Annotated in this window: 51 protein-coding genes (2 of these 51 cut by a window edge); 34 read left to right on the top strand and 17 right to left on the bottom strand. The window is 64.9% G+C overall.

The window, feature by feature from the left end; genetic code table 11:
* The 7 genes from ACWPW0_RS01470 to ACWPW0_RS01440 form a co-directional block, all read left to right on the top strand.
* Positions 1–1,630, top strand: the 3' portion of a protein-coding gene (locus ACWPW0_RS01470) for a chemotaxis protein CheA (protein WP_454254214.1). Its footprint begins 548 nt before the window's first position; the window shows 1,630 of its 2,178 coding nt (coding positions 549–2,178); its start codon lies off the left edge, out of view; it ends in the stop codon at positions 1,628–1,630.
* The gene (locus ACWPW0_RS01465) at positions 1,627–2,136 is read left to right on the top strand and encodes a chemotaxis protein CheW (protein WP_454254213.1); all 510 of its coding nucleotides are present in this window, start codon (positions 1,627–1,629) and stop codon (positions 2,134–2,136) included. The genes ACWPW0_RS01470 and ACWPW0_RS01465 overlap by 4 nt, the downstream gene beginning before the upstream one ends.
* A 62-nt stretch (positions 2,137–2,198) precedes the next feature.
* Positions 2,199–3,833 (top strand): methyl-accepting chemotaxis protein, encoded by a 1,635-nt coding sequence (locus ACWPW0_RS01460; RefSeq protein ID WP_454254212.1) that lies wholly within the window; start codon positions 2,199–2,201, stop codon positions 3,831–3,833.
* A gap of 3 nt (positions 3,834–3,836) precedes the next feature.
* Positions 3,837–4,343: a chemotaxis protein CheW gene (locus ACWPW0_RS01455; protein WP_447588308.1), complete on the top strand. Its 507-nt coding sequence runs from the start codon at positions 3,837–3,839 to the stop codon at positions 4,341–4,343.
* On the top strand, positions 4,343–5,149 hold the full coding sequence (locus ACWPW0_RS01450; RefSeq protein ID WP_454254211.1) for a CheR family methyltransferase: 807 nt from the start codon (positions 4,343–4,345) through the stop codon (positions 5,147–5,149). Before ACWPW0_RS01455 ends, ACWPW0_RS01450 begins: the two co-directional genes overlap by 1 nt.
* Complete coding sequence (locus ACWPW0_RS01445; RefSeq protein ID WP_447588304.1) at positions 5,149–5,655, top strand: chemotaxis protein CheD; 507 nt, start codon at positions 5,149–5,151, stop codon at positions 5,653–5,655. Before ACWPW0_RS01450 ends, ACWPW0_RS01445 begins: the two co-directional genes overlap by 1 nt.
* Before the next feature lie 25 nt (positions 5,656–5,680).
* On the top strand, positions 5,681–6,742 hold the full coding sequence (locus ACWPW0_RS01440) for a protein-glutamate methylesterase/protein-glutamine glutaminase (protein ID WP_454254210.1): 1,062 nt from the start codon (positions 5,681–5,683) through the stop codon (positions 6,740–6,742).
* Positions 6,743–6,957: 215 nt separating this feature from the next.
* On the opposite strand, the gene ACWPW0_RS01435 is transcribed toward ACWPW0_RS01440, so the two are convergent.
* On the bottom strand, positions 6,958–8,700 hold the full coding sequence (locus ACWPW0_RS01435; RefSeq protein WP_454254209.1) for an ATP-binding protein: 1,743 nt from the start codon (positions 8,698–8,700) through the stop codon (positions 6,958–6,960).
* 71 nt (positions 8,701–8,771) lie between these two features.
* On the bottom strand, positions 8,772–9,455 hold the full coding sequence (locus ACWPW0_RS01430; RefSeq protein ID WP_454254208.1) for a response regulator transcription factor: 684 nt from the start codon (positions 9,453–9,455) through the stop codon (positions 8,772–8,774).
* A 289-nt stretch (positions 9,456–9,744) separates the two neighbouring features.
* On the opposite strand from ACWPW0_RS01430, the gene ACWPW0_RS01425 reads away from it, so the two are divergent.
* From ACWPW0_RS01425 to ACWPW0_RS01380, 10 genes are all read left to right on the top strand, one after another.
* Positions 9,745–12,663, top strand: coding sequence for a two-partner secretion domain-containing protein (locus tag ACWPW0_RS01425; protein WP_454254207.1), 2,919 nt, complete (start codon positions 9,745–9,747; stop codon positions 12,661–12,663).
* Positions 12,664–12,666: 3 nt separating this feature from the next.
* On the top strand, positions 12,667–14,319 hold the full coding sequence (locus ACWPW0_RS01420) for a ShlB/FhaC/HecB family hemolysin secretion/activation protein (RefSeq protein WP_454254206.1): 1,653 nt from the start codon (positions 12,667–12,669) through the stop codon (positions 14,317–14,319).
* A 614-nt stretch (positions 14,320–14,933) separates the two neighbouring features.
* Positions 14,934–16,772 (top strand): dihydroxy-acid dehydratase, encoded by a 1,839-nt coding sequence (gene ilvD, locus ACWPW0_RS01415; protein ID WP_454254205.1) that lies wholly within the window; start codon positions 14,934–14,936, stop codon positions 16,770–16,772.
* 223 nt (positions 16,773–16,995) lie between these two features.
* A complete protein-coding gene (locus ACWPW0_RS01410; protein WP_454254204.1) occupies positions 16,996–17,274 on the top strand; it encodes a hypothetical protein in 279 nt (92 codons plus the stop codon).
* Between the two features lie 37 nt (positions 17,275–17,311).
* Positions 17,312–17,875, top strand: coding sequence for a hypothetical protein (locus ACWPW0_RS01405; RefSeq protein ID WP_454254203.1), 564 nt, complete (start codon positions 17,312–17,314; stop codon positions 17,873–17,875).
* Between the two features lie 31 nt (positions 17,876–17,906).
* Entirely contained in the window at positions 17,907–18,341 is a 435-nt protein-coding gene (locus ACWPW0_RS01400) for a hypothetical protein (protein ID WP_454254202.1), read from the top strand.
* A gap of 73 nt (positions 18,342–18,414) precedes the next feature.
* Positions 18,415–19,008: a hypothetical protein gene (locus ACWPW0_RS01395; protein ID WP_454254201.1), complete on the top strand. Its 594-nt coding sequence runs from the start codon at positions 18,415–18,417 to the stop codon at positions 19,006–19,008.
* Between the two features lie 23 nt (positions 19,009–19,031).
* Positions 19,032–19,430 (top strand): GFA family protein, encoded by a 399-nt coding sequence (locus ACWPW0_RS01390; RefSeq protein ID WP_454254200.1) that lies wholly within the window; start codon positions 19,032–19,034, stop codon positions 19,428–19,430.
* Between the two features lie 84 nt (positions 19,431–19,514).
* The gene (locus tag ACWPW0_RS01385; RefSeq protein WP_454254199.1) at positions 19,515–20,627 is read left to right on the top strand and encodes an AGE family epimerase/isomerase; all 1,113 of its coding nucleotides are present in this window, start codon (positions 19,515–19,517) and stop codon (positions 20,625–20,627) included.
* Positions 20,628–20,763: 136 nt separating this feature from the next.
* On the top strand, positions 20,764–21,546 hold the full coding sequence (locus ACWPW0_RS01380) for an IclR family transcriptional regulator (protein WP_454254198.1): 783 nt from the start codon (positions 20,764–20,766) through the stop codon (positions 21,544–21,546).
* A 189-nt stretch (positions 21,547–21,735) separates the two neighbouring features.
* Here the strand turns inward: ACWPW0_RS01380 and ACWPW0_RS01375 are convergent, their stop codons facing one another.
* On the bottom strand, positions 21,736–23,205 hold the full coding sequence (locus ACWPW0_RS01375; protein WP_454254197.1) for a class I adenylate-forming enzyme family protein: 1,470 nt from the start codon (positions 23,203–23,205) through the stop codon (positions 21,736–21,738).
* A 3-nt stretch (positions 23,206–23,208) separates the two neighbouring features.
* Positions 23,209–24,231, bottom strand: coding sequence for an alcohol dehydrogenase catalytic domain-containing protein (locus ACWPW0_RS01370; protein WP_454254196.1), 1,023 nt, complete (start codon positions 24,229–24,231; stop codon positions 23,209–23,211).
* Positions 24,232–24,372: 141 nt separating this feature from the next.
* On the opposite strand from ACWPW0_RS01370, the gene ACWPW0_RS01365 reads away from it, so the two are divergent.
* The 4 genes from ACWPW0_RS01365 (at position 24,373) to ACWPW0_RS01350 (ending at position 30,270) form a co-directional block, all read left to right on the top strand.
* Positions 24,373–25,080, top strand: a complete 708-nt coding sequence (locus ACWPW0_RS01365; RefSeq protein WP_447588277.1) for an enoyl-CoA hydratase/isomerase family protein — start codon at positions 24,373–24,375, stop codon at positions 25,078–25,080.
* Positions 25,081–25,168: 88 nt separating this feature from the next.
* A complete protein-coding gene (locus ACWPW0_RS01360; protein WP_454254195.1) occupies positions 25,169–27,682 on the top strand; it encodes a TonB-dependent receptor plug domain-containing protein in 2,514 nt (837 codons plus the stop codon).
* A 55-nt stretch (positions 27,683–27,737) separates the two neighbouring features.
* The gene (locus ACWPW0_RS01355) at positions 27,738–29,066 is read left to right on the top strand and encodes an MFS transporter (protein ID WP_454254194.1); all 1,329 of its coding nucleotides are present in this window, start codon (positions 27,738–27,740) and stop codon (positions 29,064–29,066) included.
* 19 nt (positions 29,067–29,085) lie between these two features.
* Complete coding sequence (locus ACWPW0_RS01350; RefSeq protein WP_447588272.1) at positions 29,086–30,270, top strand: acyl-CoA dehydrogenase family protein; 1,185 nt, start codon at positions 29,086–29,088, stop codon at positions 30,268–30,270.
* Between the two features lie 84 nt (positions 30,271–30,354).
* Here ACWPW0_RS01350 and ACWPW0_RS01345 read toward each other — a convergent pair whose 3' ends face one another.
* From ACWPW0_RS01345 to ACWPW0_RS01325, 5 genes are all read right to left on the bottom strand, one after another.
* A complete protein-coding gene (locus ACWPW0_RS01345) occupies positions 30,355–32,832 on the bottom strand; it encodes a TonB-dependent siderophore receptor (RefSeq protein WP_454254193.1) in 2,478 nt (825 codons plus the stop codon).
* Between the two features lie 355 nt (positions 32,833–33,187).
* Positions 33,188–34,129 carry a FecR family protein gene (locus tag ACWPW0_RS01340; protein ID WP_447588269.1) on the bottom strand — a complete coding sequence of 314 codons (942 nt, stop codon included), beginning with the start codon at positions 34,127–34,129 and terminating at the stop codon, positions 33,188–33,190.
* A complete protein-coding gene (locus ACWPW0_RS01335; RefSeq protein ID WP_447588267.1) occupies positions 34,126–34,653 on the bottom strand; it encodes an RNA polymerase sigma factor in 528 nt (175 codons plus the stop codon). Before ACWPW0_RS01335 ends, ACWPW0_RS01340 begins: the two co-directional genes overlap by 4 nt.
* Positions 34,654–34,798: 145 nt before the next feature.
* The gene (locus ACWPW0_RS01330) at positions 34,799–35,311 is read right to left on the bottom strand and encodes a dihydrofolate reductase (protein ID WP_454254192.1); all 513 of its coding nucleotides are present in this window, start codon (positions 35,309–35,311) and stop codon (positions 34,799–34,801) included.
* Between the two features lie 357 nt (positions 35,312–35,668).
* Positions 35,669–36,853: a diguanylate cyclase domain-containing protein gene (locus ACWPW0_RS01325; RefSeq protein ID WP_454254191.1), complete on the bottom strand. Its 1,185-nt coding sequence runs from the start codon at positions 36,851–36,853 to the stop codon at positions 35,669–35,671.
* A gap of 133 nt (positions 36,854–36,986) precedes the next feature.
* On the opposite strand from ACWPW0_RS01325, the gene ACWPW0_RS01320 reads away from it, so the two are divergent.
* The 3 genes from ACWPW0_RS01320 (at position 36,987) to ACWPW0_RS01310 (ending at position 40,436) form a co-directional block, all read left to right on the top strand.
* Positions 36,987–38,381, top strand: a complete 1,395-nt coding sequence (locus ACWPW0_RS01320; protein WP_454254190.1) for a DUF2868 domain-containing protein — start codon at positions 36,987–36,989, stop codon at positions 38,379–38,381.
* Positions 38,374–39,753 carry a GTPase/DUF3482 domain-containing protein gene (locus tag ACWPW0_RS01315; protein WP_447588259.1) on the top strand — a complete coding sequence of 460 codons (1,380 nt, stop codon included), beginning with the start codon at positions 38,374–38,376 and terminating at the stop codon, positions 39,751–39,753. The genes ACWPW0_RS01320 and ACWPW0_RS01315 overlap by 8 nt, the downstream gene beginning before the upstream one ends.
* A 161-nt stretch (positions 39,754–39,914) precedes the next feature.
* Positions 39,915–40,436 (top strand): hypothetical protein, encoded by a 522-nt coding sequence (locus ACWPW0_RS01310; RefSeq protein ID WP_454254189.1) that lies wholly within the window; start codon positions 39,915–39,917, stop codon positions 40,434–40,436.
* A gap of 173 nt (positions 40,437–40,609) precedes the next feature.
* Here ACWPW0_RS01310 and ACWPW0_RS01305 read toward each other — a convergent pair whose 3' ends face one another.
* On the bottom strand, positions 40,610–41,491 hold the full coding sequence (locus ACWPW0_RS01305) for a DMT family transporter (RefSeq protein WP_454254188.1): 882 nt from the start codon (positions 41,489–41,491) through the stop codon (positions 40,610–40,612).
* Between the two features lie 93 nt (positions 41,492–41,584).
* On the opposite strand from ACWPW0_RS01305, the gene ACWPW0_RS01300 reads away from it, so the two are divergent.
* On the top strand, positions 41,585–42,496 hold the full coding sequence (locus ACWPW0_RS01300) for a LysR family transcriptional regulator (RefSeq protein WP_447588254.1): 912 nt from the start codon (positions 41,585–41,587) through the stop codon (positions 42,494–42,496).
* A gap of 9 nt (positions 42,497–42,505) precedes the next feature.
* On the opposite strand, the gene ACWPW0_RS01295 is transcribed toward ACWPW0_RS01300, so the two are convergent.
* Genes ACWPW0_RS01295 through ACWPW0_RS01280 form a run of 4 tightly spaced genes read right to left on the bottom strand, consistent with a single transcriptional unit; the run spans position 42,506 to position 45,530 of the window.
* Entirely contained in the window at positions 42,506–43,129 is a 624-nt protein-coding gene (locus tag ACWPW0_RS01295) for an HAD-IB family hydrolase (protein ID WP_454254187.1), read from the bottom strand.
* Positions 43,130–43,140: 11 nt separating this feature from the next.
* Entirely contained in the window at positions 43,141–43,935 is a 795-nt protein-coding gene (locus ACWPW0_RS01290) for a thymidylate synthase (protein WP_447588251.1), read from the bottom strand.
* Positions 43,932–44,738 carry a prolipoprotein diacylglyceryl transferase gene (gene lgt / locus ACWPW0_RS01285; RefSeq protein ID WP_447588249.1) on the bottom strand — a complete coding sequence of 269 codons (807 nt, stop codon included), beginning with the start codon at positions 44,736–44,738 and terminating at the stop codon, positions 43,932–43,934. The genes ACWPW0_RS01290 and lgt overlap by 4 nt, the downstream gene beginning before the upstream one ends.
* Positions 44,739–44,747: 9 nt before the next feature.
* Positions 44,748–45,530 carry a sulfite exporter TauE/SafE family protein gene (locus ACWPW0_RS01280; protein WP_447588247.1) on the bottom strand — a complete coding sequence of 261 codons (783 nt, stop codon included), beginning with the start codon at positions 45,528–45,530 and terminating at the stop codon, positions 44,748–44,750.
* Between the two features lie 186 nt (positions 45,531–45,716).
* Between ACWPW0_RS01280 and ACWPW0_RS01275 the strand changes: the two genes are divergently transcribed.
* On the top strand, positions 45,717–46,478 hold the full coding sequence (locus ACWPW0_RS01275) for an NRDE family protein (protein ID WP_454254186.1): 762 nt from the start codon (positions 45,717–45,719) through the stop codon (positions 46,476–46,478).
* On the opposite strand, the gene ACWPW0_RS01270 is transcribed toward ACWPW0_RS01275, so the two are convergent.
* Complete coding sequence (locus ACWPW0_RS01270; RefSeq protein ID WP_454254185.1) at positions 46,467–47,045, bottom strand: DUF6436 domain-containing protein; 579 nt, start codon at positions 47,043–47,045, stop codon at positions 46,467–46,469. The genes ACWPW0_RS01275 and ACWPW0_RS01270 overlap by 12 nt on opposite strands.
* 119 nt (positions 47,046–47,164) lie before the next feature.
* Between ACWPW0_RS01270 and ACWPW0_RS01265 the strand changes: the two genes are divergently transcribed.
* Positions 47,165–48,121, top strand: a complete 957-nt coding sequence (locus ACWPW0_RS01265; protein ID WP_454254184.1) for an alpha/beta hydrolase — start codon at positions 47,165–47,167, stop codon at positions 48,119–48,121.
* A gap of 140 nt (positions 48,122–48,261) precedes the next feature.
* Here the strand turns inward: ACWPW0_RS01265 and ACWPW0_RS01260 are convergent, their stop codons facing one another.
* The gene (locus ACWPW0_RS01260; RefSeq protein ID WP_454254183.1) at positions 48,262–49,011 is read right to left on the bottom strand and encodes a hypothetical protein; all 750 of its coding nucleotides are present in this window, start codon (positions 49,009–49,011) and stop codon (positions 48,262–48,264) included.
* Between the two features lie 82 nt (positions 49,012–49,093).
* Here ACWPW0_RS01260 and ACWPW0_RS01255 point away from each other — a divergent pair, with 82 nt between their 5' ends.
* From ACWPW0_RS01255 to ACWPW0_RS01245, 3 genes are all read left to right on the top strand, one after another.
* Entirely contained in the window at positions 49,094–49,720 is a 627-nt protein-coding gene (locus ACWPW0_RS01255) for a 2OG-Fe(II) oxygenase (RefSeq protein ID WP_447588241.1), read from the top strand.
* Complete coding sequence (locus ACWPW0_RS01250) at positions 49,720–50,223, top strand: DUF523 domain-containing protein (protein WP_454254182.1); 504 nt, start codon at positions 49,720–49,722, stop codon at positions 50,221–50,223. Before ACWPW0_RS01255 ends, ACWPW0_RS01250 begins: the two co-directional genes overlap by 1 nt.
* Before the next feature lie 148 nt (positions 50,224–50,371).
* Positions 50,372–50,806, top strand: coding sequence for a DUF4399 domain-containing protein (locus ACWPW0_RS01245; RefSeq protein ID WP_447588237.1), 435 nt, complete (start codon positions 50,372–50,374; stop codon positions 50,804–50,806).
* A gap of 60 nt (positions 50,807–50,866) precedes the next feature.
* On the opposite strand, the gene serA is transcribed toward ACWPW0_RS01245, so the two are convergent.
* Positions 50,867–52,096 (bottom strand): phosphoglycerate dehydrogenase, encoded by a 1,230-nt coding sequence (gene serA, locus ACWPW0_RS01240; protein ID WP_447588235.1) that lies wholly within the window; start codon positions 52,094–52,096, stop codon positions 50,867–50,869.
* A 188-nt stretch (positions 52,097–52,284) separates the two neighbouring features.
* On the opposite strand from serA, the gene ACWPW0_RS01235 reads away from it, so the two are divergent.
* From ACWPW0_RS01235 to ACWPW0_RS01220, 4 genes are all read left to right on the top strand, one after another.
* Positions 52,285–53,679, top strand: coding sequence for an FAD-binding oxidoreductase (locus ACWPW0_RS01235; RefSeq protein WP_454254181.1), 1,395 nt, complete (start codon positions 52,285–52,287; stop codon positions 53,677–53,679).
* A gap of 100 nt (positions 53,680–53,779) precedes the next feature.
* Entirely contained in the window at positions 53,780–54,445 is a 666-nt protein-coding gene (locus ACWPW0_RS01230; protein WP_454254180.1) for a fumarylacetoacetate hydrolase family protein, read from the top strand.
* A gap of 78 nt (positions 54,446–54,523) precedes the next feature.
* A complete protein-coding gene (locus ACWPW0_RS01225) occupies positions 54,524–55,462 on the top strand; it encodes an SdiA-regulated domain-containing protein (RefSeq protein ID WP_454254179.1) in 939 nt (312 codons plus the stop codon).
* Positions 55,463–55,535: 73 nt separating this feature from the next.
* Positions 55,536–56,443, top strand: the 5' portion of a protein-coding gene (locus ACWPW0_RS01220) for an SdiA-regulated domain-containing protein (RefSeq protein ID WP_454254178.1). The gene runs 16 nt beyond the window's last position; only the first 908 of its 924 coding nucleotides appear in the window; it begins with the start codon at positions 55,536–55,538; its stop codon lies off the right edge, out of view.

The raw sequence follows: 56,443 nt of genomic DNA, 5'->3' as shown, positions 1-56,443 counted from the left end.
GCGCTACCTCAACACCTTCGGCCGCATCGTCAGCATCGTCACCCTGACCGAAGCCCTGCCCGCAGCCGAGCAGATGGACCCGGAGAGCAACTACCTCGGCTTCGAAGTAGCCTTCGCCAGCGATGCCGACAAGGCCACCATCGAAGGCGCCTTCGAGTTCGTCCGCGACGACAGCCTGATCCGCATCCTGCCGCCGCACAGCCGTACCGAGCAGTACCTGGCGCTGATCAGCGAACTGCCCGAAGAAGACCTGCGCCTGGGCGAAATCCTCCTGCGCTGCGGCACCCTCACCGCCAGCGAACTGGACAGCGTGCTGCGCCAGCAGGACCACAGCAGCGACACGCCCGCCACGCCCATCGGCCAGGCCCTGGTCGAGCAGAGCCTGGTACAACCGCCGGTGGTCGCCGCCGCCCTGCAGAAGCAGAAACAGATCAAGGAAAACCGCCACAACGAGAGCAGCCTGATCCGCGTCGAGGCGGCCAAGCTCGACCAGCTCATCGACCTTATCGGCGAGCTGATCATCGCCGGAGCCGGCGCCAGCCTGGCCGCCCAGCGCGCCGGAGCGAGCGAACTGGTGGAGGCCACCGGCCTGCTCTCGCGCCTGGTCGAAGACGTGCGCGACTCCGCCCTGACCCTGCGCATGGTGCAGATCGGCGCCACCTTCAACCGCTTCCAGCGCGTGGTGCGCGATGTCTCCCACGAGCTGGGCAAGGACATCGCCCTGCACATCAGCGGTGGCGACACCGAGCTGGACAAGACCCTGGTCGAGCGCATCGCCGACCCGCTCACCCACCTGGTGCGCAACGCCATGGACCACGGCATCGAGGCCACCGAGGTGCGCCTGGCCCAGGGCAAGCCGGCGCAAGGCACGGTGCGCCTGAACGCCTACCACGAGGCCGGCAGCATCGTCATCGAAGTCACCGACGACGGCGGCGGCCTCGACCGCACGCGCATCCTGGCCAAGGCCCTGGAGCGTGGCCTGGTCGGCGAGGGCCAGCACCTGGCCGACAAGGACATCCTCAACCTGATCTTCGAGCCCGGCTTCTCCACCGCCGAGCAGATCAGCAACCTCTCCGGCCGTGGCGTCGGCATGGACGTGGTCAAGCGCAACATCACCGCCCTGCGCGGCAGTGTCGACCTCGACAGCGAACTGGGCGTCGGCACCCGCGTACGCATCCGCCTGCCGCTGACCCTCGCGATCATCGACGGCTTCCTGGTCGGCGTCGGCAAGGCCACCTACGTGCTGCCGCTGGACATGGTCGAGGAGTGCATCGAGCTGAGCAATGAACAGAGCGGCGAACACCTCGATTTGCGTGGCGAGGTGCTGCCCTACGTGCGCCTGCGCAGCCTGTTCGACCTGCCGCCGCAAGAGCTGCGCCGCGAGAACGTGGTGGTGGTGCAGTACGCCGGCCAGCGCGCCGGCCTGGTGGTCGACCAGTTGCTCGGCGAATTCCAGACGGTGATCAAACCGCTCGGCAAGGTGTTCGGCAGCAGCCGCGGCCTGGGCGGATTCACCATTCTCGGCGACGGCACCGTGGCCCTGATTCTCGACGTGCCCGGCCTGCTCGGCCAACTGGCACAAGGCACCAGCACTGCTCGCCCCATCCTTGCCGCGAGGAGCGACGCATGACCGCCCTGCCCGAGCACCACCAGCCCGAACAGACACTCCAACGCCAGCAGTACCTGACCTTCGTGCTCGATGGCGAGCACTACGCCGTCGACACCCTCAACGTGCGCGAGATCATCGAACTCGGCGCCCTGACTCAGGTGCCACGCATGCCGCCCACCATACGAGGCGCGATCAACCTGCGCGGCGCGGTGGTGCCGGTGCTCGACCTGCAGGCGCGCTTCGGTGCCGGCGCCACCCACCTCACCCGGCGCACCTGCATCGTCATCCTGGAAGTCCACGAAGACGGCCAGCCCCAGGTACTCGGTGTGCTGGTCGAGGCCGTCAGCGAAGTGCTGGAAATCGACGCCAGCGAGATCCGCCCGGCGCCGGCGTTCGGCAGCCGCATCCGCAGCGATTTCATCCAGGGCATGGCCCGACTCGACGAGCGCTTCGTCACCTTGCTCGCGCTCGACCGCGTCCTGCGCCTCGACGAGATCGGCGGCCACACGGCCAACGATGACGGATGACCGCCGCCCTCCACTCAAGCCGCCAGCCCACTCAGCGAATACCTCAGAAAGGATCTGAAACCATGCTCAGCAACTTCAAGATCGGCACCCGCCTGATCACCGCCTTCGTCCTGGTTGCGTCCATCAGCGCCGTGGTCGGCCTGGTCGGCCTGTCCAACACCAGCCAGATGAACGACCTCGCCGAAGCCATGTACGAAAAGGAACTGATGGGCCTGTCGTCGATCAAGGAAGCCAACCTCAACGTCATCTACATCGGCCGTGCCCGCTCCAACTTCCTGCTGGCCACCACCCAGCAGGAGCGTGAACGCATCCGCAGCGACATCGAGCGCTACAGCGAAACCGCCCGCCAGCAGATCGACCAGGCACGCACGCGTTTCTACACCGAGCGCGCCCGCACCCTGTTCAGCGAAGTCGATGCCGTGTGGCAGGACTACCAGCGTGACATGGGCCAGGCCCTGACCCTGGCCGCCGCCGAAGAACTGCGCGAAGACAACCCCGAGCTCAACCGGCAACTGCGCGTGGTGCGCGAACAGGGTGACCGCATCGACGGCATCATGAGCGAGCTGGCGCAGATGAAGGAGGAGAACTCCAAGCAGGCCAACGTGCAGACCAGCGCCCTGTACGCCAGCAGCCGCGTGATCCTGATCGCCATCATCCTCGGCGGCGTGCTGATCGGCATCGTCCTCGGCCTGATCATCAGCCGCAGCATCACCCGCCCGCTGAGCCGCGCCGTGGACGCCGCCAACCGCCTGGCCGAAGGCGACCTCACCGTGCAACTGGACAGCAGCAGCCGTGACGAAACCGGCCAACTGCTCACCGCCATGGGCAACATGAGCGGCAAGCTCACGCAGATCATCGGTGAAGTGCGCGGCTCTGCCGATGCCCTGTCCAGCGCCTCGGAAGAAATCTCCTCCACCGCCCAGAGCATGAGCCAGGCCGCTTCCGAGCAGGCCGCTTCGGTGGAAGAAACCAGCGCCTCGATGGAACAGATGTCCGCCTCCATCGCGCAGAACACCGAGAACGCGCGCGTCACCGACGGCATGGCCGGCAAGGCCAACCGCGAAGCCAGCGAAGGCGGCCAGGCGGTGAAAGACACTGTCAGCGCCATGAAGACCATCGCCGACAAGATCGGCATCGTCGACGACATCGCCTACCAGACCAACCTGCTCGCGCTCAACGCTGCCATCGAAGCCGCCCGTGCCGGCGAACACGGCAAAGGCTTCGCCGTGGTCGCCGCCGAGGTCCGCAAGCTGGCCGAACGCAGCCAGGTCGCCGCGCAGGAAATCGGCGAAGTGGCGAAGAGCAGCGTGGCCCTGGCCGAGCGCGCCGGCGGCCTGCTCGACGAGATCGTCCCATCCATCGCCAAGACCTCCGACCTGGTGCAGGAAATCTCCGCCGCCTCGGAAGAACAAAGCAGCGGCGTCGGCCAGATCAGCACCGCGATGAACCAGCTCAGCCAGCTCACCCAGCAAAACGCCTCGGCCTCCGAGGAGCTGGCCGCCACCGCCGAAGAAATGAGCGGCCAGGCCGAGCAGTTGCAACAGCTGATGGACTTCTTCCGCCTCAGCGGTGCCAGCCGCAGCGAACAGCGCGCGCGCCAGGCCGCTCCGACCCGCCGTGCGACCAGCCACGACAGCGACGCGGAAAGCTTCGGCCACAGCAGCCTGCCGTCCGGCTTCGTGCGCTTCCAGGAGTAAGCCATGCAAGCCAATCGGTTGCTCGCCGGCAGCACGGATGCCCGCCAGTACCTGACCTTCAGCCTCGCCGGCGAACTGTTCGCGGTGGACACCCTGCGCGTGCGCGAGATCATCGAATACGGTGGCCTGACCAGCGTGCCGATGCTGCCGCCGAGCATTCGCGGGGTCATCAACCTGCGTGGCGCGGTGGTGCCGGTGATCGACCTGCAGGTGCGCTTCGGCAAAGGCCCATGCGCAGCCGGTCGGCGCACCTGCGTGGTGATCCTCGAAGTCGAACGCGATGGCCACCAGCAGGTCATCGGCGTGATCGTCGACACGGTCAACGCGGTGCTGGAAATCCCCGCCCAGGACATCGAACCGGCGCCGGCCTTCGGCGCCTCGGTGCGTGCCGACTTCATCCTCGGCATGGGCAAGCTCGACGAGCGCCTGGTGATTCTGCTCGACATCGGTCGTGTACTCTCGGTCGACGAACTGCACGCCCTGGCCCAGGCCGGCACGGCGGCGGACTGATGGACCACGCCCCGCTATCCGACGGTGAGTTCCGCCAGTTCCGCGAGCTGATCCACCGCATCGCCGGCATCAGCCTCTCCGAAGCGAAGAAGCCACTGGTCAGCGGGCGCCTGTCCAAGCGCCTGCGCCAGCATGCCCTGCCCAGCTACGGCGCCTACTTCCAGCGTTTGCAGCGCGATCAGGGCGAGTTGCAGATGGCCGTGGACCTGCTGACCACCAACGAAACCTACTTCTTCCGCGAGCCCAAGCACTTCGACTTCCTGCGCGAGCGCCTGGCCCAGGCCGATGGCTGGCAACGCCCGCTGCGCGTGTGGAGCGGCGCCTGCTCCAGCGGCGAGGAGCCCTACAGCATTGCCCTGGTGCTGGCCGAAGCACTGGGCGGCCGCCCGTGGGAAATCCTCGCCTCGGACATCAGCCAGCGCGTCTTGCAGCAGGCCAGTACCGGTCACTACCCGCTGGAGGATGCCAGCGGCATTCCCCGCCCCCTGTTGCTGCAACATTGCCTCAAGGGCGTCGGCCAGCATGCCGGGCAGTTCACCGTGACCCCGGCCCTGCGCACGCGCATGCAGTTTCGCCAGATCAACCTCAACGCAGTGCTGCCCGACCTCGGCCTGTTCGACGTGATCTTCCTGCGCAACGTGATGATCTACTTCGACGCCGACACCAAGCGCCAGGTGGTGCAACGCCTGCTCGCCCACCTGCGCCCCGGCGGCTACTTCCTGGTCAGCCATTCGGAAAGCCTCAACGGCATCACCGACGCCCTGCGCGTGGTCAAGCCGTCGATCTACCGCAAGCCGAGCGCCTGATGCCGACCCGCCCCATCCCCCAGGGGATGATCGAAATCTTCCTGCAACCGGGCGAGCTGTACTTCGGTGACCGCACCACGCGTATTCGCACCCTGCTCGGCTCCTGCGTGTCGCTGGTGCTCTGGCACCCGCAGCAATGCATCGGCGGCATGTGCCATTACATGCTGCCCAGCCGCCAGCGGCCGCCCGGTGCTGCTCTCGACGGGCGCTACGGCGATGAAGCGCTGGAGCTGCTGCTGCGCGACATCCAGGCCAGCGGCAACCGCCCCGAGGACTTCCGCCTGCGCGTGTTCGGCGGCGGCAACATGTTCCCGGCGCTGGCCCGCAGCCGGCGTCCGCATGTCGGTCGGCAGAACGTCGAGGCGGCCAAGCGGATGATCCAGCAGCACGGCCTGACCTGCCACGCTGCCCATGTCGGCGGCATCGGCCATCGCAACCTGATCTTCGATATCTGGAGCGGCCAGGTCGCGCTCAAGCAACCGGCGCCCATCGCCAGCCCATCATGACCATCCCCGCTTGCCAGGAGCCCGCATGCCCCGCATCACCGTGATGATCGTCGACGACTCCGCCGTGGTCCGCCAGGTGCTCTCCGGCCTGCTCGCCGCCGACCCGCAGATCGAGGTGATCGGCACCGCCTCCGACCCGTTGTTCGCCCTGGAAAAGATGCAGCGCCAGTGGCCCGACGTGATCGTCCTCGACGTGGAAATGCCACGCATGGACGGCATAACCTTCCTCAAGAAGGTCATGGCCGAGCGCCCGACTCCGGTGGTCATCTGCTCCACCCTCACCACCCGCGGCACCGCCACCACCTTGCAGGCGCTGGCGGCTGGCGCAGTCAGCATCATCACCAAACCCACCCTCGGCCTGCGCCAGTTCCTCCACGAGGCCAACCCGGAACTCAGCGCCGCCATCAAGGCTGCCGCGCGCGCCAACATGCAGCGCCTGGTGGCGCAATGCGCCGCACCCACGCCGAACCCGCCTGCCGCTCGCCAGCAGGAGGCGGCCATGGCACGTACCACCGACACCCTGGTCGCCCTCGGCACCTCCACCGGCGGCACCCAGGCGCTGGAATACATCCTCACGCGCCTGCCGCGCGTGTGCCCGGGGCTGGTCATCGTCCAGCACATGCCCGAGCACTTCACCGCCGCCTTCGCCCAGCGCCTCGATGGCTTGTGCCAACTGGAAGTGCGCGAAGCCCGCCACGGCGACCGTGTGCTGCCCGGCCTGGCCCTGATCGCACCCGGCGGTCGCCATATGCAAGTCGCCCGCAGCGGGGCGCAATACCGTATCGAGATACTCGACGGCCCCCCGGTGAGCCGGCACAAACCGTCGGTCGATGTACTGCTGCGCTCGGTGGCACACAGCGCCGGACGCAATGCCCTGGGCATCATCATGACCGGCATGGGCGACGACGGCGCCCGCGGCCTCAAGGCCATGCGCGAAGCCGGCGCCCACACCCTCGGCCAGGACGAAGCCAGCTGCGTGGTCTACGGCATGCCCAAGGAAGCCCTCAAGCTCGGCGCGGTGGAACGCGAATTGCCGCTGGTACAGATCCCCACTGCAATCCTCAACGGCGGTCGAGCAGCACCGTAGTCACCCACTCATTCGGTGAATGAGTGGGTGCGCCCTTGGCCCACACTGCCATTCAGCCACCTGCCAACTCATTCCCCGTGGAAGCGCGCCATGCGCGCAACTGCGGAAATCAACCAGACACACGTACCCGCCCACACGCCATAACCACCTGCTTGAGCGAGCAAAGCGGCCCGCGCGATGCACCCAGCGATACAAGCACAACCCTGCTGCAAGCATTACACCTGCGCACTGACCGGCTCCCCCTGGATGGTCGCCGTCAGCAGCGTCTCACCGGGGCGCGACTCGATCCGCAGGCGCCCGCCTATTCGCTCGACGCGCAGGCGCATGCTGCCCATGCCAACCCCCACCCCCGTTGCGAGCGTGCTCTCCACATCGAAGCCCCGGCCATTGTCACGCACCCAAAGGCTCAAGCCGCCCAACGCTTCGGCACGCACGCCCACTTCCAGGCGAGTGGCATTGGCATGTTTGAGGACGTTGCTCAGCGCCTCTTCGATAACACGCGTAAGCGCCAGCAACTGTGCGGACGTGAAACGTCCCGGCCAGTGCTCCGGCAGGCACCAATGCGTCTCGATGCCCAGCTCGTCGAACAGCTCGCTGAAACGCCGGCGCAACGCGACCAACCACTCCTGCGGCGACTGCCAGTCGGGCACCGTCGAGGCCCCGTCAATTGCCTCGCGCAGGTCGCTGCGCAATGTCTTGAGCACCGACAGAAACTGCTCCTCACGCAGCCCCGCGCCCTGTTCCAGATTGGTGATCGAACGTATCAGCGAACTGCCCAGGCCATCGTGCAGGTCATGGGTCATACGCAGGCGCTCGTTGAGGCGGATGTTGTCGGCTTCCAACTGGTGCTCGCGCTGCAGTGTGCGGGTCAACTCTTCGCGGGTGCTGTCGACGGTCGCCTGCAGTTCATCGTTGAAACGCTCGATACGCTGCAGGCTGTTGGAAAAGCGCGTGACCAGGATCAGGAACATCACGATGGACATGATCGGGGCCGACAGCAGGGCATACCCCCCTGAAACATCCAGCACGCCAGTGAACACCAGAGGCTCGTAGATGGATAACACCGACATGCACGCCCCGAGCACGATCAGGTAGGTCTCGCGCACACGCCAGGCATGCCACAAAAACTGCTGACAGACCACGAACAGCACCAGCCTGAGAACCACGGCAGTGACCAGCTGCAACAGCGAGATGGACGCGTCCGGCAGCACCAGCGCAGCCACGCAGAGCAGTATCGTCCCTGCCCACATGGCCTTTTCCAGGCGCGCGAAGCGCATGCCACTGAACGACCAGACGAATAGGCAAAGCGCGGGGCAATACAGCGTCAGCGCGACCAGCCCCAGGCGATCCCAGGCCTCGCCGTTGCTGAACGGCCAGGACGACGTCACCAGCATATTGCTGAGGCCAATCGACCACAGCAACGAGGCCAGGGCAAACCAGCCGAAGGCGCGCTCCTGGCGGCGGAACAGCCACAACGTCAGGAACAGAAAACCCAATAGTGCTGAAGCCAGCAGGTTGGCAAAAATGAGTTCACGTTGCTGCAACAACTGCCGACGGTACTCCGGCCAGACCTGCTCGGGCTCCCCGATCCTGACCATCCCCAGGCCCGGCCCCACATGCTCCGACCCCACCAGGCGAATCCACAGCGTATTGGTTTCATTCCGCGCCGAAAACGGCAGCAGCCAATAGCGCGGCATGTTCCAGCTGCGCGACAGGGGTTCGACCAGGTGTTCATCACGCCAGAGCAGGTCGTCGTTGAGCCAGACCTCGCCGGCCAGGACCATGCGGTCGATATTCAGCGCGAGCACATTCTGGGGGCAGTCGGCCTGCCACTCCAGGCGATACCACACCGCACCGGCAAAGCCCGGCCAGTGGCGTTGCCACAGATCCGGCAGGCTGACCGGCTGCCAGCCATCTTGCGGGCGTACACCATCACCGGCCCGCTCGGGAGCGGCCATTACCTGGCTGACTGTCGGTTGGCAACTCGCCTGTGCCAGGCTCGAAAGCCAGGGCAACAGCACGAGTAGCGTCAGGACAACAAGCCGCGTTGCCGAGCCTCGTTCACGGCGCGGGTGCGCGAGGTGACAGCCAGTTTTCGATAGATTCGTGTGATATGGCATTCGACGGTATGACGGGAGATGGTCAGCTTCTCCGCAATTTCCCGGTTGCTCAGCCCGCGGGAAACCCATTCGAGAATCTCGCTCTCGCGGGCGCTGAGTGCGTCTGTTTCATCTATTGGGATGTGCAACGGCGCGGCCGGCATAAAGGCCAGGATGTGCTGCGCAATAAAGGGGTCGATGGGCGCTCCGCCGCGCAGCACGCTGCGAATCGACAGGCTGACCTCCAGATCATCACGCTCTTTGAGCAGGTAGCCCGTGGCACCCGCCCGCAGCGCACCGAGAATCACCTCCTTGGAGCTCCAGGCCGAGATCACCAGAATCGGCACGGCCGGATCCAGGGCGCGCAGCTCCTGGATTAACTCGATGCCATTGCCGTCCGGCAGCCCCAGGTCCACCAGCGCCAGCCCCAGCCCCAGCGGCTGTTTGTCGATATACGTCCGCGCCTCGGCCAGGTTCGTCGAGAAGCTGACCACATCCTGCGCGTAGCCGATGCCACCGAGCACCCGCCACAGGCGCTGGCGCATCACCGGATCGTCCTCGACGACCAGCACCGGCGCCGGCAGCAAGGCGTCATGGGAAACAAGGCTAACCATCGCTAAACAGCACTCTTAGCAGGTGGAATCGAAGTACCAGGGCTGGCACGGAACAGGGTATCCGATCATAACCTGAGCCAGACCCAGCCTGGCTCAGGATGACGAAACGTCACACCAACGGCAGCATAAGTTTCGACTGAAATTACATGGTTTCCCTGATAGCCAATTGCCAACAGTATCACGTCCAATGACCGTTTATCAGGCGCGCCTCCCGGCGCTAGCCTGCATTGCAGATTACCGGGTGGCGCATTGGCAGCCTGGTCGTCTTGACTGATAAAGGGAACGCACCATGAACCGCACCTACGCGCTTGTCTGGAATCCGAGCCTTGGCACCTGGAGCGTCGCCGACGAACACGCCCGGCGGCGTGGCAAAGGTGCCGGTGCGGTACTCGCAGCGGCCCTGCTGCTGCCTGGCCTGGCCCTGGCGGCCGACCTGCCCAGCGGCGGCAACATCGTCTCCGGCAGCGGCCAGATCGGCAGCCCCAACGGCAACCAGCTGACCATCGACCAAGGCAGCAACAAGCTCGCCATCAACTGGCAGAGCTTCGATATCGGCGCCGGCCACAAGGTCACCTTCAACCAGCCCGGCACCGACGCCATCGCCCTGAACCGCGTACTCGGCGCCGATGGCTCGAAGATCATGGGCCAGCTCGATGCCAATGGCCGGGTGTTTATCGTCAACCCCAACGGCGTGCTGTTCGGCCAAGGTGCCAGCGTCAACGTCGGCGGCCTGGTGGCCTCCACCCTCGACCTCTCGGTCAGCGACTTCGAGGCCGGCAACTACCAGTTCAAGGGCGACGGCAGCAATGCCGCCGTGGTCAACCAGGGCACGCTCAAGGCGGCTGACGGCGGCAGCATCGCCATGCTCGGTGGCACCGTCAGCAACAATGGCGTGATCGTCGCCAACCAGGGCACGGTCGCGTTGGCGGCAGGCAACAAAGTCACCCTGGATTTCGCCGGCGACGGCCTGCTCAACGTGCAGGTCGATGAAGCGCTGATCGATGCCCTGGTGGAAAACCACCAGCTGATCCGCGCCGACGGCGGCCAGGTGCTGCTGACCGCCAACGCCGGCGAGGCGGTGCTGAAAACCGTGGCCAACAACACCGGGGTGATCGAAGCCCGCACCCTGGGCGAGAAGGACGGCAAGATCGTCCTGCTCGGTGACTTTGCCGGCGGTACGGTCATCGTGGCCGGGACCCTGGACGCCAGCGCACCAAACGGCGGCAACGGCGGTTTTATCGACACCTCCGGTGCCCATGTAAAAGTGGTCGACGGTGCCAAAGTCACCACCCTGGCGGCGGATGGCCAGACCGGCACCTGGTTGATCGACCCGACTGATTTCACCGTCAGTGCCGGCGACGTGACCCAGACCGACAGCGGCATCGGCGCCAATACTCTGAGCAACAACCTCAACAACACCAGCGTCACCCTGCAGACCGTGGCTACTGATAACGGCACGGACAAGGGAGATATCCATGTCAATGCCGACATCACTTACACCGCCAACCAGCTCACCCTGAGCGCCCACAACGCCATCAACCTGAACGCCACCATCAATGTGAACGGCACAGGCACGCTGGCCATGAACCACGGCGCAGGCAGCATCAATGCCAGCTTTCATGAGAACGGCGGCTTTAAAGGCAAGGTCAACTTTGCGGGCAGCGGTGCAGGGCTGCTGACCATCAATGGCGCGGGCTACACCGTCATCAAGGATATGACTGCCTTGCAAGACATGAGCGCAGGCAACTACGCGCTGGGCGGCAACCTGGACGCCAGCAGTGTGGCGAACTTTGCCCCCATTGGCTCTTTCACTGGCACCTTCGATGGCCTGGGCCACACCATCAGCGGCCTGACCATCAACCGCCCCGATCAAGGTAACGTGGGCCTGTTCGGCTCTATCGACAACGCCACGCTGCGCAATGTGGGGCTGAAAGGCGGCAGCGTGACCGGGCAAAGCTTTGTGGGTGCGTTGGTGGGCACCAGCAACCGCAGCCATATCCATCATGTCTATGCCACGGGCAATGTGGCTAGCTCTGGGGCCGAGTGGGAGAGCAACGTGGGTGGGCTGGTCGGCTTTAACAAAGGCAGCCTCTTTAATGTTTATGCCACGGGCAATGTGACTAGCTCTGGGGCCGCGGGGCAGAGCAACGTGGGTGGGCTGGTGGGCATAAATCTAAGCCAGGGCGGGAACATCAGCGTCAGCCAAGCCTATGCCACGGGCAATGTGACTAGCTCTGGGGCCGCGGGGGAGAGCAACGTGGGTGGGCTGGTGGGTAGCAACATGAGCCAAGTAGGCGGTGGCACTAGCATTATCGGCAGCTTCTGGAACACCTCCACCACCGGCCAGGGCGGCAGCGCAGGCGGCGGCACGGGCAAAACCTGGGCAGAACTGATGCAGGCCAGCACCTTTACCGGCTGGAGCATTGCCACGGAGGGCGGCAGCAACGCCGTCTGGCGCATCTACGAAGGCCAGACCGGCCCGCTGCTGCGCAGCTTCCTGCAGAGCGTCACACTGACCGCCGATACCACCAAGACCTACGACGGTCTCAGCACGGGTACAGCCAGCTACACCAGCAGCCTGGGCGGCAACTTCGACGCCAGCAAGCTGTCGGGTAACCTGAAGTACACGAGCAGTAGCAAGAACGCAGGCACGTACACCAGCGCCGCTGGCACGTTAACGCTGAGCGGCCTGTACTCGGGCCAGCAGGGCTATGACATCAGCTATGCCAACAGCAGCCTGACCATCAACAAGGCTGCATTGATCGTCACCGCCAACGACGCCCGTAAAACCTACGACGGCCAAGCCTGGAACGGCGGTAATGGCGTGAGCTACAGCGGCTTCGCCAATGGTGAGGATGACGCGGTGTTGAATGGGACGCTGAGCTATGGCGGCAGCGCTCAAGGCGCTACCAATGCCGGCACTTACGCACTGAGCGCCAGCGGCCTCATCTCCGGCAACTATGAGATTCACTACCAGGACGGTGCCTTGCTGGTAAGCGCAGCACCAACCAAAACAGCACCGCCCAGCAGCAGCCAGCCCTACCTCAGCGTATTGGCATCGAACAGCCAAACCATGTCGACCGAAGCCGAGCCGCTGACTCAAGAGACCGAGGCCATGGAACAGGTCACGCTGATTACCAACCCACTCGATGACCACTTGAACCTGCAAGTCGTCAACCATGGCATCCGCCTGCCAGAAGGAATCTGATCCATGCGTTTCGTTCATCCTCTGATCGGCGTTGCCGTTTCCCTGCTCTCGCTTTCAGTCGCTGCTGCCGTGCTGCCAGATGCCGGCCAGTCGCAACAAGGCATCGACCAGCGCCCGCTGCAACTGCCCGGCAAACAGCGCCTGGAGCTGAACCTGCCCGACGCGCCTTCGACCACAGCGACGGCCAGCGGCCCGACCTTGCAGGTCAACAGTTTTACCCTGCAGGGCAACAGCGCCATCGGCAGCGACGAACTGCTGTCCCTGCTCAATGACCTGCAAGGCCGCACGGTTTCCCTCGGCGAGTTGCAGGCCGGCGCCAACCGCATCACCCGTCTGTATCGCGAGCGCGGCTATCCGCTGGCCCGGGCTTACATTCCGGCTCAGGAAATCGATGGCGGCGTGGTGCAGATTGCCGTGATGGAAGGTCGCTACGGCCAGATCGAGGTGAACAACACCTCACGTGTGGGTGGTGCAGCCCTGGCGCCGCTGGACACGCTCAAGGCAGGCGATGCGGTACGTTCGGCGCCGCTGGAGCGCAGCCTGCTGCTGCTCAGCGACACGCCGGGATTGGAGGTGAAATCCACCCTCAAGCCCGGTACCTCGGTAGGCGCCACCGACCTGCTGGTGGACGTGCAGCCCGGCCCGCTGGTATCCGGCGCCGTGGACCTGGACACCTACGGCAACCGCTTCACCGGCGAGTACCGCCTGGGCGGCACGCTCAACCTCAACAGCCCGCTGGGCCTGGGTGATCAGCTGTCGCTACGCGCCATGGGCAGCGACGAAGACCAGCACTATTACCGGCTGGCCTATCAGTTGCCCGTCGGTCCCTGGGCGACCCAGGTGGGCGTAGCCTATTCGGACATGGACTACGAGCTGGCCAAGGACTTCGACGACCTCAAGGCCCACGGCAATGCACGCATCGCCAGCGTTTATGCGATCCAGCCGCTGCTACGCAGTCGCGACTTCTCGCTGTATGCGCAGTTGCAGTTCGACGACAAACGCCTGAAGGACGATATCGACCTGTTCGACAGCAAGAGCGACAAACGTTCGCGGGTGGTCATCGCCACCGTCAACGGCAACAGCCGTGACAACCTGCTGGGTGGCGGGGTGAACAGCTTCGCCCTGGCCTGGAGCGAGGGCAGCCTGACTATCGACGGGCAACTGAACCAGTTGATCGACAACCTGACGGCCAAGACCCAAGGCAGCTTCAGCAAGCTCAACCCGAGCCTGGTGCGCCTGCAACGCCTGACGGACCGCTTCAGCCTGTACACCCAGGTGCAGGGCCAGTGGGCCAATGGCAACCTGGACAGCTCGGAGAAACTCAGCCTCGGCGGCGCCTACGGCGTGCGTGCCTACCCGCAGGGCGAAGCCTCGGGCGACCAGGGCTGGCTGGCCAACATCGAGCTGCGCTATGCGCTGACCGATGCCTGGCAGCTCAGCACCTTCGTCGACCACGGCGAAGTGCGCCTGAACAAGGACACCTGGAGCAACGGCGACAACCACCGCAGCCTCTCGGCGGCAGGCCTGGGCGCACGCTGGGCGGCCCATGGCTGGCAGGTCAACACCGTGGCCGCCTGGAAGGTAGGCAACGACGCGCCGCAAAGCGACGTCGACCGTTCACCGCGTGTCTGGGCACAAGTGGTGCGGTACTTCTAAGCATGGCGCCCGGGTGGATGAGGCGCCCTCATCCACCCGAGCATCGTTGACAGGGCGGTGAAGCGCGACCCTGGGGCTTGTGGAGTATTGCGGATGCTGCAACTGGTGGGCTAAAGCCCACCCTACACAGGGACCCAGGCTCTGTAGGGTGGGCTTTAGCCCACCAATCAGCGCGTCATGAACGCAAAAGTCGATTGCCCGCAATTGGATTGCATCGATCCGACCATCCAGGCTGAGACCTCAACAGCCCCTAGGTCTGCCGCGCAGCGCCCCGGCATGATTGCCCCCACCAGGCGCACCCGCACAACACCCCTGCCCACGCTCTTCTCCACCCCAAACAGACCACCCTCTCCGGGCTCTGAAGCAAGACGCACCGTTCACCCAGCGACCACCCGGACAGCCAACCCTCCCCCTATCGCGCCAAGCGGCGTAGAATCGCGGTATTCCTCGCCAATTATCCTCCGGCGGGCTTGTGAGCCCTGGCCGGGCGAGCGGTAACCCCCGCTGCGCACCGTGCCTCCCCCGAACGCTCGGCCACCTGCCGTTCGTCACCGGTCACAGACGCTCACGCAACGCACATAACCAGACACCTGATCTAGCCGCAGGAACCCGTCATGCCCGATTACCGCTCGAAGACCTCCACCCACGGCCGCAATATGGCCGGCGCCCGCGCCCTGTGGCGTGCCACCGGGATGAAAGACGAAGACTTCAAGAAGCCGATCATCGCCATCGCCAACTCCTTCACCCAGTTCGTGCCCGGCCATGTGCATCTGAAGGACCTCGGCCAACTGGTTGCCCGCGAGATCGAACGTGCTGGCGGCGTGGCCAAGGAATTCAACACCATCGCCGTCGATGACGGCATCGCCATGGGCCACGACGGCATGCTCTATTCCCTGCCGAGCCGCGAGATCATCGCCGACTCCGTGGAGTACATGGTCAACGCCCACTGCGCCGACGCCATCGTCTGCATCTCCAACTGCGACAAGATCACCCCCGGCATGCTGATGGCCGCCCTGCGCCTGAACATCCCGGTGATCTTCGTTTCCGGCGGGCCGATGGAAGCCGGCAAGACCAAGCTGGCCAGCCATGGCCTAGACCTGGTCGATGCCATGGTTATCGCCGCCGACGAAAGCGCCTCCGACGAGAAGGTCGCCGAGTACGAGCGCAGCGCCTGCCCGACCTGCGGTTCGTGCTCCGGCATGTTCACCGCCAACTCGATGAACTGCCTGACCGAAGCCCTGGGCCTGGCCCTACCGGGCAACGGCTCGACCCTGGCCACCCACAGCGACCGCGAGCAGCTGTTCCTGCAGGCCGGCCGCACCGCTGTCGAGCTGTGCAAGCGCTACTACGGCGAAGGCGACGAATCGGTCCTGCCGCGCAACATCGCCAACTTCAAGGCGTTCGAGAACGCCATGACCCTGGATATCGCCATGGGTGGCTCGACCAACACCATCCTGCACCTGCTGGCCGCCGCCCAGGAAGCCGAGATCGACTTCGACCTGCGCGACATCGATCGCCTGTCGCGCAAGGTGCCGCAGCTGTGCAAGGTCGCGCCGAACATCCAGAAGTACCACATGGAAGACGTGCACCGCGCTGGCGGCATCTTCTCCATTCTCGGCTCGCTGGCCCGTGGCGGCCTGCTGCACACCGACCTGCCGACCGTGCACAGCAAGACCATGGCCGAAGCCATCGCCAAGTGGGATATCACCCAGACCGACGACGAAGCCGTGCACACCTTCTTCAAGGCCGGCCCGGCTGGCATCCCGACGCAAACCGCGTTCAGCCAGTCGACCCGCTGGGAAACCCTGGATGACGACCGCGAGAACGGCTGCATCCGCAGCGTCGAGCATGCCTATTCGCAAGAAGGCGGCCTGGCCGTGCTGTACGGCAACATCGCTCTGGACGGCTGTGTGGTGAAAACCGCCGGCGTGGACGAGTCGATCCACGTGTTCGAAGGCAACGCCAAGATCTTCGAGAGCCAGGACAGCGCCGTGCGCGGCATCCTCGCCGACGAAGTGAAGGCAGGCGACATCGTCATCATCCGCTACGAAGGCCCGAAAGGCGGCCCGGGCATGCAGGAAATGCTCTACCCGACCTCGTACCTGAAATCCAAGGGCCTGGGCAAAGCCTGTGCCCTGCTCACCGACGGCCGTTTCTCCGGCGGCACCTCGGGCCTTTCCATCGGTCACGCCTCGCCGGAAGCGGCAGCAGGCGGCGCGATTGGCCTGGTGCGCGACGGTGACAAGGTGCTGATCGACATTCCCAACCGCACCATCAACCTGCTGGTCAGCGACGAGGAAATCGCCCATCGCCGCCATGAGCAGGACAAGAAAGGCTGGAAGCCGGTGGAAGTGCGCCCCCGCAAGGTGACCACTGCCCTCAAGGCCTACGCCCTGCTCGCCACCAGCGCCGACAAAGGCGCGGTGCGCAACAAGGCGCTGCTCGACGGCTGAGCCTCAAGCCAGCAAAGCTGATGCTTCCACGAAACGCCGCCCACTGGGCGGCGTTTTCGTTTGGGGTTCACCATGCAGGGTGGGCGAGGTGCACACCACCCAACAGGTCGCTCGCCGCCCAGGCCAAAGTTGCTTCACCCCGCTACTGTTCATCGCTACCCTGAGTGCTTTCGCAATGACCCGCCAGGCATAACACGCCTGACGCCAGCCAAGGAGCGCAGACATGCCAAACGAGACGACTCAACAGATCACCTCTGAAAAAGAGCGCCTGCTGCAGCGCATGCGCGTAAAGAGCAAGTCGATCCTCTTCGTGGGCGTTGGCATCGGCCTGTTCATCATTGGTTCCGTACTGGTCGGCAAACCGCTTCCGCCCGCCTGGAACCTTGCCCTGGTCATCGGCCTGGCCATTTTCATGGTCGCTCAGATCATCCACACCCTGCTGCTGGCCAAGACCGTCAGGCGCCTGAACGAGGCGGAAAAAGCGGGCAACGACCCGGCATGATCCACCCCATTCATCCCGCCCCGAAGGACAACGCGCCATGACATGTCAGTGGCTCACCGGTCTGATGCTGGCGGTCCTTGCGACCGCCCTTCATGCCCAGCCGTTTTCCGCACCCGAGCAGATCGTCCACGCCGGCAAGACTTACAAACTGGCCTACACCGCATCCCAGCCAGATGGCCGCGCGCTCTACGAATACACCACCGATGACGAGTCGATCGAAAACTGGTCGAGCCTGGTCACACTCAACTACGCGCAATCACGAGTGACCGTGCCGCTGAAATGGATCGAAAGCCTCAAGGCGTCCCTGGACCGAGAGACTCCCAAGCCCCACTACAGCCTGTATATCGCGGGCACTAACGGGTTTGCGAAAATCATCTACGAGCCGGACGCGAAAAATCCGTTCTACGAATCGGATGTGCACAAGAGCTTTCACATCAAGGCGTGCGATGGGCTGCTGGTCTACCAGTTCGCCAGGAAGTACCCGCAAAGCGCCGACCAAAGCGATGCCGGCAAGCAGGCCGCGCTGAAACAGGTTGCCGAGGAGAACCACCAGTTCTCCAGCGCACTGGAAAAGTCCGACTGGCTCCCGGCCTGTCATTAAGAATCTCTTTTTCCCACCGCCAGGACCCTGCATGAAAGCGTTACTCAGCCTGATGATTGCAGTCACCCTGGTCGGCTGCGTGCCTTTTCCGACCTACAAGACCCAGCAGCCGAGCGCATCCATGACCGTGCTGGACCAGGCGGGCAAACCCGTCGGCGGGGCGAACGTCGAGCTGATCAACAGCTCCTACCCTTATGGCCGGGAACGATTCAGGACCACGGGGCAGACCCAACCCGACGGCACGATAGCCTTCACCAAAGTTACCGAGTGGCGCGTTGAAATGCCGTTCATGATTCACGGCATGGAGGTGTTCTTCTGGAACTGGTGCGTCAGCAAAGAGGGGTATCAAACCGTGCAGACGCGCTATGCAAACAGTAAGGAGTTCAGCCCTGAAGCCCTGCTCACACTTAGCCCCGGAAACGCCACAACGTGCTCGGACATGGATCGACGGGCAGGCCCCACCTGATGCCCCAGGCCGTTGGCTTCACCCGCCTGAGCAGGCTCAGGGCCAACCAACTGGCCTATGGCCGGGAGTAGTCATGTCACCCGTAAAGCGCCTCATCCTACTGACGGCTGTGGTTCTGACCAGCGCCTGCACGACACAACATGACAAACGCATCGCGGCTATCGAACCGGGCAAGACCTGCAGCCTCGAAGACGCCGTCTTTGACAACACGCCGTATTACCTTTCCGAGACCAAAAGCGACGCGCCCATCGGCAAGCTTTCCAGGCTGTTTGGCAGCTATGACAAAGCCATCACGCGCGTGCACATTGCCAGGCATGACAGCGACCTGTCGGCGCGCTTCTACGACGCCGATGGCAAGGAGATCCGCCGAGACAACGCCAGCCAAAGCAGGCCGTATGCATTCGATGGCAAGCGTTTCATCATCAACAAAGGGTCGTCATGCAAACCCGGTGAGGCCGGCGTGGGCTGCACCTGGTCGCAGGTCGAGCTGTCCTGCACGCGCGACAACGACCTGGTGGTGAAAGAGGTGAATGGCGGTGCCGCGCTGATTGCGCTGGTCATCCCCCTGGGCGCGCGTTCATCCTACCTGGGGCTCTACAAGCGTGTGCCAGATGGCAGCGCCCGCCCCACCATTGCCGTGGACGCACCGCAAGCGGCGCATCCCTGAATCACTCTTACAGGAGAACCACCGTGCTCAAGTCAGTCGGCGGCGTTGCGGTACAGGCCAGGCACCGGGCTACCTGCCATTGCGGCGCAGTGGAGCTGGAACTGGACCTTCCGGATGGCATTGTCGACCCGAGACGCTGCGATTGCTCCATGTGCAGGCGCAGAGGCGCGGTCGTCGCCTCCGTGCCGTTGAGCGGCATCCGCATCATCAAGGGCGCCAAACACCTCAAGTGCTACCAGTTCAACACGTTCACGGCCAAGCATTACTTCTGTGCCAACTGCGGCATCTATACGCACCATCAGCGCCGCTCGAACCCGGAGCAATACGGCTATAACGTCGGCTGCCTGGAGGGTATCAATCCGCTCGCCATCGCCGCTGTCCCCACCAATGACGGGGTGAACCATCCCGCAGATCGCGGATAGGCACACAGGCCACAAGGCACCATCAGCGCGGGCGGGATTTGTTACCATGCCGCCCTTTGCCCCTCGGCCCTGCCGGATTACGTCATGCCCTCACTCTCTGCGCTACGCGAACAGTTCGTCGCCGTTCAACAGCATTTCCATGAGGTCATCGTGCCGCTCTGGCAAGGCCCCGGCTGGAATGCCGAACTCGGCCTGCCCTATGAGGCGCTGGATGCCAGCCACCAGCCGCTGCCGCCGCAGCGCTACCGGGCGATGGCCTGCGCCCGCCAGCTTTACCTGTTCACCAGCCTGATCGACCAACCCGCCTTTCCCGCCGCGCGCGAGCGGGCCGCGGCGCTGTTCCACTCCCTGCAACGGCACTTCCATGACGCCGAGCACGGCGGCTGGTTCTACAGCATCGACCCCCACGGCGCGCCACTGGATACCAGCAAGGACCTCTACACCCACGCCTTCGTCATCTTCGCCTGCGCGCATTACTGGGCACGGGTGCGCGAGGCCCAGGTCGAGGCCGTGCTGGACGAGGCCCTGGCGTTGCTGCACAGCCGCTTCGCCGATGGCCAGGGGCTGTATGAGGCCAGCCTCGCGCGGGACTGGTCGGCACTCGGCAGCGGCCCGCTGCAGAACCCGCTGATGCACCTGGCCGAGGCCCTGCTCGCCGTCCTCGCGGCCCGCGAAGACGCCGCCGTGCAACGCACGCTGCTGGCCCTGGCCGACGCCATGCAGGCGCGCTTCATCGAGCCGGAGCATGGCCTGATGCTGGAGAAACCCCGTGGCACGGTCGACAACTGGTTCGAGCCTGGGCATCAGTTCGAGTGGTTCTTCCTGCTGCAATCATCACCCGTGCTCCGCGACAGCCCGCTGCATGCGTCGCTGGCCCGCGCCTTCGGCTATGCCGAACAGGTTGGCGTCACGGCCGACGGCGCAGTGCTCAGCATGCTCGCCGCCGACGGCAGCGTGCGCGATGGCAGCCAGCGCATCTGGGCCCAGGCCGAGTACATCCGCGCCCTGACCCTGCGCCCGCACGGCGCGGCACATGTGCCGCGCCAGTTGCAGGTGTTGCAGCAGCGCTTCCTGCGAGGCAGCGGCTGGTACGAGAGCTTCGATGCCGCCGGCACGCCATCACGCCTCGACATGCCTTCGACCACCCCCTACCATCTGGCCACCTGTTACAGCGCTCTGGCCGAGCACTTCGCCTGAAAGCACGGCAGACGGTGCAGGCCTCCTCCATGGAAAAGCGAGCCGACCCCGGCAGCAAGGCGCTTCACCCCGGTGTCGATCATCGTTAATCTTTGCGCGCTCCGCCTGGCGGGGCATTCGCGACAGCAGGAAGCCTATGCAAACGCCACACAACCCCGGGCCGGAGCCCATCAAAGAAAAAACCGGCAATGAAGGCCGGGTGCAGGTCATCGACCGCGCCGTGCTGCTGCTGCGCACGCTGTCGCGGCTCAAGCAGGGTGGCAGTGCCCTGGAGCTGTCGCGCCTGACCGGTATCGACCGCACCACCATCCACCGCGTCCTCAAGACGCTGGCGCACTGGCAATTGATCGAGCCGCAGGCGGGCAATTACCGCATCGGCCCGGAAAGCCTGATCTACTCCACCGCCTACCTGAATCGCCTGAACCTGCGCCGCCTGGCCCTGCCGTACGCCATCGAGTTGCAGCGGGTGATCGGCGAGCGCCCGGCCATCGTCTCGATCTCCATGCCGGTGGGTGACGAGGTGGTGCTGATCGAGCGCATGTGGACACCGTCGACGCCGTTGAACGTGATCGTCGACCTGGCCGACCAGTTCCCCATCGACCGCGTCCCCAGTGGCCGCGCGATCCTGGCGACCTACGACGATGCTACCCGCCTGGCCTTGCTCGGCGAAGCGCGCCATGCCGCCGTGCTGCCGTTGCTGCGTGATATCGCCGCCCAGGAAGGCTTTTCCTTCGGCGACAGTGAGTTCAAACCGGGGCTGTCTTCGCTGGCCTACCCGATCCAGGGTCAGGCCAGTCAGGCCGTGGGTGCCCTGGTGGTCGCTGGGCTGGACCTGCACGATGAAATGAACGCCCAATCGACCCTGGCCAGCCACGTTCGCCGTGCCTGCGAAGGCATCGCCGTCCAGCTCGCATCCTAGGGTCTGGATGGCCGACTCGGGGCAATTGCGGACGGCGCAATTGGTGGGCTAAAGCCCACCCTACAAAAACTGAATGTCATTAGGGTGGGCCGGGCGCGATCCGCTGCAGCCCACCAATCGGCGCGTCATGAAATGCGTAAGTCGAGCGCGCGCAATTACTCACCGGTGGATGCCTCATACGAGGCGTGTTCAGGCACTTACGCCGAGCATTTCCAGCAGGCGTTTGCGCTGTACCTTGCCGTAGTGCGAGCGCGGCAGCTCGCTGACGAAGAAGATCGTCTTCGGCACCTTGAAGCGCGATAGCTGCGCCCGGCAATGCGCCTCCAGTTGCGCCGCCTCGACGCCGCTGGCGACCACCGCCGCGCAAACCCGCTCGCCCCACTCCTCGTCGCTCAGGCCGAATACGTGGGCCTCCGCCACCTGCGGGTGTTCGAGCAGGCAATGCTCGACCTCGCCTGGCTGGATCGACTTGCCGCCGCTGCGGATGATTTCCTTGGTGCGGCCCAGGACGCGCAGGCGCCCATCGGGCAGCAACTGGCCCAGGTCACCACTGCGCAGCCAGCCGTCCTCCAGCACGCTCTCGCTCAACTCGGCCTGGCGCCAGTAGCCACGCATGAGCTGCGGACCGGTCAGCAGAATCTCGCCCACGCCGTTGGCATCGGCCCGGGCAATGCGCAGCGCCGCGGAGAACGCCGGGCGCCCCACCACACCTTCACCGGTGCCACCGGCCGCACGCACCTCAGCCAGTTGCGCCGGGGAGAAGTAGCAGCTCCAGGGCGCCTCGGTCATGCCATAGAGCACACCCAGGCGCTCGCCAAGCAATGCGCAGGCGCCTTCCAGCACCTCGCTGGACATCGCCGCCGCGCCTACATCCAGGCACTTGAAAAACGGCAGATCGGCAGGTGCCGTGCCCTGCTCGCGAATCAGACGCAGCAACTGGGTCGGCACCAGCGAACTGAACGCCACCTGCTGGCGCTGCAACTGCTCGATGAAGGTCGCCGGATTGAAGCGCCCACCCAACACCACGCAGCCACCCGCCAGCAGGTGAGCGAACACGGCCACAGCGGCAATCGGCCACAACGGACGCACGTTGAGCAGCACATCGCCAGGCTGCGCGATCCGTGCCATGACAATGTTCTGCAGCGCCGCACCCAGGCTGGCATGGCTGTGCATCACCGCCTTGGGTTGCCCGGTGGTGCCGCCGGTGTAGTTCAGCGAAGCCAGGGTTTCCATCGGTTGCGCCGGGCGATCCGGCAGCTCGGCGATGGCGACGTTCAGGGTTTCCAGCGCCACGCAGCGAATGCCCTGCACAGCCAATTGCCCGGCGCTGCCGGCATGCTCGGGGCCGAACAGCAGCAGCGCCGCGCCGGCATCCTGCACCTGGGCCAGCAGCTCGACGTGCGCCAGCGCCGTATCCAGGGGCACGCGCACATAGCCGTTGGCCATGCAGCCGTAGTCGGCCAGCAGGTAATCGATGCCGGCATCGGCCAACAGCGCGACCCGCTCACCGACGGCCACGCCCAGGTTGTGCAAGTGCACCCCGACCCCGGTAATCGCCCGGTCCAGCGCGGCGAACGTCAATTCGCGCTCACCCTCGCGCAGGGCGAGCGCCGTGGGCCACTTGCGGGCTGCCTGCTGAATCAGGGTGCTGATGTCCATGCCTTACCACCCACTCAGCACGATGCGGCCGTTGACCTGACGCGCCTCGAGCAGCGCGTGGGCCTGGGCGACCTCATGGAACGGCAGCACCCGGTCGATCAGCGCGCGCACCTGCCCGGTCGCCATCAGCGCCAACGCTTCGCGCAGGTCTTCCAGGGTCGCGCTGCCGGAGCCCTGCACCTGCAGACGACGCCCAATCAGCAAGCCTGGCGACACATCCACCGCGCCGGGCTGCACGTTGCCCAGCACCACCACCCGACCGCCCATGGCCATGCAACGCAGGGTGCCGCCAAGGGTATGCCCGAGGTTCTCTATCGCCACGTCGACCCCACGCTTGCCCGTACGCTGCCAGACCGCGGCGCTGAAGCCCTCGGCATCGGCGACCACCACCTCATGGGCGCCCAGCGACTCGAGGAACGCCACCTTGTCGGCGCTCCCGGTCACGGCGATGACCTGCGCACCCAGCGCACGGGCGATCTGGATCTGGTGCGTGCCCAGGCCACCGCTGGCGCCATTGATCAGCACCTGATCGCCGGGCTTCACCCCGGCCAGGCGCAAGGCGCGCAGGCTGGTGGCAATCGGGCAACTGGCCAGCGCGGCCTGCGGGTAGTCCAGGCCATCCGGCAGTTTCACCGCCGAGGCCGCCGGCACACTCAGGTACTCGGCATAAGCGCCTTCGGTGTCCACCGAGGGCAGGCCCAGGGCGCGGCACAAATCCTGGCGGCCCCGCAGGCAGTCACGGCACTGGCCACAGAAGCGGCGCTGGTAGACCACCACCCGATCACCCAGGGCCAGTTGGCTCACACCGGCGCCCAGCTCGACAACCTCGCCCGCCACCTCATGACCGAGCACCACGCCGCACGCCGCGCCCGGCAGCTTGCCGGCGCGGTGCAGCAGGTCGTGATGGCAGATACCCGCGGCGTGGATACGCACACGAACATCGCCCGCACCCGGCACCGGCGTGGGCACGTCTTCGACGTGCAACTGCTCGGGACCACCAAAACCCTTCAGGACTATCGCTTTCATTTTTTATAACCGTATGGAATTTGCCAATAACTTGTTCATATAGAAAACATCTTGTGCACATTGTGCGCATTGATTTAAGTTTTCCCCACTTTGACGCGGAGCTCAAGAGGCAATGCGTTTTTCTCTCCAACGGACACTGCAATGACGATCGACTATCAGGAATTGGGTGATGGCGTAGCGCTGATCAGCCTCAATCGGCCGGAGCGCCTCAACGCACTGGACAGCCAGGGCAAGCGCGAACTGGCCGATGCCTGGGAGCGTGCGCAGCACAGCAAGGCCGTGGGTGCCGTGGTCCTGCGCGGTGCCGGCGAGCGGGCGTTCTGCGCCGGTTCAGATCTCAAGGAAATCCACGCCACTGGCCAGACCGTCAGCACCGAGGTGCTCGCCCGCGCCCTGCCCGGTGTCGCCAGTGCGTTCGACAAACCAGTGATCGCCGCCCTGCACGGTCACACCCTGGGCCTGGGCGTGAGCCTGGCGCTGCATTGCGACCTGCGCATCGCCCATCCACAGACGCGCTTCAGCTTCCCTGAAGTGCAGAACGGCCACCTGTCCGGCTTCAGCGCCATCACCCTGCCTGGGCTGATCGGTGAGTCGGCGGCGCTGGACATCATGCTCAGCGCGCGCCCCTTCGATGCCGAAGAAGCCTTGCGCATCGGCCTGATCAACCGCATCGCCGACAACCCCTGGGACGCCGCCCTCGAGCAGGCCGCCACCCTGGCCACCGGCAAGGCGAACAAGGCCGCGCGCTGGACCAAGACCCTGTTGCTGGCGGAACGCCGACAGCGCCTGCAGCGCTACATGGCGCTGGTCGATCAGGCGCGTATCGACGTGATGCAACCCGACACCTGAACACACAACAAACACCACACGCCTCACCAGTCTGTCAGGAACACACACCACCAGCATTGGCCAGCGGCAGCCTTCCCGGAGCCTCAGCATGTCACGCTTGAAAAAAACCCTAGCGCCCACCGCCAGCCTGCTTGGCGTGGGCCTGCTCGGCCTTAGTGCCGCCGCCCCCAGCCTGGCCGCGCCCACTGCTGGCAACAACGATACCGCCCTGCAAACCGTGGTCGTCACCGGCGCCCGTGACAGCGGCCGCACCGTGGCCGAAAGCCTGGCGCCGATCGACGTGATCAGCGCCGAAGACCTGGCCCGTTCGGGCAAACAGAACCTGCGCGAAGCCCTTGCCGCTTCAGTGCCGTCCTACACCAATGCGGCCGGTTTCACTGGCGGCACCGGCCTGGCGGTCAAGTCCGCCACCCTGCGCGGCCTGGGCGGCAACCACGTATTGGTGCTGGTCAATGGCAAGCGCCGGCACAACACCTCGCTGATCTTCGTGCAGACCGCCGCCACCGCCAGCGGCCAGTCACCCGCCGACCTGGATCTGATCCCGATTGCCGCCGTCGACCACGTCGAGGTACTGCGTGACGGCGCCGCCGCCCAGTACGGTTCCGATGCCATCGCCGGGGTGATCAACATCATCCTCAAGAACAACGAATCCGGTGGCGAAGCCAGCGTGCTCTACGGCCAGTTCAAGGAACGTGTCGGCGGCAAGGGCAACTTCGGTGCCCGTGGCCAGGGCCAGATCAACCAGGGCTTTGCCCTGCCCAATGACGGTTTCCTCAGCCTCAGCGCGGATATCGGCATTCAGGAAAACTCCAACGTCGCGGGCGCCGTGCCGGCACGTACCAGCATCTATTTCCCGGTCAATGGCCAGCCCGACCCACGCGAGAACGGCGAAAGCCGCTACCGCCAGTTGCAGGGCCAGCCACGCTCGCAGACCTACAACCTGGGCTACAACCTGGAACTGCCACTGGCCAACGACTTCAGCCTGTACTCCTTCTCCACCCTCAGCCACCGCAACTCCACCAGCTGGGGCACCTACCGCACCGCGCGCTCGCCGCAGAACATCATCGAGGTCTACCCCGACGGTTTCGCCCCGCGTTTCGTGGTCGAGGAAGACGACTTCCAGAGCGTGGTCGGCCTGCGCAATGACGACCTGCTCGGTTGGAAATGGGACCTGAGCACCAGCTACGGGCGCAACGACGCCAACACCCGCAACGAGAAATCCATCAACCCGTCGCTCGGCCCGACCAGCCCACGCAACATGGACGGCGGCCACCTGATCGCCAGCCAGTGGACCAACAACCTGGACCTGAGCCGCACCTTCGACACCGGCCTGTTCGACAAGCCGCTGAACGTCTCCACTGGCCTGGAATTCCGCCGCGACGGTTTCGAGATCCAGGCAGGCGAATACGCCTCCTATGCCGATGGCGGCTATCAGTTCCCGGTCGGCCACCCGCTGGCCGGTCAGCGCCCGAACCCCGGCGCGCCCGGCCTGGTGGGTTTCACCCCGGAAGACGAGCACAACTATTCGCGCACCAACAGCGCCGCCTACGTGGACTTCAACCAGAGCCTGACCGAGCGCTGGGACCTGAGCCTGGCCGCGCGCTACGAGCACTACAGCGACTTCGGCGACACCACCAGCGGCAAGCTGTCGACCCGCTATGCCCTGACCCCGGAGCTGGCGATCCGCGGCACCATCAGCAACGGCTTCCGTGCGCCATCGCTGCAACAGCAGTACTACTCCTCGTCGCTGACCGCCTGGCGTACCAGCCCGCTGACCGGGCAACTGGAGCAGGCCATCACCCGCTACGTGACCGTCGACGACGCTGCCGGCAAGGCCCTCGGCGCCAAGGCGCTCAAGGCGGAGAAATCGACCAACTACAGCCTCGGCCTGGTGGCGACCCCGACGCCCAACCTGAACCTCAGCCTGGACCTGTACCAGATCGACATCCGCGACCGCATCCTGCAGACCAGCAACCTGCAGGGCAACGCCGTGTCCGCGCTGCTGGCCGCCCAGGGCCTGGACCCGAACCAGATCGTCTCCTACTTCGGCAACCTGGCCGACACCCGCACCCGCGGCATCGACCTGGTCGCCGACTACCGCTACGACCTCGGCAAATACGGGCGTACCAAGTGGACCCTGCTGAGCACCCAGAGCCTGCAGACCGTGGAGAAGGTCAAGGAACCCGACGCCCTGGCCGGCACCGGCGTGACCGCCATCGGCCGCGACCGTATCGGCAACCTGACCTCGGCCTACCCGAAGAACGTGACCTCGCTGACCGCCGGCTGGCAACTCGGTGACTTCGACCTGACGCTCAAGGGCACCCGCTACCACAGCGTCACCGGGCGCAACCAGATCAGCCCGACCCGCGACGAGAAGATCCGCGCCGCCTTCATCACCGACCTCAGCCTGGGCTACTGGCTCAGCGACAGCGTCAAGGTGACCGTCGGCGGCGAGAACATCTTCGACCGCCGCCCGCAACAGCTCAACAGCGAAGCCAAGCTGTACCACTTCATGCCCACGGACGACCCGACCTACAGCTGGTTCTCGCCCTATGGCGTGGAAGGTGCCTACTACTTCGCCAAGCTCGACGTGAGCTGGTAATGCCCCAGGCCGCCGCATCCCGCGGCGGCCTTCGCTTTACGACCGGTACTGCCGCATGACCGCAACACCCACCGATACCCGCACCGCCGAACACTCCGAACTGGACCCGGCGCTGTACCGCAAACTGGCCTGGCGCATCATGCCGTTCCTGGCGTTGTGCTTCGTGCTCAACTGGCTGGACCGGGTCAACATCAGCTTCGCCCATCTGCAGTTCAAGACCGATCTGAACATCAGCGACGCCACCTTCGGCATCATCGTCGGCGTGTTCTCCATCGGTTACCTGCTGTTCGAGATCCCCAGCAACCTGCTGCTGGAGAAGATCGGCGCGAAAAAGACCATGACCCGCATCATGGTGCTCTGGGGCCTGGTCACCATCGCCAGTGCCTTCGCCCAGACGCCAACCCAGTTCTATGTACTGCGCATCCTGCTGGGCGTCGCCGAAGCCGGCTTCTTCCCCGGGGTGATCCTCTACCTGACCTACTGGTTCCCGGCCAGCCACCGCGCGCGCATCACCTCGCGTTTCATCATGGCCATCGCCGTGTGCGGCATCGTCGGCGGGCCGCTGTCGACCTGGATTCTCAGCCACTTTTCCGGCCTGGCCGGCTTCAGCGGCTGGCAGTGGTTGTTCGTCCTGACCGGCATTCCGCCGGTGCTGGCGGGGATCTTCGCCTGGTACTGGCTGGACGACAAACCAGCCAACGCCCGCTGGCTGACCGACGCGGAAAAACGCCAGATCGAGCAGGCCCTGGCCGCCGAGCGCCAGCAACGCGCACCGGGCGGCCACCTGAACTTCCTCGGTGCCCTGGCCGACCGCAAGGTGTGGTGCATCATCCTCGCCTACTGCCTGACCATCATGTGCACCGGCAATGTGGTGAACATCTGGGCGCCGTCGATCATTCGCGATTCCGGGGTCGAGAGCCTCGGCAGCCTGGGCCTGTATTCGGCCCTGCCCTACCTGGTCGCCGTGGTGGTGATGTTCTTCGCCTGCCGTCATTCCGACCTGCGCAAGGAGCGCCGCTGGCACTTCGCCCTCGGCGGCCTGACTGCCGCGCTGGCCCTGACCCTGCTGCCCTCGCAACTGGACAACCCGCTGTCGACCCTCGGCCTGCTGGTGGTGCTGACCAGCGGCTACATGGTGGCCACGGCAATCTTCTGGACCATTCCCACCTACTACCTGTCCGATACGGCCAAGGCCGCCGGGCTGGCCCTGGTCAACTGCTGCGGGCAAATCAGCAGCCTGCTCACGCCGATCATGATCGGCGCCATCAAGACCAACACCGGCAGCATTGCCCCGGCGCTCTATATCATCGCCGCCCTGGTGGCGGCCGGCACCCTCGCGTTGCTGCTCGGCGTACCGCGCCGGGCACTGCGCGACGCCTCCTGACAATCCTGTGGACCCTGCCATGACCGATTACGTAGCCCTGGCCCAAGAACTGGCCAAACAGATCCAACCCGGCGCCGCCGAACGCGATGCCCAGCGCATCCTGCCCCACGCCCAGCTCGACTGGATTCGCAATGCCGGCCTGGGCGCCGCGCGGGTACCCAGCGAGCTGGGCGGCGGCGATGTGAGCATGCGTGAAGTGGCGCAGATCTTCATCGCCCTGGGCAAGGCCGACCCCTGCGTGGCTCAGGCGCTGTTCCCGCACTTCGCCACCGTCGAACACCTGCGCCTGATCGCCAACCCTGAGCAGCAGCAACGCTACCTGGGCGCCTTCACCCGTCAGCAACTGTCGTCCGGAGCCATCGCCGAGCGCAGTGGCAAGTTCCGCGGCGATATCCACACGCGCCTGAGCCGCGATGACCAGGGCCTGGTGCTCGACGGCGAGAAGTTCTACAGCACCGGTTGCCTGTTCGCCGACCTGATCAAGGTGCAGGCCGTCGACGAGGATGGCGCGGCGGTGTACGTCTTCCTGCCGGCCAACGCACCCGGCGTGGACATGTTCGATGACTGGGACGGCATGGGCCAGCGCACCACGGCCAGCGGCACCACCCGCCTGACCGGTGTGCGCGTGCAGCCCGAACAGGTGGTTCCGCTGGCGCAGTGGTACCAGCGGCGCAACTATGTCGGCGCCTGCGCCCAGCTGATTCATTGCGCGATCGACATAGGCATCGGCCTGGCCGCCCTGGACGATGCCATCCATTGGGCCCGCGTTGGCTCGCGCCCGGTGCGCGAGAGCGGCGTCGACAAAGCCTGCAACGACCCGTACATCCTGCACACCATCGGTGAGCTGTCGGCGAGCATCCATGGCGCCGAGGCCCTGGTGGAAAAAGCCGCCGACGTGGTCGAGCGCGCCAGCCGCGCGCAGCTCGCCGGGCAGTTGCAGGGCGAGGCGCTGGACACCCTGCTGGTGGAGTCGTCGATTGCCGTGGCGGAAGCCAAGATCGCTTCCACCCGCTCGTCGCTGTTCGTCTGCGAGCGCCTGTACGACGTCGGCGGCGCCGCGACCACGCAGAGCCGACACAACTTCGACCGCCACTGGCGCAACGCCCGCACCCACACCACCCACGATGCGCTGGCCTACAAGTACAAGGCCATCGGCGACTGGCAGGTCAACGGCAACCACCCGCCGATTGCCTTTACCTACTGAGCCTGCTACGCCTGAGCCAGGCGCTACGCCATAACGCAAAAGCCCCGGTTGTCCGGGGCTTTGCATTTTTCCGCTACGACTCTCTTACCAGTTGTAGGTGAGATTGGACGTGACACTCCGGCCTCGGCCGTAGAAGCACTCCCAGACACCGGTGCAACCGCTGATGTAGGTCTTGTCAGCCAGGTTTTCCACGTTGAGCTGGAGCTGCAGCCCCTTGATGCCCAGCGGGGATCGCTCGAAGTCATACGCAAGCATGGCGTCGTAGACCGTATAGGAAGGCACGGTGAAATGGTTGTTCGCGGTGCTGGTCCCTTCACTGCCGCGCACATAACGCGCGCCGATACCGGCCCCCAGCCCGGCCAGCAGCATGTCGCCACTGAAGCTGTAGTCCAGCCAGGCCGAGGCGGTCATGGGTGGAACGCCTGCAGGGTGACGACCCTCGCGACCATCGTTGTCCTTGGTGTACTTGATATCGCTGCGCGAGAACGACGCGATGATGCCCAGGTTGTTGGTCAGGCTGGCCTTGCCTTCCAGCTCGAATCCACGTGAGCGCTGTTCGGCAGACTGACCGCTGAAACCCGGGTGGGCTTCATCAGAGGTCAGCACGTTCCGCTGGTTGATCTGGTACACCGACATCTGGATGAAGCTGTTCTGCCCTGGCGGCTGGTATTTGATGCCGGCCTCGTACTGCTTGCCGGTATAGGGCTCGAACTCGTTGCCCTGCCAGTCGGTGCCCGAGGTGGGCAGGAAGGATTCCGAATAGCTGAGGTAAGGGGTCAGGCCATTGTCGAACTCATACCCGGCACCGACACGCCCGGTAAATTTCTCATCCTTCGTGGTGGTATCCACGTTGACGCCGAAGCGCGGCTGCGTACGTTTGTTCTCGGTCTCGGCCCAATCGAAGCGCCCCCCCAGGGTCACGAACCAGCGCTCCCACTTCAGTTGGTCCTGCACATAGATGCCCGTCTGGGTAATGGTGTTGTTCCAGCGGTTCGGTGAGTCGAAGGTGAACGACTGGCCATAGACCGGCGTGTACAGGTCGATGATCGGCGAAGCGCCCTCGTAGGAGTACAGGCCGAGAAACGTCGAGTTGAAGCGGTAGTAGTCGAGCCCGATCAGCGCCGTGTGCTCGACGTCGCCGGTCTTGAAGCGGGCCTGGGCAATGTTGTCCACGCCGAGCACCTTGTTGGTCTGCGACCAGTCGACCCCATAGCGGCTGATGTAGCGCTGGTCGTTCGCGCCGGTAACGGGGTTGGCAACGAAACCGTAGCCGTGCAGCGGCGCCACGTACTGGTCATCGACGTAGGCATAGCGGGTGTTTTGCCTGAGCGTCCAGGTGTCATTGAGTTCATGGCTGAACTCATAACCAAGGACGAACTGCTCACGGTCATAGGCATTCACGCCGGGCTCGCCGATGAAGCGACTGCGCTTGATCTTGCCGTTGGGGCTGCTGAATCGCGTGCCTACGGAAGGAAGGCCCTGGGGCTCAGGGACGTCATTGTCCTTCTGGTACTGTCCATACAGGGTCAGGCTGGTCGCATCGCTCAGGTTCCAGGTGAAGCTCGGCGCGAGCAGGAAACGTTGTCGCTCGGCGTAGTCGATTTCCGAATTCTGGTCGGAACCCACCAGGGTCATGCGGTACAGGTAGGTGCCCTGCTCATCCAGCGCGTCGCTGATATCCAGTGCGCCATAGCGTCGGTCATGGCTGCCGCCGCCGAGAATGATCTCGCGAACCGGCGTAGCCGATGGCCGCTTGGAGACCATGTTGACGATCCCGCCTGGCTCGTTGCGGCCATAAAGAACCGAGGCCGGACCTTTCAGTACCTCTATGCGCTCCAGGGTGTAGGGATCGACCTGCAGGGCGCCGCCGGTGCTACCGCCGCCATAGGGAAGGTGCAGGCCATCCAGGTACAACGGCGTTGGCGAGAAACCCCGCGAGGTCGGTTCGTCGAAACTCTTCGAGCGGTCGATGAAGCCACCGGTGCTGATACCGGGGGTATAGCGCAGGGCTTCGGTCACGCTCTGCGAACCACGGACCTTGATTTCATCCTGGGTGACGATGTTGATGGTCTGCGGAATTTCCGTGAGGGACGTGTCGGCCTTGGTCGCGGTAGCACTGCGCCGTGCGACGTAGCCATCGACTTTTCCATAGGCCGATTCGCTGGTCTGTCCGGAAATGGTGGTCGCCCCCAGCTGCAGTGCGCCTTGCGCGTCCTGCGGTTTTTCCAGTGTCACCGTGTCGGCATCGACGAAGCGCGCCGTCAACCCGCTGCCAGCCAGCAGGCGGGACAACGCCTCGGCTTGCCCATAGCTGCCGCTCAGTCCGGACGAGCCAAGCCCCTGGGTCAGCTCGGCTGGCACCAGCACCTGGGTGCGGGTCACCGCCGAGAAGGCGGCCAGGGCGCTGTCCAGGGACTGCGCCGGAATGTCGAAGCGGTAGCTGCGCGTCTCGGCAACACTGTCGGCGGCCAGCACCGGCAGCGGCGCTGCCACGGCCAGCGCGATGGCGAGAGACAGCAGGGTCGGCAGACCTGCTCGGTGGGTGGTGACGACGTGTGACATGGCGAAGCTCCCCAATGATCGAAATCCGTGACTGGCGCCAACGCACTACTTGAGAGTGCTTGTTATTTGCGCCTTAGTGATCAAGGACGACGACTCGGGAGAAAACCCTGAAAGAATTTTTGTGATTGGTTAAGAACCTGTTCACGGTCTTCTGGATTAGCGACAGACAAGGCGCAACGACCAGCGGGAGTAACAGCCGCAGGCTGGCCCGAAGGGTGAGCGCCAGCGAATCAAGCTGCCCGAGGAACGGACTGGGCCCGCACTCGGGTTTACGAGAACTAACTGGGCTCGCATTCAAGGACGCTTTTAACACCGTATGGCTGCGTGCCAGGAGATCGAGAACAGGTTCTAAGGCTCAGCCTTCGCGCAACACACGCAGGTAGGACGCGTACTGGCCGACGTCCAGGCCCAGGGTATGGGTCAGCGCCTTGAGCACCGCGTCCGGCTTGTCGATCTCGAACACGCCCGAGACCTTCTTCTGTCGCAGCGCCTCACCCAGCACCAGGGTATGCCCCGGCCAATAGCGGTCGAGCTCGGCCACCACCTCGGCCAGCGGCTGCTGACGGAACACCAGTTGCCGCTGGCGCCAGGCAAAGGCCTGTTGCGGGTCGAAGGTGCGTCGTGCGGAAAGCTGCCCGGCACTCACCTCGACCGCCTCACCCGGCGCCAGGACAACCGGCGTCTCGCTGCCGGCCCGCGCTTCGATGCGGCCCTCGCTCAGCAGAATCCGGGTACGCCCCTCCAGCCGTGCCACGGCGAATTTCGTCCCCAGGACCCGAACCTGCGCGTCCCCACTCTCGACGATGAACGGCCTGGCGGCGTCATGACTGACCTCGAACCAGGCTTCGCCACGCAGCAGGCGAACCCGGCGTTCGTCGCCGGCCAGCGTCACGCTGACGGCCGCATCGGTGTCGAGCTGCACGCGTGAACCATCGGCCAACTCGATAGCGCGGGTCTCACCCTGCACGGTGTAGTGATCGGCGCGCAGGCGATCCAACCAGGGCGCCTGCCAGGCCAACCCCAACGCCAGCACCAGCATCGCCGCAGCCGCCCAGGGTGCGGATCGCCGCGCCCAGCCCAGGCGGCTCGTGTGAACGGCGCGGGCGGCGGGCTGCAGGGCGGCCAACAGGGCCTGTGCCTCGCCCCAGGCACGTGCCTGCGCCTCGCCCTGCGCCAGCCAGGCGGCAAAGGCGCTGCGCTCCTCGTCGCTGACATCCTCGGCCAGCAAGCGAAAATGCCAGGCGCTGGCCTCGGCGAAGTAGTCGTCATCGTTCATCGGCATGGGTTCGCTGTTCATCCACGCATTCCTTGCACGGACAGGCGCATCTTGAGAAAAGCGCGGGTGTCGATCAGGGCCTGACGCAGGTGATATTCCACGCTGCGCGTCGACAGGCCTTCGTGCTCGGCGATCTCCCGGTACGTCAGCCCTTCGACATGGTACAGCAGGAAGATGCGCTGCCGTGGCTGCGGCAATGCCTCGATGGCCTCACGCAGCAAGCGCTCCTCCTGCTCGCCGGCCAGGCGCTCGACCAGCCCTGGCGCCGGGCAGGGCGGCTCGTTTTCCGGCATCTCGCCTTCCACCAGCCCACGCCGCGCCGCCTGGCGCTGGTGGTCGAGCACCAGGTTGCCGGCGACGGTGAAGAGGAAGGCCCGCAGGTTGTCGATGCGCTCGCCAGCCGGCAACCGCGCCAGGCGCAGGAACGCCTCCTGGGTCAGGTCCGCGGCCACCTGGCGATTGCCGGTGCGGCGCGTGACGAAAGCCTCCAGGGCTTTCTTCTGCTCCAGAAACAGCCGGGCTAGCTGGGCGTTCCAGGTCGACACGAGAGTTACCTTGCAGGAGGGTGAGGAAAGCCGCGCACCCTACCAGTAAATGCAATTAATTCGCAATTACTGCAACATTCTCATCATCGCTCGGCCCCATCCAGAGCGGGCCGCCTTCACCAGGCAGCCGTACTCGCTGCCGTGATTAACGGCGAACCCAGGTCTCGAAACAGTGGGCCGGCGCGGACTCCAGTGCGGCATGCTCGTCGCGCGCACTGCACTGCCAGGCGGCCTCATCGAATGCCGGGAACCAGGCATCGCCTTCCGGGCTGAGCGCCACGCGGGTCAGGTACAGGCGGTCGGCCAGTTCCAGGCCTTGTTCATACAACTGCGCGCCACCGATCAGCATCAGCTCGTCGACGCCCTGCGCGCTGGCCCACTCATCCGCACGGACGATGGCCGCTTCCAGGCTGGCGAACACCTCGGCGCCTTCCAGGCTCAGACCGGGCTGGCGGCTGACCACCAGGTTGAGACGACCGGGCAATGGTCGACCGAGCGAGTCCCAGGTCTTGCGGCCCATGATGATCGGCTTGCCGAGCGTCCTGGCCTTGAAGTACTTGAGGTCCGCCGGCAGGTGCCAGGGCAGTTGATTGTCGCGGCCGATCACGCGGTTCTGCGCGAGCGCCGCGATCAGGCAAAGGGGGAGTGTATTTTTCATTCGCGCAGGATAGCGGCTCGGCAGACACGATTGAAGGGCCGACGGGTGCTCAGAACCTGGCCAACGTCTCGCGAGCACACATAGCGTGCATGAGGCCCTCCAGGTCATGTGCGACACCTAGCCTGGTGGCTGTTGGTGTTTTTCTTTAACTCATTGAATCGTAATGGAATATATTTAAAATCCGGCCATTCGAGCGGGCCTCTTTGAGGCAATTGCGGACTCTTCAGCCCACCAATCGGCACGTCATGAAACGCAAAGGACGAATGTTCGCTCCTGCCTCGATCCGGCCATCCATGCCAAAACGTCAACAGCCCTTAGACATTCTCCTTCAATGCCGCCTGGCGAGATGGGCAGCGCTCAATCCGATGAGCTGCCCGGCTTCTTTCCCACGACCCGATTACGCCCCTGTTCCTTGGCCAGGTACAAGGCCACATCGGCCAGGCGCAAGGCATCTTCCAGGGTCTGATGGGGCTGCGGATGCAGGTAGGCCATGCCGATGCTGAGGGTCACCACCGGCGCCGCATCGGACTTCACATGCGCCAGCTCCAGACCCTCGATGGCGCTCCGGATGTCCTCCAGAATCGCCTGGATGCTCGCCTCGTTGACGCCATACCACAGGCCGACGAACTCCTCGCCGCCATAGCGCGCCGTGCTGTCCAGCGGGCGCCGCCCGTGCTGGCCGATCACCTGCCCCACGGCACGCAGGGCTTCGTCACCGGCGGCGTGGCCGTAGTGGTCGTTGTAGCGCTTGAAGAAGTCGACATCCATCATCACCACCGCCAGCGGCTGGTGCTCGCGCACCGCCTGCCGCCAACTGCGCTCGGCGCGCTCGCTGAAGGCACGGCGGTTGAGCAGCCCGGTGAGGAAGTCCTTCTCCGCCAGTTCCTGCAGCAGGCCCTGGGCCAGGAAGTTCTGCCGGGTCGAGTAGTCGAGGAAGTAGCAGCCCACCGAACCGATGACGTTGGCGGCACCCAGGAAGAAGGTGTTGTACAGCAACACCTCGCCGGGCAAACCGCTGATCACTTCCATCACCAGATAGGCAAAGAAGATCAGCCAGCCACACAGGCTCGCCGCGACGAAACGCAGCCCGGTGAGGGTATAGAAGAACACCGTGACCAGAATGATGCCCTCGTAGGGCAGCGGGAAATGCTGACTGCGGGCGACCCAGATGATGCCGACGATGCCCAGCCCGGAGCAGATGGAACACAGCCCGACGATCACCTGGAAGTGCGGCCGCAGCGCCCGGCTGTAGGTGGCCCACCAGGTCAGGAACAGCACCGGCAGGATCAGCCCGAGGCGAATGGCCAGCGTCTGCTTGCGCACGCTGTCGGGCAGGCTGATGGCATCCAGCACGGCGAACAACAGCATCAGCAGCATCGCCACCAGCAAGGCCCAGCGCATGCGCGCGAGGAATACGCTGACGTGATAACGGTTGAACGCCGGCTCCAGTTCGCCCTCGAAACTCAACAGGCGGAACCCGTGGCGTTGTTGGCGCAGGAAGGGAGAATCCTGATTGACCCAGTTCAGATGCGGTAACTGCATGATGGCCGCTCACTGCTTGTTGTTATGCCGTGCAGCCTAGACCGTGGCACGTTGCCAGTACACCCCCTCAATTGCCTAACGAGTCGTTACTGCGGTTATGCTCTGTACTCGCCCTTCGCAACCGGACTGCCGCGTGACTGTCGCCAAGAAGCCTCCGCCAAACCGCCTGCAACGCCTGTGGCTGTGTGAAACCCTGCGCCTGCGTGAGGAACACGCCGGCCCGCTGGAAGACAGTGAAGCCAATCGTCATGCCCGCCAGCACGCGGGTGACCTGAGCTCGCGCATCGAAGCCCGCAGCCTGTGGTTGGCCGAGCGCGATGGCCAGCTGCAGGCGCAACGGCACTGGCTGCAAGGCGCGCGCCTGGCCCTGATCGTCCTCGTGCTGCTCGCTCTGTTCAGCGGCATCGGCCTGACCCTGGCCGCACTCGGCACCGCCCGTGAGCCGGTGAATGTGTTCTGGGCACTGGGCAGCCTGCTCGGCCTGCACCTGCTCCTGCTGATCGGCTGGCTGCTCGGTCTGCTGCTGGCCGGCGATCATGCCGCCGCCCTCGGCCGCCTGTGGTGGTGGCTCAGCGAAAAACTCGCCCGCGATGCCAGCGCCGCCCAGCTCGGCCCGGCACTGGTCCTGCTGCTGCAACGCCAGCGCCTGAACCGCTGGCTGCTGGGCATGCTGGTGCACGGCCTGTGGCTGGTCGCCCTGCTCAGCGCCCTGGTGGTCATGCTGGCGCTGCTCGCCACCCGGCGCTATGGCTTCGTCTGGGAAACCACCCTGCTCGGCAGCGAGACCTTCGTCGCCCTGACCCATGTGCTCGGCGCCGTGCCGGCGCTGCTCGGCTTCCCGATCCCGGATGCAGACACCATTCGCGCCAGCGGCGACAGTGTGGTCGCCCTGGAAGCCGCGCGGCATGCCTGGGCCGGCTGGCTGGTCGGCATCCTGCTGGTCTATGGCGTGCTGCCGCGTCTGCTGCTCGCGCTGTTCTGCCTGTGGCGCTGGCAGCGCGGCCAGGCGCATCTCGCGCTGGACCTCAACCTGCCTGGCTACCGCCTGCTCGCCGAACGCCTGCAACCGCCCAGCGAACGCCTCGGCGTGCTCGACGAGGCGCCCACGGCCCTTCACCAGCCCTCCGCCGGCCACACCACGCTCGACAGCAGCGGCGCCGTGCTGGTGGCCATCGAACTGGACGAGCGTCGCACCTGGCCGCCATCACTGGGCAAGGGCATCGCCGATGCCGGCATCCTCGACAGCCGCGAACAGCGCCAGCACCTGCTCGACCAACTGGAACGCTTCCCGCCGGCACGCCTGGTCATCGCCTGCGACCCACGCCGCTCGGCCGACCGTGGCACCCTGGCACTGCTCGGGGAACTGGCACGCAGCGCCGCCGCCACCCGCATCTGGCTGCTGCAACCGCCCCCCGGCGAAGCCCAGGACAGCGACCGGCTGGGCGACTGGCACGCCGCACTCGACCAGCTTGGCCTGAGCTGGTCCGACTGCTCGCCCCTGCCCTGGCTGGAGAGCGGCCATGACTAAACCCCTGAAAATGGCCGTGGTCGGCCACACCAATGTTGGCAAGACATCGCTGCTGCGCACCCTGACCCGCGATGTCGGGTTTGGCGAGGTCTCGCACCGCCCCAGCACCACTCGCCATGTCGAAGGCGCGCGCCTGTCGGTGGACGGCGAACCGCTGCTGGAGCTGTACGACACCCCCGGCCTGGAAGATGCCATTGCCCTGCTCGATTACCTGGAACGCCTGGAGCGCCCTGGCGAGCGCCTCGACGGTCCGGCACGGGTGGCGCGCTTTCTCGACACCGCCGAGGCCCGCCAGCGTTTCGAGCAGGAAGCCAAGGTGCTGCGCCAGCTGCTGGCCAGCGACGCCGGGCTGTATGTAATCGACGCCCGCGAACCGGTGCTGGCCAAGTACCGCGATGAACTGGCCGTGCTCGCCGCCTGCGGCAAGCCGCTGTTGCCGGTGCTCAACTTCAGCGGCCATCCGCAGCAACGCGAGCCGCAATGGCGTGACGCCCTGGCCCGCCTCGGTCTGCACGCACTGGTGCGTTTCGATACGGTAGCGCCGCCGCTGGATGGCGAGCGCCGCCTGTACGAGAGCCTGGCCCTGCTGCTGGAACAGGCCCGCCCGCAACTGGAACGGCTGATCGCCGACCATGAAGCGCAGACCCGCGCACGCCACCAGGCCGGTGCCCGGTTGATCGCCGAATTGCTGATCGATTGCGCCGCCTGCCGGCGCAGTGTGGTCGCCCAGCCGACCCTGGAACAGGGCGAGATCCGTGCACTGCACGATGCCATCCGCCAGCGCGAACAGACCTGCGTCGATGCCCTGCTGCGCCTGTTCGCCTTCCGCAAGGACGACGCCCGTCCCGGCGACCTGCCCCTGCTCGACGGGCGCTGGGGCGATGACCTGTTCAACCCGGAAACCCTCAAGCAGCTTGGCGTCAATGTCGGCGGCGGCCTGGCTGCCGGCGCGGCGGCAGGTGCCGGGATCGACCTACTGGTGGGCGGCCTCAGCCTCGGCGCTGCCACCGTAATCGGCGCCCTCGCTGGCGGCGGCCTGCAGACCGCGCGCAACTACGGCTCGCGCCTGCTGGGCAAACTCAAGGGCCAGCGCGAACTGACCGTCGACGATGGCGTACTGCGCCTGCTCGCCCTGCGCCAGCGCCAGTTGCTGGCCGCCCTGGCTGCCCGTGGCCATGCCGCGACCGAAGCCATCCAGCTGGACGCCCCGTCCGACAAGAGCTGGCGCGAGGCGCGCCTGCCTGAGGCCTTGCGCAAGGCCCGCGCCCACCCCGAGTGGTCGTCGCTCAATCGCCAGGCACGCCTGGAGCACAGCGAGCGCCAGGAACAGGTCAGCCTGCTGGCCGAGCAACTCGGGCAGTCCACGCCCTGACCCAACCGGCAACAGCTTGCCGCTTGAGGTAAGCCGTTGCCATCTCCGCCCGCTTACGCGCTCGCCCCAGGCACGTAAGCAATTGATCCATAGCGCCTTTCCATTGTTGGCATCCGACTTGCTCCTGGCAGAGTCCGTAATCACCGGACCCCGGAGGGCTTATGAGCAGCATCGGTGGCATAGGCGGGTTCAACCCGCTGGCCATGATCGGCCAACGAACCAAAGACGGCTTCAAAGACAACGACTCCACTTCATTCAGCCTGGCCAACCTGGGCAGCCCAGCGCCGGTCAATGACAAGCAGCGTTATGACTCGCGCACCGAGCAGGCCTATGAAGAGGCCTTCGCCAAGTTGCGGGTGAACCTGCAGGCCCGTCCTGAAGGTTTCCTCTCAGGCGAGGGCGAAAGCCGCCTGGAGGAAGTGGCGGCAGCGCCGGACGCAGGCGACGACGTGGTGCAGGAGTTCATGGCCTACATGAACATGAGCACCGCCGAGAAACTGCGCGACAGCATGCTCAAGGAGCTGGGCCTGACCGAGGAAGAACTCGAGGCCATGCCACCCGAACAGCAGAAAGCGGTCGAGGAACAGCTCGCTGAGCTCATGAAGCAGCGCGCTGACCTGCAAGCTGCCGCGGGCGTGAACGGGCAAGGATCGGACGACGAGCAGCTCGCGCTGCTGTCCTGATCATCACCGGCGCCGACTCGCTGATGGCCCTTGCCGTCAGCGAGCGTTGCCCTGCCCGCCGCTCAGAACCTGCATCGGATCTCGCGAGCTAGAGCAAAACAAGGACTAGGTGCTCCCGCGAAAACGACTGAGGAACGGACTGGGCCGACGTGCAGCAGACCCGAGGCAGGTGCTCAGCGCCGTAGCAAACTGGTCCATAAGGTGGCGGCGACGATCAGCAGGCCACCGACCCACGCCTGCACGCTCAGTTGCTCGCTCAGCCAGAGCACCGCGAACAGCGCACCGAACAATGGCTCGCTGCCCATCAGCAGTGACACACGTGTCGGACTGCTGCGACGCAGCGCGTGGTTCTGCACGAAGAAGGCGAACAGGGTAGCGAACAGCACCAGGTACAGGCTGCCGATCCAGAACGCCGGCTCGCGCGGCAGCGCCGGCAGGCCACCCGGCAACAGCACGATACCGAGCAGCAGACAGCCGCCACCGATCACCCCGGTCTGCACCGCAGTCAGGGCCAGCGCCGGCACAGTAGTGTGCGCAGTCAGGCGCCGGGTCAGGCACACCAGCAATGCCCGTAACACCGCCGCCACCAGCATCAGGCTGTCACCCAGGTTGAAGTGCAGATCCACCCCGCCACTCAGCAGCCAGGTACCCAGCAGCGACAGGCCCACGGCCGGCAGCAGGCGTGAGTCCGGCCGCTGGCCAAGCAGCAGCCACTCGACGAAAGGCGTGAACACCACGCACAGGCTGATCAGGAACGCCGCATTGCTGGCGCTGGTCAGCATTACTCCGTAGGTCTCGCAGAGGAAGATCGCCAGCATCACTGCGCCCAACGGCAGACCCGGCGCCCAGGCCTTGCGCCCTTCGCCACGCAGTTGCGGCAGCAGGATGAGGAAGGTCAGGCAGAAGCGCACCGCGAGAAAGCCCAGTACCGGATAGAACACCAGCGCCTGCTTGGCCACGCCGTAGCTGCTGCCCCAAATCATCGCGACCAGCAGGAGCAGCAGATCGCTGCTCTGCAGAAGGCGCACACGGGACGGGCTGGTCAGGGTCGACATGGGAAACTCGCAAGGCAGATCGGGGTGGAGCGCCATTGTCCATTGCGCCCTGCACCGTGATAATCCAGCGTAATCACATAAGACTTGTTCGCCATGAGCACAAATATCCCCACCAGCCTGCTGCCGCACATGGCGATGTTCGTGCGTGTGGTGGAGTGCGGCAGTTTTTCCGCCGCCGCGCGGCAACAGGGCAGCACCGCGTCGGCGGTCAGCCGGCAGATCGCCCACCTGGAACAGGCGCTCGGCCTGCGCCTGCTGGAGCGCACGACACGGCGGCTACGACTGTCCGAAGCCGGTGCCGAAGTATTCGAACGGTGTCGCGAGATGCTCGGTGCCGCTCAGGCGGCCATGGCAGTCAGCGAACGATTGATGAGCCACGCGCGCGGCACGGTGCGCCTGTCGGTGCCCAAAGCGTTCGGCAAGTTCCTGATCAGCCCGCTGATGGCGGAGTTTCTCCAGCGCTACCCCGAGGTCAACGTCAGCCTCAACCTCAGCGACCGCAGCCCGGACCTGATCGCCGATCAGTTCGACCTGCTGGTGTGCATCACCGATCAACCGCCACCCACGCTGGCCGGGCGCCCGCTGTGCAGCGTGCAGCAACTGCTCTGCGCCACGCCGACGTACCTGCAACGCCACGGCACGCCGCAACACCCTCAGGAGCTGGTACGCCATGCCTGCCTGTATCTGGATGAAACACCGGACGACCATCGCTGGCATTTCAGCAACGGCAACGAACAGTGCGTGGTCGCGGTGAACGGCCGCTTTGCCAGCAACCACAGCGAGGTACGCCTCAACGGCGCATTGAACGACCTGGGCATCGCCTGCCTGCCGCACTTCACCGCAGCCGCGGCGCTGGCCTCCGGCGAGCTGTTGCAGGTACTGCCCCAATGGCGTTACACCGGCTCCTACCAGGGCACCGCCTGGATTCTCTACCACCCGACCCGGCACCTGCCGCCGAAGCTGCGGGTGCTGATCGATCATCTGGCGGAGCGTTTGGGAAGCTGATGTGCCGGGCTAGTCGCGAAACACTCGATAGTGAGCTTCCTGTGCGGCACCCAGCAGCTCGGTGTCACCGCTAGAGTTACCCCAGGCACGCAGGTGACAGTGTTGCAGCGGGCCGAAGCGCTGGACCAGGCGATTGACCTTTTCATCCCGGCGACAGTTACGGCCCAGGATGTGGCCAGTCAGTTTGCCGTCGACGATTTCGAGCTCGGTGGCGATCAGTTCGACCCCCAGGCGCTCGGCAAAAGGTTTGAGCAGCAAGGCCGGCGACGCCGAGCAGAGGGACACCGTGCGCCCCTCGGCCTGTTCGGCGCGCAGGCCAATCAGGCCGCTCGGGCGCATCATCCGCTCCCAGTTACGGTCGCAGAACACCTGGGCCTGCTCGGCGACCCAGGCCGGGTCGACGCCGCCGAGGAAGTTGCGGATCAGCTTGGCCTTCATCTTGTCGCGGGTCATGCCGCCGTACAGGTAATGCACGCTGGAACTGCCGGTACGGGTCAGCTTCACGCCGAAGCGATAGTTGCCGAAGGCAAAGCGCAGAAACGGCACGAAGCTGTCACGCCAGGTCAGGGTGCCATCGAAGTCGAAGATGGACAGCGGCTTCAGCCCGCCCTCCGGCGGTATCGCAGCATTCACGAATACACGCCTCAGACCGCGACCGGCGCGCTGATGTGCGGATGCGCCTCGTAACCGACCAGCTCGAAATCTTCGAAGCGGAAGGCCAGCAGGTCCTTCACCTCGGGGTTGAGCTTCATGGTCGGCAGCGGCAGCGGCTCGCGGCTCAGTTGCAGGTCGGCCTGTTCCAGGTGGTTGGCGTACAGGTGGCAGTCACCGCCGGTCCAGACGAAATCGCCGGGTTGCAGGCCGCAGACCTGGGCGACCATCAGGGTCAGCAGCGCGTAGCTGGCGATGTTGAAGGGCACGCCGAGGAAGATGTCGGCCGAGCGTTGGTACAACTGGCAGCTGAGCTTGCCGTCGGCGACGTAGAACTGGAACAGCGCATGGCAGGGCGGCAGGGCCATCTGCTCGACCAGGGCCGGGTTCCAGGCCGAGACGATCAGGCGCCGCGAGTCCGGGTTCTTCTTGATCATCTCGATCAGCTTGCTGATCTGGTCGATCGACTCGCCGTTGGGCGCGGGCCAGCTGCGCCACTGGTAGCCGTACACCGGGCCGAGGTCGCCGTTCTCGTCGGCCCACTCGTCCCAGATGCGTACGCCATTGTCCTTCAGGTACTTGATGTTGGTATCGCCCTGGAGGAACCACAACAGCTCGTGGATGATCGATTTCAGGTGGCACTTCTTGGTGGTCACCAGCGGGAAACCATCGGCCAGGTTGAAGCGCATCTGGTGGGCGAACACGCTGTAGGTGCCAGTGCCGGTGCGGTCGCTCTTGAAAGTGCCGGTGTCGCGCACCAGGCGCATCAGGTCGAGGTATTGCTTCATTGCGCGGCTCCTTGGGTACGGGCGGCCTGGCGGCGGTAGGCGTAGATCATAAGCCCGGCGCCACCGAGAATCATCGGCAGGCACAGTACCTGGCCCATGGTCAGCCAATTGAAGGCCAGGTAGCCGAGCTGGGCGTCCGGCACGCGGACGAACTCGACGATGAAGCGGAAGATGCCGTAGCACAGAGCAAACAGGCCGGACACCGCCATGGTCGGCCGCGGCTTGCGCGAATACGCCCAGAGGATGATGAACAGGGCCACGCCTTCGAGGGCGAACTGATACAGCTGCGAAGGGTGACGTGCCAGCGGTCCGCCAGTGGGGAACACCATCGCCCACGGCACGTCACTGACCTTGCCCCACAGCTCGCCATTGATGAAGTTGCCGATGCGCCCGGCGCCGAGGCCGATCGGCACCAGCGGGGCGATGAAGTCCATGAGTTCGAAGAAGCTCTTCTTGTGGCGTTTGCCGAACCACAAGGTGGCCAGCAGCACACCGATCAGCCCGCCATGGAAGGACATGCCGCCTTTCCACACCTGCAGGATCAACGCCGGGTCGGCAATGTAGGCCGGCAGGTCGTAGAACAAGACGTAACCCAGGCGCCCGCCGAGGATCACCCCCATCGCCACCCAGAACACCAGGTCGGACAGTTTCTCCTTGCTCCAGGTCGGGTCGAAATCGGCAAGACGGCGCGCCGCCAGCCACCAGGCACCACCAATGCCCACCAGGTACATCAAGCCGTACCAGTGGATCTGCAGCACGCCCAGGTCGAGGGCGACAGGATCGATATTCGGGTAAGCCAGCATATGGATTCCTTATATGAGAAAGCTGGTGCCCACGCACAGCAACAGCAGGGCAAACAGGCGCTTGAGCAGCCGCGGCGACAGGCGATGGGCCAGGCGCGCACCGAACCGGGCGAAGAACATGCTGGTCAGGGCAATGCCGACCATGGCCGGCAGGTAGACGAAGCCCAGGCTCCATTCGGGCAGGTTGGGCTTGCCCCAGCCGATGATCATGAAGCTCAGCGCACTGGCCAGCGCAATGGGCAGGCCGCAGGCCGACGACGTGGCCACCGCCTGCTGCATCGGCACACTGCGCCAGGTCAGGAACGGCACGGTCAGCGAGCCACCACCGATGCCGAAGATCGCCGAGGCCCAGCCGATCACCCCGCCGGCGGCGGTCAGGCCAACCTTGCCGGGCACGTCACGACTGGCCTTGGGCTTGAGATCCAGGGCCATCTGGATGGCGATGATGATGGCGAACACGCCAATGATCTTCTGCAGGTACGGCCCCTGGATGGTCGAGGCCGTCAGGCTGCCCAACGCAGCACCGAGCAGAATGCCCAACGCCAGCCAGGCGAAGATCGGCCAGCGCACCGCGCCCTTGCGGTGATGCTCACGGACCGAATTGATCGAGGTGAAGATGATGGTCGCCAGCGACGTACCGACCGCCATGTGGGTCAGCACACTCGTGTCGAAGCCCTGGGCAGTGAAGCTGAACACCAGCACCGGGACGATGATCAGGCCGCCGCCAACACCGAACAGACCGGCGAGAATACCGGCACAAGCGCCCAGTACCATGTAGAGCAGGAATTCCATGGACACCCCCAGAAACGAAGCGGCATGGTAACGGAAGCGCTGCCGCCCCTCCAGCCACGCCGACAGGCCGCATTACCACCGGCTTACCGGTCAGAGTCTCGGCCGAAAAAGCCAATCCACCCCACGCGACTCGCGCGATCTTGCTCGGGTCCTTAGACTCGGGTCACCCTCACCAAGGAACGCTGCATGTGCCTGATCGTTTTTGCCTGGCGCCCTGGCCACGCCCAGCCACTGGTCCTGGCCGCCAACCGTGATGAATTCCATGCCCGCGCCACCCAGCCTCTGGGCGAGTGGGCCGACAACCCCGGCCTGTATGCCGGGCGCGACCTGCAGGCCGGCGGCACCTGGCTGGGGATCACCGTCGAGGGCCGCTTCGCCGCGCTGACCAATATCCGCGACCCGCGCCAGCCGCCGGGCGAACGCTCGCGCGGTGAGCTGCCGGTGGGCTTCCTGCATAGCCAACAATCGCCGGAGCAGTATCTGCGCGAGGTGGCCGGCCAGGCCGATACCTACGGCGGCTTCAACCTGTTGGTAGGCAACCGCGATGCCTTGTGGTTTCTCAACGCCCAGGAGGGCCAGCCCAGAGCATTGCCCAGCGGCCTGCACGGCGTCTCCAACGCCGGCCTGGACACGCCCTGGCCGAAGCTGCAACGGGCCAAGGCAGCCCTTGCCGCGACGCTGGACGAGCCGCGGCCCCAACACCTTCTCGAACTGCTGGCAGACCCGACACGCGCTGCCGATGCAGACCTGCCGGACACCGGCATCGGCCTCAGCGGGGAGCGCCTGCTGTCGAGCATCTTCATCCACAGTGAGGGCTATGGCACCCGCGCCAGCAGCGTGTTGCTGGTCGCGGCAGACGGCTCGCAACGCTTCATCGAACGCAGTTTCGACAACCAGGGCCAGGCCTGTGGCGATGTCGAACTGGTCTTGCCCGGTTCAATCGGCTGACGCCGCCCAGTCGCAGAAACAACCCACGGCCAAGGTGCTGTCGGCGCGTACCGGACGTCCGGCGCTGAGGGCTTCGAGAATCGGCTCGATGAAACTGTTGGCCGAGGTGCACAAGGCACCTTCGCTGTACGGGCCAAAGTAGGCCAGGCGGCCCTCGCGGTCCCAGATGGCCACCGCCGGGCTGGCAGGCAAACCGGCACTGCCCGGCAGGGCGCCCAGTGGCTGCAACGCCCTCAGGGTTGCTGGCAACTGACCGTGGCTACCGGCCTTCTGCACGGCATAGAACTGCACGCCTTTCGGCACATAGGTGGCCAGCAGCTCGGCCAGATGCTGCTGGTTGCCGACGTTGCACGGGCAGGCCGGGTCCCAGAAATGCACCACGCGAATCGCCCCCGGCCCGCTCAACTCGGCCGGCAGGCGCAACTCGGCACCGGAGAACAACTGCGTCCGCGCATCGAATGGACGAATGTAGCGCACCTGGAACCACCAATAGGCAGCCAGCATGGCACCCAGCCAGAGAGCAGCGAACAGGAAAATCAGCAGGGTTTTGCGGCGCGAGGTGGGCATGGCGACAAGTCACGTGGGGGGCGTTCGCGGAGCGCGAACCAGGCCCTAGCTTGCCATGCCGGGCCGTGGAGCTGAATATCAGCATCCCGCCCACGAGTCCGGCCGTTTCGATGACATCCATGCCCAGCCCAACGCTAGAGCCGTTTCAGCCCGAGCACCTGCGCGCCAACCTGCGACCCTTGGCCGCAGCAGTTCGCCCGCTCAGCACCGAGGAACAGGCCTACCAACGCCACTATGGCCTCGACCTGAGCGTGCAACGCGCTGGCAGCCACAGCCAACTTGGCTGCTTCGAACAGGGCGACCTGCGCATCGTCACGCAGCTATGGCGTCCGGCCCAGCCGCGCGCGACCCTGATCATGCTGCACGGCTACTACGACCACATGGGCTTGTACCGGCACCTGATCGACTGGGCGCTGGGGATGAACTTCGCCGTACTGGCCTGCGATCTGCCCGGCCATGGCCTGTCCGCCGGGCCACGCGCCAGCATCGATGATTTCTCGACCTACCAGCAGACCCTGCTCGGCCTGCTCGACCAGGCCAGCCAACTGGCACTGCCACAGCCCTGGCACCTGTGCGGGCAAAGCACCGGCGGCGGCATCCTGGTCGACTACCTGCTCACCGGCACGCCACGCCCGGAGCTGGGCACCACGGCCCTGCTCGCACCACTGGTACGGCCACGCGCCTGGGGCCTGTCGCAGCTCAGCTACTACCTGCTCAGGCCGTTCAAGTCAGCCATTCCACGGCGCTTCTCGGAAAACTCCAGCGACCGCGAGTTCCTCGACTTCATCCAGCACCGCGACCCGCTGCAGCCGCGCACCCTGCCCACCGCCTGGGTTGGCGCCCTGGCGCGCTGGATCCCGCGTATCGAGCGCGCGCCACGCAGCACGCTACGCCCGCTGATCGTGCAGGGCGAGGCGGACATGACCATCGATTGGCAGCACAACCTGCGCGTGCTACAGGACAAGTTCGACCAGCCGACGATCCTGCGCCTGCCAACGGCGCGGCATCATCTGGTGAATGAAAACGAGGAAATTCGCAACCGCTACTTTGCGTTCCTGACGGAGCACTTTCAGTAGTGCTCAATCGACAGCGCTGAAGGCAAGAAGCCGCAGGATAATCCTTACCGCTCGCCACCCTCGCTTCCTGTAGGGCGCGCCAGGCCGGCACGCCCTGCAGCACAACCATCAGCGTTCGGAATCGCCAGCCCTGGCCGTGCTCAGATACCTTGCCCAGCCCCTTGCTGAGCGCCCAGGCCGGCACGCAGGGCGCCCAGCGCCGCGCGGTAATAGGCCTGACCATCGCTGGATTGCGCGAAGCTGACGAACTCTTCCAGTTCGGGGTCGGACAGGTCGCGGTAGACATACAACAGGGTGTTATCCAGATCCGTGTTGATCTGCTGCTTGAACTGCTCGCGCTGGTTGTCGAGCAAGGCCTGCGCCTGCCCCCCGCCCAACAGGCCAGGCAACATCTGGCTCAGGCTGTCAGCGGCCACACCCGCCAGCGCCAGGCTCACCTCGGCCGCTGCATCACTGGCCGGCACGGCCTGGGCGAGGTGACGAATCAGCAGGCGCCGGGTGGCACTGGCATCGCTGCGCGGCAGGCCTTTGGCATTCTTCGCCAATTGATCACGACGGGTGGCCAGTACCTCGGCGGCAATCACCTTGCGTCCCAGCGGTGACTCGAAGAACTGCAAGGCAGGCTGTGGGTTGCTCAATTGCGTGCGCAAGGCGGCCTGGCTGCGTTGTTCCAGCGCTTGCGCGGCAAAGCGCCGGTTGCTGTTGTCGACCAGCGCCTGGTATACCGCAGGTGGCAAGGTGTTGCTGTAGCGTTGTTGGGCGACCACCAGCGCATCGCTGAAATGCTCGCGCTGCTGGGGCCAACCGGCAGCCTGGTACAAACGGGCATGCTCGTCGGCCAGGGAAACCAGGCTGAACAGCATCAGAACAAAGGCAAACACAACGCGCATGGGAAACTCCTGTAGGTCCCGTCATTTTCCGGGGCCGCAATAAGCTTGTCGAGGTGCATCGACAGCACTGCTAGAATCGCACATGCCTATCGAATTCGATCAACGCCGCCTACCGCAGATCATCGACGACCTTGCCACACAAGGCTGGTCGAGGCAGACGCATGTCCTGCCTGAGCTTCTGACCCGCCAATTGGCCGATGAGTGCCGCCTGCGTGCGCAAAAGGGTGCCTTGCATCCCGCCAGCACCGGCCGCGGCGGCGCCCAGGCAGTACGCGAAGGCATCCGTGGCGACCGTATCCAGTGGCTGGAAGACGGCCAGCACCCCGCCTGCGACCACTACCTGCGCGCCATGGACGAGCTACGCCTGTTCCTCAACGAGGCGTTTTTCCTCGGCCTGGCCGACTACGAAAGCCACTTCACCCTTTATCCCCCCGGCAGCTTCTACCGACGCCACCTCGATCGCTTCAACGATGATGACCGGCGCAGTGTCTCGGCAATCTACTACCTCAACCCGGATTGGCTACCCGAGCACGGCGGGGCGCTACGTCTGTATCCGGCAGCCGGCGGCGAGCTGGATATCCTTCCTGAGGCCGGCACGCTGGTGCTGTTCATGTCCGCCGACCTGCCCCATGAGGTGTTGCCAGCTACCCGCGAACGCCTGTCGTTGACCGGTTGGTTCCGTCGCCGCGCCCTGAGCCAGGTGATCTGATGCACAAGGTGCTGGTCAGCCGCTGCCTGCTTGGCCAGCGCGTGCGCTACGACGGCGGTGCTCACGGGCCTTATGACCTCTTGCAGCAGTGGCAGACCGAAGGACGCATCGTTCCGCTATGCCCGGAAGTGGCTGGTGGCCTGCCTACGCCACGCCCGCCGGCCGAGATCATCGGCGGCAACGGCCATGAGGTTCTCGACGGGCTGAGCCAGGTCCTCAGCATCGAAGGGGAAGATGTTACGCCGGCCTTCCTTGCCGGTGCCGCAGAAGCCGCCGAGCTGGTCCGCCGCCACGGCATTCGCCTGGCGCTGCTCAAGTCACGCAGCCCCTCATGCGGCAATGAGGAAACCTATGACGGCCAGTTCGCCGGCATTCGTGTAGCAGGGCAAGGCGTCACCGCTGCCACCCTGGCCCGCCTGGGCGTGCAGGTCTTCAATGAGCATCAGCTCGAGCAGGCAGCACGTTGGCTGGCGGCGCTGGAAGATGGAACGCCCACTGCTTGAGACCATCGCTCCCGGTGCGCACGGCGGACCCTACGGGAAATTTTGCTGACGACACGGGTTTGGAGCCTCGCGCCAGAGCGCCTATGCTGATGGACCACCTGCCGGCCAGTGCCCGCAGATGCCTCAACCGCTATACAGGAGCTTCCCCATGAAACGTACCGTCTCTTGCCTTGGCCTGGCCGGCCTGTTGCTGGCTTCCGCCTGCGCGCTGGCCGAAGGCCTGCCGCGTACCGCCGCCCCCGCCGGAGCAGAGGTGTACTTCATCAGTCCGAAAGATGGCGCCACCGTGGACAAGACCTTTACCGTGCGCTTCGGCCTGAAGGGCATGGGCGTCGCGCCAGCTGGGGCCGACATTCCAGAAACCGGTCACCATCACATCCTGATCGACCTCAAGGACGAGCCCGCCATGGACCAGCCGTTGCCCATGACCGATGCCATCCGTCACTTCGGCAAGGGCCAGACCGAAACCGAGCTGACCCTGGCGCCCGGCAAACACACCCTGCAGCTGCTGGTTGGCGACAAGAACCACATCCCGCTCGACCCGCCAGTGATCTCGAAGACGATCACCGTCACCGTGAAGTAAAAAATCGCGGGCATGAAAAAGGGAGGCCTCGGCCTCCCTTTTTCATTGCACAGGTGCGACTCAGAAAAGAACGCGAGTACGAATGGTCCCGGTCACATGCTGGAGTTTTTCCAGCGCCAGGTCCGAGTACTCGGCGTCGACGTCGATCACCACGTAGCCGACCTTGTCGTTGGTCTGCAGGAACTGGCCGGAGATGTTGATGCCGTTGTCGGCGAAGACCTTGTTGATCTCGCTCATCACGCCCGGGATGTTCTCGTGGATATGCAGCAGACGGTGCTTGCCCGGGTGCGCCGGCAGGGCCACTTCGGGGAAGTTGACCGACGAAACCGAAGTACCGTTGTCGCTGTACTTGACCAGCTTCTCGGCGACTTCCAGGCCGATGTTGGCCTGAGCCTCGGCAGTCGAACCACCGATGTGCGGGGTCAGGATCACGCGATCCAGACCACGCAGCGGGCTTTCGAACTCTTCGTCGTTGGACTTCGGCTCGACCGGGAACACGTCGATGGCGGCGCCGATCAGGTGCTCGTCCTTGATCGCGGCGGCCAGGTGGTCCAGCTCGACCACGGTGCCACGTGCGGCGTTGATCAGGATGCCGCCCTTCTTCATCGCACGGATTTCCTTCTCGCCGATCATCCACTGGGTGGACGGCAGTTCAGGCACGTGCAGGGAAACGATGTCGGCCATGCCCAGCAGGTCGTGCAGTTTGCCGACCTGAGTGGCGTTGCCCAGCGGCAGCTTGGTCACGGTGTCGTAGAAGAACACCTGCATGCCCAGCGCTTCGGCCAGCACGGAAAGCTGGGTGCCGATGGAGCCGTAACCGACGATACCCAGCTTCTTGCCACGGATTTCGAAGGAATTGGCTGCCGACTTGATCCAGCCACCACGGTGGCAGGAGGCATTCTTCTCGGGGATGCCGCGCAGCAGCAGAATGGCCTGGGCCAGCACCAGCTCGGCAACCGAGCGTGTATTGGAGAACGGCGCGTTGAACACGGCGATGCCGCGCTCGCGGGCAGCGTTCAGGTCGACCTGGTTGGTCCCGATGCAGAAGCACCCGACGGCGACCAGCTTCTTCGCATGGTCGAACACCTCGGCGGTCAGCTGGGTACGCGAACGGATGCCAATGAAATGTGCGTCGGCGATCTTCTCTTTCAGGTCGCTATCGGACAGGGCGCCCTTGAGGTACTCGATATTGCTGTAGCCGGCGGCCTTCAGGGTATCGATGGCATTCTGGTGCACGCCTTCCAGCAGAAGGAACTTGATCTTGCTCTTGTCGAGAGAGGTCTTGCTCATCGGAGTACCTGTTGTCCCACAAAAAAGTGTCAGGGAGGATGCATCAGCGAAGAGGCTGAGCGGGCCTGTAATCGGCGCGGGGGCACGATTAACGGGGGGCATATGCTAGCATAAGCCCCCCGCGAAACACCTACCCCCGAGCGTGAAGCGTGCTCAGGGTGACCATGAATCGTTTGAGAGTTTCCCAGATGACCAACCCCGCCCAGATCGAAGTGCTGAAGACCCTGGTCGAGCCCGGCAAAGTGCTCACCGATGCCGATTCCCTCAACGCCTACGGCAAGGACTGGACCAAGCATTTCGCGCCGTCGCCCTCGGCCATCGTCTTTCCCAAGACCATCGAGCAGGTGCAGGCCGTGGTGCGCTGGGCCAATGAGCACAAGATCGCGCTGGTACCGTCGGGCGGGCGTACCGGCCTGTCCGCTGCGGCCGTTGCGGCCAATGGCGAGGTGGTGGTCGCGTTCGACTACATGAACCAGATCCTCGAGTTCAACGAATTCGACCGCACCGCCGTCTGTCAGCCCGGCGTGGTGACGAAGCAGCTGCAGCTGTTCGCCGAAGACAAGGGCCTGTACTACCCGGTGGACTTCGCCTCGGCAGGATCCAGCCAGCTTGGCGGCAATATCGGCACCAATGCCGGCGGGATCAAGGTGATTCGCTACGGCATGACCCGCAACTGGGTGGCCGGCCTGAAGGTCGTCACCGGCACCGGCGAGCTGCTGGAGCTGAACAAGGACCTGATCAAGAACGCCACCGGCTATGACATGCGCCAGCTGTTCATCGGCGCCGAAGGCACCCTGGGCTTCGTTGTCGAGGCGACCATGCGCCTGGAACGGGCGCCGAAGAACCTCACCGCGATGGTCCTCGGCACGCCGGACTTCGACTCGATCATGCCGGTGCTGCACGCCTTCCAGAACAAGCTCGACCTGACCGCCTTCGAGTTCTTCTCCGACAAGGCCCTGGCCAAGATCATGGCCCGGGGCGACGTGCCGCCGGCATTCGACACCGAGTGCCCGTTCTATGCCCTGCTGGAGTTCGAGGCCAGCACCGAGGAAGTCGCCGAGCAGGCCCTGGCGACCTTCGAGCACTGCGTCGAGCAAGGCTGGGTGCTGGACGGCGTGATGAGCCAGAGCGAGCAGCAGTTGCAGAACCTGTGGAAGCTGCGCGAGTACATCTCGGAGACCATCAGCCACTGGACGCCGTACAAGAACGACATCTCCGTCACCGTTTCCAAGGTGCCGGCGTTCCTCAAGGACATCGACGCCATCGTCGAAGCCAACTACCCGGACTTCGAAGTGGTGTGGTTCGGCCACATCGGCGACGGCAACCTGCACCTGAACATCCTCAAGCCCGATGCGCTGAGCAAAGACGAGTTCTTCGCCAAGTGCGCGGTGGTCAACCAGTGGGTGTTCGAGACCGTGCAGAAGTACAACGGCTCGATCAGCGCCGAGCACGGCGTCGGCATGACCAAGCGCGACTACCTGCACTATTCGCGCTCGCCAGCGGAAATCGCCTATATGAAAGGTATCAAGGCGGTGTTCGACCCGAATGGAATCATGAACCCGGGCAAGATCTTCCCCGCGTGATCCCCAGGGTGTGCAGGCCGCCGGCCGCGCACACCCGATATCCGGCATAGAACACGGGGTGGTGCGCGCTGCACGCCCTACCGTTCCGAGGAGTTTTCGCATGAGCTACCAGCACCAGTACATCGACGGCACCCCGATCCATTTCTCCCTGGGCAAAGTGGTCTGCGTCGGCCGCAACTACGCCGAACACGCCAAGGAACTCAACAATCCCGTACCCAGCGAGCCCCTGCTGTTCATCAAGCCGGGCAGCTGCACGGTACCGCTGGCAGGCGGCTTCGCCATTCCGCAGGACAGCGGCAGCGTGCACTACGAAGCGGAAATCGCCGTACTGATCGGCAAGCCGCTGTCGCGCACGCCAAGCGAGGAAGAGGTGCTGGACGCCATTTCCGGCTTCGCCCCGGCGCTGGACCTGACTCTGCGTGACGTACAGGCGCGCCTGAAGGAAAAGGCCTACCCCTGGGAAATCGCCAAGTCCTTCGACGGCGCGTTCGTCCTCGCCCCCTTCGTGCCCGGCGATGCGATCCAGGACCCGCGTGACATCGGCATCCGCCTGTCGATCAATGGCGAGACTCGCCAGGACGGCAACAGCCGTGACATGCTGTATCCCATCGTCCCGCTGATTCAGGCCATCTGTGGTCACTTCAGCCTGCAGCCGGGCGATGTGGTGTCCACCGGCACACCGGCCGGGGTCGGCCCACTGGCCAGCGGTGACCAGCTGCAGCTGGAACTGATCGGCCACTCGCAGTTCGACAGCCACGTCCTGTAGAAGCCGCAGGGCTGTATCCAGAGAACCTTCGTCGTCCAGGACGGTCAGACACGGGATTCGATTCGCCGAGTATCGTCGATGCCGTTATTCCCTCGCCTGACACGTTTCCGCTGGCTGGCCCTGACCGGCCTGCTCTGCACAGGCGTTGTGCTTGCCAACTACCTGCACCTGGATGATCGCGCCTGGTACTGGCTCAAGGAGCGCAACCTGCCCGCGGCCGAGCGTGACGCCAGTATCTGGCTGCCCACCTACCATGCCGTCATCCAGGCCAAGCCGCTGGCAGGCCTCGAAAATGATGAAGCCTCCGACCTGGCCTACAACAGGGTCACCGGCACCCTGTTCACCGTTACCGGCAAGGTCCCCATGCTCGTGGAAATCACCCGGGCCGGCGAGGTGCTGCGCCGCATTCCCCTGCTCGGCTTCGCCAATCCCGAAGGCGTCGCGATTCTCGACAATGGGGATGTCGCAGTGGTCGATGAGCGCCGCCGCACCCTGTCGGTATTGACCCTTGATCCGCACACCCGGGAACTGAATGTCGCCGACGCCACCGAGTACGACCTTGGCTTTGCCGACGGCGGCAACAAGGGCTTCGAAGGCATCGCCTGGGACCCACAGCAGAAGCGCATGCTGCTGGGCAAGGAGCGCGATCCGACCGCCATCTTCAGCCTGCCGGGTGACGACCCCACGGCACTGTCCCAGGCGCTGCAGCCACTGCCGGGCTACGGCCTGGGCATGCGCAATCTGTCCGCACTCAGCGTCGACCCGCGCACGGGGCACCTCCTCGCCCTGTCCGCTCAATCCAACCTGCTGCTGGAACTGGACAAACAGGGCCAGCCGGTCAGCTTCATCAGCCTGATGGGCGGCCTCAATGGCCTGCACAACCGCATTCCGCGCGCCGAAGGTGTAGCGATGGACGAGCAGGGCACCCTGTACATGGTCAGCGAACCCAATCTGTTCTACGTCTTCCGCAAAGAGGCTCCAGGGAGCGCCCCGCTCACCCTGTCCGAGCTGAACTGAACGGCACGATTCAGTTTCAGTTCAGGCGAACGTGCTATTAAGTCGGGTACTCCGCGTTCAACGAGCCTCACTCATGCCCCGATTGTCGTCATCCATGCGCCTGCTGCTGGGTAGCGCGCTGCTCATCTGCATCATTGCCACGTTGATTGCCGGGTATCGCCTGCAACTGCACCAGCAGCTCTGGTTCAAGTTCGAGCAATGGCAGCATGCCGAGGCGTGGAAGGACCGGTCGATCTGGCTACCGGACTACGTCGCCAGCGTGCAGGCACAGCCGATCGAAGGCATCAGTGACGTGTCGGCTCTGACCTTCGATCCGGATCGGCGCACCTTGTTCACCGTCACCAACAAGAACCCGCACATCATCGAGCTGTCCCTGGAGGGAACGCTGCTGCGGCAAATCCCCCTGACCGGCTTTGGCGACCCGGAAGCCATCGAATACATCAGCCGCGGTGTCTATGTGATCACCGACGAGCGCCTGCAGCGTCTGATCAAGGTACGCGTGGAGGACGACACCGCCTTTATCGATGCCTCCGAATCCCAGCAGCTGTCACTGGGTATCGGCCTCAATGGCAACAAGGGCTTCGAAGGCCTGGCCTACGACCCGCAAGGGCAACGCCTGTTCGTCGCCAAGGAGCGCGACCCGGTGCGCATCTATGAGGTGCATGGTTTCCCGCATACCAACCCGGACAAACCATTCGCCGTGCATGTGGTCGACGATGTCGAACGCGATGCCCGCCTGTTCGTGCGGGACCTCTCCAGCCTGCAGTACCACGAAGGGACCGGCCACCTGCTGGCCCTGTCCGATGAGTCGCACCTGGTGCTGGAACTCAATGCCGATGGCAAGCCGATCAGCAGCCTGTCTCTTCTGTCAGGCCAGCACGGCCTCGAACGCCGAGTACCGCAGGCCGAAGGCGTGGCGATGGACGACCACGGCAACCTGTACGTGGTCAGCGAACCCAACCTGTTCTACGTCTTCAAGAA

It is taken from the genome of Pseudomonas sp. Marseille-Q8238, from assembly GCF_965111915.1.
This window is presented reverse-complemented; position numbering and strand designations above follow the sequence as displayed.

What these genes read in the sequence shown, in the direction of transcription:
- ACWPW0_RS01465 (WP_454254213.1), top strand. Translation starts at nt 1,627, where the DNA reads ATGACCGCCCTGCCCGAGCACCACCAGCCCGAACAGACACTCCAACGC.
- ACWPW0_RS01460 (WP_454254212.1), top strand. Translation starts at nt 2,199, where the DNA reads ATGCTCAGCAACTTCAAGATCGGCACCCGCCTGATCACCGCCTTCGTC.
- ACWPW0_RS01455 (WP_447588308.1), top strand. Translation starts at nt 3,837, where the DNA reads ATGCAAGCCAATCGGTTGCTCGCCGGCAGCACGGATGCCCGCCAGTAC.
- ACWPW0_RS01450 (WP_454254211.1), top strand. Translation starts at nt 4,343, where the DNA reads ATGGACCACGCCCCGCTATCCGACGGTGAGTTCCGCCAGTTCCGCGAG.
- ACWPW0_RS01445 (WP_447588304.1), top strand. Translation starts at nt 5,149, where the DNA reads ATGCCGACCCGCCCCATCCCCCAGGGGATGATCGAAATCTTCCTGCAA.
- ACWPW0_RS01440 (WP_454254210.1), top strand. Translation starts at nt 5,681, where the DNA reads ATGCCCCGCATCACCGTGATGATCGTCGACGACTCCGCCGTGGTCCGC.
- ACWPW0_RS01435 (WP_454254209.1), bottom strand. Translation starts at nt 8,700, where the DNA reads ATGGCCGCTCCCGAGCGGGCCGGTGATGGTGTACGCCCGCAAGATGGC.
- ACWPW0_RS01430 (WP_454254208.1), bottom strand. Translation starts at nt 9,455, where the DNA reads ATGGTTAGCCTTGTTTCCCATGACGCCTTGCTGCCGGCGCCGGTGCTG.
- ACWPW0_RS01425 (WP_454254207.1), top strand. Translation starts at nt 9,745, where the DNA reads ATGAACCGCACCTACGCGCTTGTCTGGAATCCGAGCCTTGGCACCTGG.
- ACWPW0_RS01420 (WP_454254206.1), top strand. Translation starts at nt 12,667, where the DNA reads ATGCGTTTCGTTCATCCTCTGATCGGCGTTGCCGTTTCCCTGCTCTCG.
- ilvD (WP_454254205.1), top strand. Translation starts at nt 14,934, where the DNA reads ATGCCCGATTACCGCTCGAAGACCTCCACCCACGGCCGCAATATGGCC.
- ACWPW0_RS01410 (WP_454254204.1), top strand. Translation starts at nt 16,996, where the DNA reads ATGCCAAACGAGACGACTCAACAGATCACCTCTGAAAAAGAGCGCCTG.
- ACWPW0_RS01405 (WP_454254203.1), top strand. Translation starts at nt 17,312, where the DNA reads ATGACATGTCAGTGGCTCACCGGTCTGATGCTGGCGGTCCTTGCGACC.
- ACWPW0_RS01400 (WP_454254202.1), top strand. Translation starts at nt 17,907, where the DNA reads ATGAAAGCGTTACTCAGCCTGATGATTGCAGTCACCCTGGTCGGCTGC.
- ACWPW0_RS01395 (WP_454254201.1), top strand. Translation starts at nt 18,415, where the DNA reads ATGTCACCCGTAAAGCGCCTCATCCTACTGACGGCTGTGGTTCTGACC.
- ACWPW0_RS01385 (WP_454254199.1), top strand. Translation starts at nt 19,515, where the DNA reads ATGCCCTCACTCTCTGCGCTACGCGAACAGTTCGTCGCCGTTCAACAG.
- ACWPW0_RS01380 (WP_454254198.1), top strand. Translation starts at nt 20,764, where the DNA reads ATGCAAACGCCACACAACCCCGGGCCGGAGCCCATCAAAGAAAAAACC.
- ACWPW0_RS01375 (WP_454254197.1), bottom strand. Translation starts at nt 23,205, where the DNA reads ATGGACATCAGCACCCTGATTCAGCAGGCAGCCCGCAAGTGGCCCACG.
- ACWPW0_RS01370 (WP_454254196.1), bottom strand. Translation starts at nt 24,231, where the DNA reads ATGAAAGCGATAGTCCTGAAGGGTTTTGGTGGTCCCGAGCAGTTGCAC.
- ACWPW0_RS01365 (WP_447588277.1), top strand. Translation starts at nt 24,373, where the DNA reads ATGACGATCGACTATCAGGAATTGGGTGATGGCGTAGCGCTGATCAGC.
- ACWPW0_RS01360 (WP_454254195.1), top strand. Translation starts at nt 25,169, where the DNA reads ATGTCACGCTTGAAAAAAACCCTAGCGCCCACCGCCAGCCTGCTTGGC.
- ACWPW0_RS01355 (WP_454254194.1), top strand. Translation starts at nt 27,738, where the DNA reads ATGACCGCAACACCCACCGATACCCGCACCGCCGAACACTCCGAACTG.
- ACWPW0_RS01350 (WP_447588272.1), top strand. Translation starts at nt 29,086, where the DNA reads ATGACCGATTACGTAGCCCTGGCCCAAGAACTGGCCAAACAGATCCAA.
- ACWPW0_RS01345 (WP_454254193.1), bottom strand. Translation starts at nt 32,832, where the DNA reads ATGTCACACGTCGTCACCACCCACCGAGCAGGTCTGCCGACCCTGCTG.
- ACWPW0_RS01340 (WP_447588269.1), bottom strand. Translation starts at nt 34,129, where the DNA reads ATGAACAGCGAACCCATGCCGATGAACGATGACGACTACTTCGCCGAG.
- ACWPW0_RS01330 (WP_454254192.1), bottom strand. Translation starts at nt 35,311, where the DNA reads ATGAAAAATACACTCCCCCTTTGCCTGATCGCGGCGCTCGCGCAGAAC.
- ACWPW0_RS01325 (WP_454254191.1), bottom strand. Translation starts at nt 36,853, where the DNA reads ATGCAGTTACCGCATCTGAACTGGGTCAATCAGGATTCTCCCTTCCTG.
- ACWPW0_RS01315 (WP_447588259.1), top strand. Translation starts at nt 38,374, where the DNA reads ATGACTAAACCCCTGAAAATGGCCGTGGTCGGCCACACCAATGTTGGC.
- ACWPW0_RS01310 (WP_454254189.1), top strand. Translation starts at nt 39,915, where the DNA reads ATGAGCAGCATCGGTGGCATAGGCGGGTTCAACCCGCTGGCCATGATC.
- ACWPW0_RS01305 (WP_454254188.1), bottom strand. Translation starts at nt 41,491, where the DNA reads ATGTCGACCCTGACCAGCCCGTCCCGTGTGCGCCTTCTGCAGAGCAGC.
- ACWPW0_RS01300 (WP_447588254.1), top strand. Translation starts at nt 41,585, where the DNA reads ATGAGCACAAATATCCCCACCAGCCTGCTGCCGCACATGGCGATGTTC.
- ACWPW0_RS01290 (WP_447588251.1), bottom strand. Translation starts at nt 43,935, where the DNA reads ATGAAGCAATACCTCGACCTGATGCGCCTGGTGCGCGACACCGGCACT.
- lgt (WP_447588249.1), bottom strand. Translation starts at nt 44,738, where the DNA reads ATGCTGGCTTACCCGAATATCGATCCTGTCGCCCTCGACCTGGGCGTG.
- ACWPW0_RS01280 (WP_447588247.1), bottom strand. Translation starts at nt 45,530, where the DNA reads ATGGAATTCCTGCTCTACATGGTACTGGGCGCTTGTGCCGGTATTCTC.
- ACWPW0_RS01275 (WP_454254186.1), top strand. Translation starts at nt 45,717, where the DNA reads ATGTGCCTGATCGTTTTTGCCTGGCGCCCTGGCCACGCCCAGCCACTG.
- ACWPW0_RS01270 (WP_454254185.1), bottom strand. Translation starts at nt 47,045, where the DNA reads ATGCCCACCTCGCGCCGCAAAACCCTGCTGATTTTCCTGTTCGCTGCT.
- ACWPW0_RS01265 (WP_454254184.1), top strand. Translation starts at nt 47,165, where the DNA reads ATGCCCAGCCCAACGCTAGAGCCGTTTCAGCCCGAGCACCTGCGCGCC.
- ACWPW0_RS01260 (WP_454254183.1), bottom strand. Translation starts at nt 49,011, where the DNA reads ATGCGCGTTGTGTTTGCCTTTGTTCTGATGCTGTTCAGCCTGGTTTCC.
- ACWPW0_RS01255 (WP_447588241.1), top strand. Translation starts at nt 49,094, where the DNA reads ATGCCTATCGAATTCGATCAACGCCGCCTACCGCAGATCATCGACGAC.
- ACWPW0_RS01250 (WP_454254182.1), top strand. Translation starts at nt 49,720, where the DNA reads ATGCACAAGGTGCTGGTCAGCCGCTGCCTGCTTGGCCAGCGCGTGCGC.
- ACWPW0_RS01245 (WP_447588237.1), top strand. Translation starts at nt 50,372, where the DNA reads ATGAAACGTACCGTCTCTTGCCTTGGCCTGGCCGGCCTGTTGCTGGCT.
- serA (WP_447588235.1), bottom strand. Translation starts at nt 52,096, where the DNA reads ATGAGCAAGACCTCTCTCGACAAGAGCAAGATCAAGTTCCTTCTGCTG.
- ACWPW0_RS01235 (WP_454254181.1), top strand. Translation starts at nt 52,285, where the DNA reads ATGACCAACCCCGCCCAGATCGAAGTGCTGAAGACCCTGGTCGAGCCC.
- ACWPW0_RS01230 (WP_454254180.1), top strand. Translation starts at nt 53,780, where the DNA reads ATGAGCTACCAGCACCAGTACATCGACGGCACCCCGATCCATTTCTCC.
- ACWPW0_RS01225 (WP_454254179.1), top strand. Translation starts at nt 54,524, where the DNA reads ATGCCGTTATTCCCTCGCCTGACACGTTTCCGCTGGCTGGCCCTGACC.